The 57,671-nt window shown below is 65.5% G+C and carries 48 protein-coding genes (2 of these 48 running past the window's edge); 34 read left to right on the plus strand and 14 right to left on the minus strand.

Annotated features, from left to right (window positions below; all coding sequences use genetic code 11):
- The 10 genes in view from B3098_RS01530 to B3098_RS01575 are tightly spaced (at most 44 nt apart) and all read left to right on the plus strand, a layout consistent with a single transcriptional unit that may run on beyond the window.
- Positions 1 to 304, plus strand: the final stretch of a protein-coding gene (locus B3098_RS01530) for a branched-chain amino acid ABC transporter permease (protein ID WP_286890294.1). The gene continues 668 nt to the left of window position 1, outside the view; only the last 304 of its 972 coding nucleotides appear in the window; the start codon falls outside the window, past its left edge; it ends in the stop codon at positions 302 to 304.
- Positions 297 to 1,052, plus strand: a complete 756-nt coding sequence (locus B3098_RS01535) for an ABC transporter ATP-binding protein (protein ID WP_286890295.1) — start codon at positions 297 to 299, stop codon at positions 1,050 to 1,052. Before B3098_RS01530 ends, B3098_RS01535 begins: the two co-directional genes overlap by 8 nt.
- Entirely contained in the window at positions 1,049 to 1,759 is a 711-nt protein-coding gene (locus B3098_RS01540) for an ABC transporter ATP-binding protein (protein WP_286890297.1), read from the plus strand. Before B3098_RS01535 ends, B3098_RS01540 begins: the two co-directional genes overlap by 4 nt.
- 2 nt (positions 1,760 to 1,761) lie before the next feature.
- The gene (locus tag B3098_RS01545; protein ID WP_286890298.1) at positions 1,762 to 3,030 is read left to right on the plus strand and encodes a 3-isopropylmalate dehydratase large subunit; all 1,269 of its coding nucleotides are present in this window, start codon (positions 1,762 to 1,764) and stop codon (positions 3,028 to 3,030) included.
- Positions 3,027 to 3,527, plus strand: a complete 501-nt coding sequence (locus tag B3098_RS01550) for a 3-isopropylmalate dehydratase (protein WP_175138955.1) — start codon at positions 3,027 to 3,029, stop codon at positions 3,525 to 3,527. Before B3098_RS01545 ends, B3098_RS01550 begins: the two co-directional genes overlap by 4 nt.
- 10 nt (positions 3,528 to 3,537) lie before the next feature.
- Complete coding sequence (locus tag B3098_RS01555; RefSeq protein ID WP_286890301.1) at positions 3,538 to 5,208, plus strand: hydantoinase B/oxoprolinase family protein; 1,671 nt, start codon at positions 3,538 to 3,540, stop codon at positions 5,206 to 5,208.
- Positions 5,205 to 7,253 carry a hydantoinase/oxoprolinase family protein gene (locus tag B3098_RS01560; RefSeq protein WP_286890303.1) on the plus strand — a complete coding sequence of 683 codons (2,049 nt, stop codon included), beginning with the start codon at positions 5,205 to 5,207 and terminating at the stop codon, positions 7,251 to 7,253. Before B3098_RS01555 ends, B3098_RS01560 begins: the two co-directional genes overlap by 4 nt.
- A 9-nt stretch (positions 7,254 to 7,262) precedes the next feature.
- On the plus strand, positions 7,263 to 7,871 hold the full coding sequence (locus B3098_RS01565; protein ID WP_286890305.1) for a cysteine hydrolase family protein: 609 nt from the start codon (positions 7,263 to 7,265) through the stop codon (positions 7,869 to 7,871).
- A gap of 44 nt (positions 7,872 to 7,915) precedes the next feature.
- Entirely contained in the window at positions 7,916 to 9,265 is a 1,350-nt protein-coding gene (locus B3098_RS01570) for an FAD-dependent oxidoreductase (protein WP_414631253.1), read from the plus strand.
- Positions 9,266 to 9,275: 10 nt separating this feature from the next.
- Positions 9,276 to 10,139, plus strand: a complete 864-nt coding sequence (locus tag B3098_RS01575) for an isocitrate lyase/PEP mutase family protein (RefSeq protein WP_191578151.1) — start codon at positions 9,276 to 9,278, stop codon at positions 10,137 to 10,139.
- A 116-nt stretch (positions 10,140 to 10,255) separates the two neighbouring features.
- Here the strand turns inward: B3098_RS01575 and B3098_RS01580 are convergent, their stop codons facing one another.
- Complete coding sequence (locus tag B3098_RS01580) at positions 10,256 to 10,879, minus strand: chorismate--pyruvate lyase family protein (RefSeq protein WP_175138961.1); 624 nt, start codon at positions 10,877 to 10,879, stop codon at positions 10,256 to 10,258.
- Between the two features lie 159 nt (positions 10,880 to 11,038).
- On the opposite strand from B3098_RS01580, the gene B3098_RS01585 reads away from it, so the two are divergent.
- The gene (locus tag B3098_RS01585; RefSeq protein ID WP_175126076.1) at positions 11,039 to 11,770 is read left to right on the plus strand and encodes a pseudouridine synthase; all 732 of its coding nucleotides are present in this window, start codon (positions 11,039 to 11,041) and stop codon (positions 11,768 to 11,770) included.
- A gap of 87 nt (positions 11,771 to 11,857) precedes the next feature.
- Here the strand turns inward: B3098_RS01585 and B3098_RS01590 are convergent, their stop codons facing one another.
- A complete protein-coding gene (locus B3098_RS01590; protein WP_191578150.1) occupies positions 11,858 to 12,769 on the minus strand; it encodes a LysR family transcriptional regulator in 912 nt (303 codons plus the stop codon).
- 349 nt (positions 12,770 to 13,118) lie between these two features.
- Here B3098_RS01590 and B3098_RS01595 point away from each other — a divergent pair, with 349 nt between their 5' ends.
- The 3 genes from B3098_RS01595 to adeC are packed head-to-tail and all read left to right on the plus strand — an operon-like array spanning position 13,119 to position 18,983.
- Positions 13,119 to 14,312 carry an efflux RND transporter periplasmic adaptor subunit gene (locus B3098_RS01595; protein ID WP_175185213.1) on the plus strand — a complete coding sequence of 398 codons (1,194 nt, stop codon included), beginning with the start codon at positions 13,119 to 13,121 and terminating at the stop codon, positions 14,310 to 14,312.
- A 13-nt stretch (positions 14,313 to 14,325) separates the two neighbouring features.
- Positions 14,326 to 17,505: an efflux RND transporter permease subunit gene (locus B3098_RS01600; protein ID WP_175126077.1), complete on the plus strand. Its 3,180-nt coding sequence runs from the start codon at positions 14,326 to 14,328 to the stop codon at positions 17,503 to 17,505.
- Positions 17,505 to 18,983, plus strand: a complete 1,479-nt coding sequence (adeC, locus tag B3098_RS01605; protein WP_175138962.1) for an AdeC/AdeK/OprM family multidrug efflux complex outer membrane factor — start codon at positions 17,505 to 17,507, stop codon at positions 18,981 to 18,983. The genes B3098_RS01600 and adeC overlap by 1 nt, the downstream gene beginning before the upstream one ends.
- 126 nt (positions 18,984 to 19,109) lie before the next feature.
- On the opposite strand, the gene B3098_RS01610 is transcribed toward adeC, so the two are convergent.
- From B3098_RS01610 to B3098_RS01635, 6 genes are all read right to left on the minus strand, one after another.
- Positions 19,110 to 19,361, minus strand: a complete 252-nt coding sequence (locus B3098_RS01610; protein ID WP_062684813.1) for a GlsB/YeaQ/YmgE family stress response membrane protein — start codon at positions 19,359 to 19,361, stop codon at positions 19,110 to 19,112.
- Between the two features lie 112 nt (positions 19,362 to 19,473).
- Positions 19,474 to 20,088: an SCO family protein gene (locus tag B3098_RS01615; RefSeq protein WP_175126079.1), complete on the minus strand. Its 615-nt coding sequence runs from the start codon at positions 20,086 to 20,088 to the stop codon at positions 19,474 to 19,476.
- A 172-nt stretch (positions 20,089 to 20,260) separates the two neighbouring features.
- Positions 20,261 to 22,327 (minus strand): M3 family metallopeptidase, encoded by a 2,067-nt coding sequence (locus B3098_RS01620; RefSeq protein WP_286890319.1) that lies wholly within the window; start codon positions 22,325 to 22,327, stop codon positions 20,261 to 20,263.
- Between the two features lie 287 nt (positions 22,328 to 22,614).
- On the minus strand, positions 22,615 to 23,466 hold the full coding sequence (gene folD, locus B3098_RS01625; protein WP_175126081.1) for a bifunctional methylenetetrahydrofolate dehydrogenase/methenyltetrahydrofolate cyclohydrolase FolD: 852 nt from the start codon (positions 23,464 to 23,466) through the stop codon (positions 22,615 to 22,617).
- The gene (locus B3098_RS01630; RefSeq protein ID WP_056570132.1) at positions 23,463 to 24,089 is read right to left on the minus strand and encodes a response regulator transcription factor; all 627 of its coding nucleotides are present in this window, start codon (positions 24,087 to 24,089) and stop codon (positions 23,463 to 23,465) included. Before B3098_RS01630 ends, folD begins: the two co-directional genes overlap by 4 nt.
- The gene (locus tag B3098_RS01635) at positions 24,086 to 25,840 is read right to left on the minus strand and encodes a PAS domain-containing sensor histidine kinase (protein WP_105238467.1); all 1,755 of its coding nucleotides are present in this window, start codon (positions 25,838 to 25,840) and stop codon (positions 24,086 to 24,088) included. The genes B3098_RS01630 and B3098_RS01635 overlap by 4 nt, the downstream gene beginning before the upstream one ends.
- A 351-nt stretch (positions 25,841 to 26,191) precedes the next feature.
- Here B3098_RS01635 and aceE point away from each other — a divergent pair, with 351 nt between their 5' ends.
- Genes aceE through lpdA form a run of 3 tightly spaced genes read left to right on the plus strand, consistent with a single transcriptional unit; the run spans position 26,192 to position 32,410 of the window.
- Entirely contained in the window at positions 26,192 to 28,900 is a 2,709-nt protein-coding gene (gene aceE, locus B3098_RS01640) for a pyruvate dehydrogenase (acetyl-transferring), homodimeric type (RefSeq protein WP_175138964.1), read from the plus strand.
- A gap of 12 nt (positions 28,901 to 28,912) precedes the next feature.
- The gene (gene aceF, locus B3098_RS01645; protein WP_286890323.1) at positions 28,913 to 30,592 is read left to right on the plus strand and encodes a dihydrolipoyllysine-residue acetyltransferase; all 1,680 of its coding nucleotides are present in this window, start codon (positions 28,913 to 28,915) and stop codon (positions 30,590 to 30,592) included.
- 12 nt (positions 30,593 to 30,604) lie between these two features.
- Positions 30,605 to 32,410 (plus strand): dihydrolipoyl dehydrogenase, encoded by a 1,806-nt coding sequence (lpdA, locus tag B3098_RS01650; RefSeq protein ID WP_286890324.1) that lies wholly within the window; start codon positions 30,605 to 30,607, stop codon positions 32,408 to 32,410.
- A 211-nt stretch (positions 32,411 to 32,621) separates the two neighbouring features.
- On the opposite strand, the gene B3098_RS01655 is transcribed toward lpdA, so the two are convergent.
- Complete coding sequence (locus B3098_RS01655; RefSeq protein WP_286890325.1) at positions 32,622 to 33,809, minus strand: MFS transporter; 1,188 nt, start codon at positions 33,807 to 33,809, stop codon at positions 32,622 to 32,624.
- Between the two features lie 109 nt (positions 33,810 to 33,918).
- Here B3098_RS01655 and B3098_RS01660 point away from each other — a divergent pair, with 109 nt between their 5' ends.
- A complete protein-coding gene (locus tag B3098_RS01660; protein WP_286890327.1) occupies positions 33,919 to 34,422 on the plus strand; it encodes a MarR family winged helix-turn-helix transcriptional regulator in 504 nt (167 codons plus the stop codon).
- Positions 34,423 to 34,599: 177 nt separating this feature from the next.
- Here B3098_RS01660 and B3098_RS01665 read toward each other — a convergent pair whose 3' ends face one another.
- The 5 genes from B3098_RS01665 to B3098_RS01685 form a co-directional block, all read right to left on the minus strand.
- Entirely contained in the window at positions 34,600 to 34,794 is a 195-nt protein-coding gene (locus tag B3098_RS01665; RefSeq protein WP_175138968.1) for a putative motility protein, read from the minus strand.
- Positions 34,795 to 34,998: 204 nt separating this feature from the next.
- A complete protein-coding gene (locus B3098_RS01670; protein ID WP_286890330.1) occupies positions 34,999 to 35,883 on the minus strand; it encodes a hypothetical protein in 885 nt (294 codons plus the stop codon).
- A 330-nt stretch (positions 35,884 to 36,213) separates the two neighbouring features.
- Positions 36,214 to 38,004, minus strand: a complete 1,791-nt coding sequence (locus tag B3098_RS01675) for a flagellin (RefSeq protein WP_286890332.1) — start codon at positions 38,002 to 38,004, stop codon at positions 36,214 to 36,216.
- 254 nt (positions 38,005 to 38,258) lie between these two features.
- On the minus strand, positions 38,259 to 39,863 hold the full coding sequence (locus B3098_RS01680) for a class I SAM-dependent methyltransferase (RefSeq protein WP_286890334.1): 1,605 nt from the start codon (positions 39,861 to 39,863) through the stop codon (positions 38,259 to 38,261).
- A gap of 204 nt (positions 39,864 to 40,067) precedes the next feature.
- Entirely contained in the window at positions 40,068 to 40,823 is a 756-nt protein-coding gene (locus B3098_RS01685) for an RNA polymerase sigma factor FliA (RefSeq protein WP_175186085.1), read from the minus strand.
- Positions 40,824 to 41,248: 425 nt separating this feature from the next.
- Between B3098_RS01685 and flhD the strand changes: the two genes are divergently transcribed.
- From flhD to flhF, 16 genes are all read left to right on the plus strand, one after another.
- Positions 41,249 to 41,572: a flagellar transcriptional regulator FlhD gene (gene flhD / locus B3098_RS01690; protein WP_046806433.1), complete on the plus strand. Its 324-nt coding sequence runs from the start codon at positions 41,249 to 41,251 to the stop codon at positions 41,570 to 41,572.
- A 33-nt stretch (positions 41,573 to 41,605) separates the two neighbouring features.
- Positions 41,606 to 42,184, plus strand: a complete 579-nt coding sequence (gene flhC / locus B3098_RS01695) for a flagellar transcriptional regulator FlhC (protein WP_175126091.1) — start codon at positions 41,606 to 41,608, stop codon at positions 42,182 to 42,184.
- A gap of 116 nt (positions 42,185 to 42,300) precedes the next feature.
- Positions 42,301 to 43,170, plus strand: a complete 870-nt coding sequence (motA, locus tag B3098_RS01700) for a flagellar motor stator protein MotA (protein WP_286890337.1) — start codon at positions 42,301 to 42,303, stop codon at positions 43,168 to 43,170.
- 11 nt (positions 43,171 to 43,181) lie between these two features.
- Positions 43,182 to 44,177: a flagellar motor protein MotB gene (motB, locus tag B3098_RS01705; RefSeq protein ID WP_286890339.1), complete on the plus strand. Its 996-nt coding sequence runs from the start codon at positions 43,182 to 43,184 to the stop codon at positions 44,175 to 44,177.
- Positions 44,174 to 44,554: a response regulator gene (locus B3098_RS01710; protein ID WP_175126093.1), complete on the plus strand. Its 381-nt coding sequence runs from the start codon at positions 44,174 to 44,176 to the stop codon at positions 44,552 to 44,554. Before motB ends, B3098_RS01710 begins: the two co-directional genes overlap by 4 nt.
- A gap of 28 nt (positions 44,555 to 44,582) precedes the next feature.
- Positions 44,583 to 46,754, plus strand: coding sequence for a chemotaxis protein CheA (gene cheA / locus B3098_RS01715; RefSeq protein ID WP_286890342.1), 2,172 nt, complete (start codon positions 44,583 to 44,585; stop codon positions 46,752 to 46,754).
- Between the two features lie 17 nt (positions 46,755 to 46,771).
- Positions 46,772 to 47,272 (plus strand): chemotaxis protein CheW, encoded by a 501-nt coding sequence (gene cheW / locus B3098_RS01720; RefSeq protein ID WP_129247084.1) that lies wholly within the window; start codon positions 46,772 to 46,774, stop codon positions 47,270 to 47,272.
- Between the two features lie 93 nt (positions 47,273 to 47,365).
- The gene (locus B3098_RS01725) at positions 47,366 to 49,069 is read left to right on the plus strand and encodes a methyl-accepting chemotaxis protein (RefSeq protein ID WP_175139608.1); all 1,704 of its coding nucleotides are present in this window, start codon (positions 47,366 to 47,368) and stop codon (positions 49,067 to 49,069) included.
- 8 nt (positions 49,070 to 49,077) lie between these two features.
- A complete protein-coding gene (locus B3098_RS01730; RefSeq protein ID WP_279975081.1) occupies positions 49,078 to 49,932 on the plus strand; it encodes a CheR family methyltransferase in 855 nt (284 codons plus the stop codon).
- Between the two features lie 22 nt (positions 49,933 to 49,954).
- Positions 49,955 to 51,013, plus strand: a complete 1,059-nt coding sequence (locus B3098_RS01735; RefSeq protein ID WP_175126221.1) for a protein-glutamate methylesterase/protein-glutamine glutaminase — start codon at positions 49,955 to 49,957, stop codon at positions 51,011 to 51,013.
- 51 nt (positions 51,014 to 51,064) lie between these two features.
- Positions 51,065 to 51,454, plus strand: a complete 390-nt coding sequence (cheY, locus tag B3098_RS01740) for a chemotaxis response regulator CheY (RefSeq protein ID WP_056316584.1) — start codon at positions 51,065 to 51,067, stop codon at positions 51,452 to 51,454.
- Between the two features lie 8 nt (positions 51,455 to 51,462).
- The gene (cheZ, locus tag B3098_RS01745; RefSeq protein ID WP_056570181.1) at positions 51,463 to 52,095 is read left to right on the plus strand and encodes a protein phosphatase CheZ; all 633 of its coding nucleotides are present in this window, start codon (positions 51,463 to 51,465) and stop codon (positions 52,093 to 52,095) included.
- 294 nt (positions 52,096 to 52,389) lie between these two features.
- Positions 52,390 to 53,937 (plus strand): methyl-accepting chemotaxis protein, encoded by a 1,548-nt coding sequence (locus tag B3098_RS01750; protein ID WP_286890350.1) that lies wholly within the window; start codon positions 52,390 to 52,392, stop codon positions 53,935 to 53,937.
- Positions 53,938 to 54,174: 237 nt separating this feature from the next.
- A complete protein-coding gene (flhB, locus tag B3098_RS01755) occupies positions 54,175 to 55,329 on the plus strand; it encodes a flagellar biosynthesis protein FlhB (RefSeq protein ID WP_279975079.1) in 1,155 nt (384 codons plus the stop codon).
- Between the two features lie 3 nt (positions 55,330 to 55,332).
- Positions 55,333 to 57,453, plus strand: coding sequence for a flagellar biosynthesis protein FlhA (gene flhA, locus B3098_RS01760; RefSeq protein WP_279975077.1), 2,121 nt, complete (start codon positions 55,333 to 55,335; stop codon positions 57,451 to 57,453).
- On the plus strand, positions 57,450 to 57,671 hold the beginning of the coding sequence (gene flhF, locus B3098_RS01765; protein WP_286890352.1) for a flagellar biosynthesis protein FlhF. It continues 2,679 nt past the right edge of the window; the window shows 222 of its 2,901 coding nt (coding positions 1-222); the start codon lies at positions 57,450 to 57,452; the stop codon falls past the right edge of the window. Before flhA ends, flhF begins: the two co-directional genes overlap by 4 nt.

A 57,671-nucleotide genomic window follows, 5' to 3' on the forward strand; every position in this document is an offset into this window, starting at 1 on the left:
CTATGTGCAAGTTTTCCAATACATCGATCCGGGCATCGCATTCGGCTCGGCCGTGTCGGTGGAGGCGCTGGTCGGCGCCATCGTCGGCGGCATGGGCACGCTGTGGGGCCCATTGCTGGGCGCGGTGACGCTGCATGCGCTGGCCGACCTGACCCGCAACCTGTTCGGCGAGCTGCCGGGCATCAGCATGGTCATCTACGGCGTGGTGCTGATCCTGATCGTCATGTTCATGCCGCGCGGCATCACCGGCGGCGGGCAGTCGCTGGGCCGCCTGTTCAAAACGAAGGAGCGCGCCCGTGTCTGACATCCTGCTGCAAGCGCGCAACCTCTCCATCACCTTCGGCGGTCTGAAGGCCGTGCAGGACGTCAGCCTGGACGTGCCCCAAGGTTCGCTCACCGCCTTGGTCGGGCCCAACGGCGCGGGCAAGACCACGCTGTTCGGCCTGCTGTCGGGCTTTCTGAAACCCGGTTCCGGCTCCGTGCACTTTGCCGGGCAGGACATCACGGGCCAGGCGCCGCACGAATCCGCGCGGCTTGGCCTGACCCGCACCTTCCAGATCGTGCAGCCGTTCGGCGCGCAGACGGTGCGCCAGAACATTGCCGTGGGCGCGCACCTGCGTCTGGCGGATCGCGACGAGGCGCTGGCCGCGGCCGAGGCCGTGGCCGCGCGCGTCAACCTGCAGGCTTCGCTGGACAAGCCGGCGGCCGACCTGACGGTGGCCGGACGCAAGCGCCTGGAACTGGCGCGCGCGCTGGCCACCCGGCCGCGCCTCTTGCTGCTGGACGAGGTGCTGGCGGGGCTGAACCCCAGTGAGATCGACGAGATGATTCCGGTGGTGAAGAAACTGGCGGACGATGGCGTCACCGTATTGATGATCGAACACGTGATGCGCGCCGTCATGAGCCTGGCCGAGCACGTGTGGGTCCTGGCCCAGGGCCGGTTGATCGCGGCGGGCACACCCGGCGAGGTCACGCGCGATCCCAAGGTGGTCGAGGCCTATCTGGGCCACGGCGCGGCGGCCCGGCTGGCCGCGCAGGGAGCCCCGGCATGAGCGCGCTGCTGGAGGTCAAGGGCCTGCGGGCGGGCTACGGTCGCATGGAAGTGCTGCGCGGCGTGGACCTGGACGTGCAGGCCGGCGAGATCGTGGTGCTGCTGGGCAGCAACGGCGCGGGCAAATCCACGCTGAACAACACGATATGCGGCCTAGGCAGGCCGTGGGGCGGCTCGGTGCGCTTTGAAGGGCAGGACCTGACCGGCCGCCACTACCGGCAGGTGGTGCAAGCCGGCTTGATCCAGGTGCCCGAGGGCCGCCGCGTCTTCCCGAACCTGAGCGTGCGCGAAAACCTGGAGCTGGGCTCTTTCACCCGGGCGCGCGAACGCCGTGCGCAGAATCTGGACAAGGTGCTCGACATTTTCCCCCGCCTGCGGGAACGCCTGGATCAACTGGCCGGCACGATGTCAGGCGGGGAACAGCAAATGCTGGCAATCGGCCGCGGCCTCATGGCCGAGCCGCGCCTGTTGATCCTCGACGAACCCTCGCTTGGCCTGTCGCCGCTGATGGTCGAGGAATTGTTCGGCCTCATCAAGCGGTTGCACGGCGACGGACTGGCGATCCTGCTGGTCGAGCAGAACGTGGGTCAGTCCCTGGAAACGGGACAGCGGGCCTATGTCCTGGAAAACGGCGCCGTGCGGTACAGCGGCAGCTGTCCCGACCTGCTGGCCAGCGACGACGTGCGCCGCGCCTATCTGGGGATGTAATCATGGCCCAGCCTCAAACCCTGGCCCAGAAGCTGATCGCCGCCGCCTGCGGGCGTGAGACGGTGGCCGAGGGCGAAATCGTGACCTGTGCGGTTGATCTGGCGATGTTCCACGATTCCAGCGGTCCGCGGCGCTTGAAGCCCATGCTGGAAGAGCTGGGCGCCACGCTGTGGGACCCGTCGCGGATCGTGCTTGTCATTGACCACTACGTTCCGGAATCCGACGACGAATCGCGCCGCATCGTGCGCATTGCACGCGACTGGGCCGCGGAGCAGCAACTGCCCAACGTGTATGACTCCGTCGGCATCTGCCACGTGGTGGTGCCGCAGCACGGACACATCCGGCCCGGCATGTTCTGCGTGGGCGGCGATTCGCATTCGCCCACCAGCGGCGCGTTCGGGGCCTACATGTTCGGCATCGGCAGCACCGAGATGTTGGGCGTGGCGGTCACCGGCCAGATCTGGGTCAAGGTGCCCAAGACGCTGATGATGCATTGGCGCGGCCAGCTGGCCGCCGGCGTCACGGCCAAGGACATGATGCTGCACATGATCGGCCGCTACGGCATGAACGGCGGGCGCTATCAGGCGGTGGAATTCTGCGGCGAGGCCGTGCGCGCGCTGTCCATGCAGGAGCGCATGACGCTGTCGAACATGAGCGCGGAACTAGGCTCGCAAGTGGGGCTTATCGCCCCGGACGAGACGACCGCAGCCTGGCTGCGGGAGGCGGGCGTGACCGAGGAACTGGATCTGGCCCGCTGGCAGAGCGACCGCGAGGCCGACGCCGAGTGGCATGAGTTCGATGCCGCCGCGCTGGCCCCGCAGGTTGCCGCGCCGCACAGCCCGGCCAATGCGCGCGGCGTGGACACCTATAACGACGTGCCGGTGCAGGTGGCCTACATCGGCGCGTGCACCGGCGCCAAGCTTGAAGACCTGCGCGCTGCGGCCACCGTGCTGCGCGGCCGCCGGCTGGCGGACGGCATGCAGTTGATGGTGGCGCCGGCCAGCCGGCAGGATCAGGATCAGGCCGACCGCGAAGGCGTCATGCAGGTGCTGCGCGACGCCGGCGCCCAGGTGCTGGCCACGTCGTGCGGCGCCTGTGCGGGCTATGGCGGGTCCATTCCGGACGGCGCCAGCGTCATCGCCACCACCGCGCGCAATTTCAAGGGGCGCATGGGGTCGGAGACCGCGCAGGTCTACCTGGCCTCGCCCTACACGGTTGCGGCCTCGGCCGTGGCGGGGCGCGTTGCCGACCCCCGGGAGTTCCTGGCATGAACGCAGACACCACGACGCACCGCGTCTGGCGCGTGGGCGCGGACATCGACACCGATGCGCTGGCCCCGGGCGCCTACATGAAATTCGGCATCGACGAGATCGCGCGCCACTGCCTGCAACGCGTCCGGCCCGACTTTGCCGGGCAGGTGCAGCCGGGCGACGTGCTGGTGGCCGGCCCCAACTTCGGCATCGGTTCATCGCGCGAGCAGGCCGCCGCCGCCCTGGTTCGCCTGGGCGTGGCGGCCGTGATCGCGCCGTCCTTCAACGGCCTGTATTTCCGCAACGCTTTCAACGTCGGGCTGCTGCTGCTGACGTGCAGCCAGGCCGAGACCCTGGCCGAGGGCGAAGGCATCACGTTCGACCCCGTCGCCGGCCGCATCCAACGCCCCGGGGGCACGCCCGCCGAATTGCACTGCGAGACCGTGCCCGGCTTTCTGCTTGACATGGTGCAGGCCGGCGGACTGCTGAATCTGCTGAAACAGCGTCAAACCTCTTAGGAACAACATCATGCTTGACCCCGTTACCCTGGCGGTCCTGAAGGGCCGCCTGGAACAGATCGCCGACGAAATGGACGCGACGCTGTACCGCAGCGCGTTCAACCCCATCATTGCCGAGGCCCATGACGCCTGCCACGGCATGTACGACGCCGCCACCGGCGCCACGCTGATCCAGGGCAAGTCGGGCCTGCCCGTCTTCGTGGGCGCGATGGCGTTCGCGGTGAAGGCGGCGGCCAAGACCGCGGCCGAGCGCGGCGGCATGACGGACGGCGACGTGTGGCTGTTCAACGATCCGTACGAGGGCGGCACGCACGCCAACGACTTCAAGCTGGTCAAGCCGGTGTTCCGCGGCGGCAAGCTGTTCTGCTTTCTGGCGTCGGCGGCCCACTGGCATGACGTGGGCGGCGCGGTGCCCGGCAACTACAACCCGGCCGCCACCGAGTGCTGGCAGGAAGCCGTGCAGATCCCGCCCGTGCGGATCGTGCGCGCCGGGGTGCTGGACCAGGACGTGTTGGCCATCCTGAAGGCGAACACGCGTCTGCCCGACAGCCTGTGGGGCGACCTGAACGGCCAGCTGGCCGCGCTGGAACTGGGCGCGCGCCGTTTGGACGGCCTGCTCGACGAATACGGCGACGCCACGGTGCTGGAGTCCCTGGACACGCTGCGCGAACGCGCGCGCCGCCTGATGCGCGACTACATCGCCCGCCTGCCGGATGGCGAATACGCTTTTGAGGACATGCTGGACAACGATGGCGTGCGCGACGCGCCGCTGCGCATTGCGCTCAAGCTGACCATCGCCGGCGACCGGCTGGGGCTGGACTTCACCGGCACATCGCCGGCGTGCGCGGGTCCGGTCAATATCTCGCGCGCCACGGCCATCGCGGCCTGCTATGTGGCGCTCAAGCACCTGTTTCCGGACGTGCCGGCCAACGCCGGCGTACTGGACGCAGTGGACGTGACGCTGCCAGACGGCCTGGTGATCTCGGCCGACCGCCCGCGTCCCGTGGGCGGCTACACCGAAACCATCCTGCGCATGATCGACGTGATCTTCTGCGCCATGGCCCAGGCCGCGCCGGACCGCGCGATGGCGCAGGCCTACGGCACGATCAATGCGCTGTCGATCGCCGGCTACCGCAGCGACGCCGCCCGCAAGGGCCAGCGCTGGGTCATGTTCAGCTTCTTCGGCGGCGGCCACGGCGGGCATTCGGATGGCGACGGCCTGAGCCACGGCAACGCGCCGATCTCCACCGCCACCATTCCGCCGCTGGAAATCCTGGAGGCCGCATATCCCGTGCGCTTCACGCAATGGGCGTTGCGGCCGGACTCGGCGGGCGACGGCGCGCACCGGGGCGGCCTGGGCGCCATCTATGAAATCGAATTGCTGGAAGACAGCGCCGAAGCCTTCATCTTCGGCGAACGCGGCCGCAGCGCGCCCAAGGGCATCGCGGGCGGCGGCCAGGCGGCGCTCAACGTCTTCCGCTATCAGCAGGACGGCCAGTGGCAGTCCCCGCCCATGAGCTCGAAGATGCTGGGCATCCGGCTGCAACGCGGCGACCGCGTGCGCCTGGAAACGCCGGGCGGCGGCGGCTATGGCGAGCCCGCGCGGCGCGATGCCGCGGCGCGCGAGCACGACCGCAAGATGGGCTATGTGAGCGACATTCAGAAGGAGCAGTCGGCATGAGCGCGGCGCAAGGTTTGGTGGTGGGCGTGGACGTGGGCGGCACGTTCACGGATCTGTTCGTGCTGGACGAGGCGGGCGGCAGCGCCCGCGTGGTCAAGGTGCCGTCCACGCGCGGCGAGGAAGCGCGCGGCTTCATGAACGGCATTGCGCGGGTGGCTGACGGCGCGGGCGACATCGCGACCATCGTGCACGGCACCACCGTGGGCACCAACGCGCTGCTGGAGCGCAAGGTGGCGCGCACCGGCATCATCACGACCGAAGGTTTTCGCGACGTGCTGGAAATGCGCCGGCGCGACCGGCCGCAAACGTGGGGCCTGCGCGGCAACTATGAACCCGTGGTGCCGCGCGACCTGCGGCTGGAAGTGCGCGAGCGCGTGCTGGCCGACGGCGCGCTGCACACGCCCGTCGATCTGGACCAGGTCGAGGCCGCGGCGCACGCGCTGCTGGAAGCGGGCTGCGACGCGGTCTGCGTCTTCTTCGTCAATGCCTACGCCAATCCGGTGAATGAGGCCCAGGCCGCCGCTCGCGTGCGGTCCATCTGGCCCAACGGCAACGTCACCGCCGCGACCGAGGTGCTGCCCGAGATCCGCGAATTCGAGCGCTGTTCGACGGCCGTGCTGAACGCGGCGCTGCAGCCGGTGGTCGGGAGCTACCTGATGCGATTGGAATCGGACCTGCAGCAGCACGGCTTCGAAGGCGAGCTGCTCGTGGTGCAGAGCAATGGCGGCGTCATGTCGCGCCAGACGGCGTGCGACGTGCCCGTGCGCACCGCCTTGTCCGGTCCGGCGGCCGGCGTCATCGCCTGCGCGGCCATCGCGCGCGCCGCGGGCTTTCCCAACGTGGTCACGGGCGACATGGGCGGCACCTCGTTCGACGTGTCGCTGGTAGCCGAGGGAGAGGCCTCGCTGTCGGCGCAGACCGCCATCGACTTCGGCATGGTCGTGCGCGCGCCGATGATCCAGATCGAAACCATCGGCGCGGGCGGCGGCTCGATCGCCAGCGTGGACGCCGGCGGCCTGCTGCAGGTCGGCCCGGAATCCGCGGGCAGCATCCCCGGCCCGGCCTGCTACGGCCGCGGCAACACCCGTCCCACAGTCACCGACGCCAACGTGCTGCTGGGCCGCATCGCCGCGGAACGCCCGCTGGGCGGTGGCCTTCTGGCCAAGATGGACGTCGAACTGGCGCGCGCCGCCATTGACGAGCACGTCGCGCGCCCGCTGGGCCTGGACGTCCACGCCGCGGCGGAGGCCATCCTGACCGTGGCCAACGCCAAGATGGCGGGCGCGATCCGCGTCGTCTCCATCGAACGTGGCCACGATCCGCGCAAGTTCGCCTACATGCCGTTCGGCGGCGGCGGCGCGCTGCATGTGTGCGCCATGATGAACGAGGTGGACGCCGCCCACGGCATCGTCCCGCGCTATCCGGGCGTGACCTCGGCGCTGGGCTGCGTCATGGCCGACATGCGCCACGACGGCGTGCAGACCCTGAACGTGGCGCTGAACGCGCTTGATGCGGCCGACCTGCTGGCCCGCATCGACGGGCTGGCGCACGCGTGCCAGGCGCGTCTGGATTCGGCGGGCGTGTCCTTCGAGGGCATCCGCGAAAGCATTGAACTGGACATGCTGTACGTGGGCCAGAGCCACACCGTGCGCGTGGAAGTGGGCCGGGCGGACCTCTCCCGCGACGGCATCGCCGCCGCGTTCGACCGCGCCTACCAGGCCGCCTTCGGCCGCAGCCTGACCGGCATTCCGGTCCGCATCCTGAACCTGCGCTATGCCCGCATCGGCCAGCGTCCCAAGTTCGATCTGGCCTTGCTGGCGCCGACCAGCACGGCCATGCCCGATGCGCTGGGCACTCAGCGGGTCTTTCACGCCGGGCAATGGCACGACGCCGTGCGCTACGCGCGCCTGGACCTGCCGGTCGGCGCTGAGGTGGCGGGACCCGCCATCCTCGAGCAGCCCGACACCACCATCTGGATCGAGCCCGGCTTCGCGGGCCGCGTCGATTCCCTGGGCAACATGCTCATCGCCCGCACCGCATCGTAGGAGCCCGCCATGCACGCCTTCGATCCCCGCACGACCGCGCTGGTCATCATCGACCTGCAGAACGACTTCCTGGCGCCGGGCGGCGCCTATGACAGCGGCGGCGCGGTCAGCCCGCAGGCAAGAGCCTTGCCGGCGCGCGTGGCGCCCGTGGCCCGCGCGTTGAAGGGGCAGGGCGGCTTCGTGGCCGCCAGCCAGTTCACGCTGTGGCCCGACGCGCACGGCGAGCCCATGATCTCGCCGCACCTCAAGCAATTGCGCCCGTTCCTGCGCCGCGGCGACTTCGTGGCCGGTTCAACAGGGCAGGCCAACGTGGCCGAGCTGGACGGGCTGGTCGACGTGTCGGTCTGGAAGGTCGCGTATTCGGCCTTCTTCAACACGCAGCTGGACTGGGTGCTGCGGCGCGCGGGCATCTCCAGCGTGGTGGTGGCCGGCATCGTCACCAACGGCGGCGTTGCCAGCACGGTGCGCGACGCCCACATGCGCGACTATCACGTGACGGTGCTGGCCGACGGCTGCGCCGCGCCCACGCCTGCGATGCACGAAGCGGCGCTGGCGGATCTGCGCACGGTGGCCGACGTGGTGACGTGCCAAGACGTGCTGGACAGGCTGAAGTCGTGAGTGCGCCAATCGTCAGACGGGGCGTCGCGCCCGGCGCAGACGCCATGCACGTGCCGGTCGCCATCATCGGCGCGGGCGCCTGCGGCCTGACCGCCGCGCTGCGCCTGGCCAGCGCCGGCATTGAGACGGTGCTGATCGAACGCGATGCCGTGCCCAGCGGATCCACTGCACTGTCGTCGGGCTTCATTCCCGCGGCCGGTTCTGCCGTGCAGCGGGCAGCGGGCATCGAGGATGACGCGGCGCGCTTTGCCGCCGACATCCAGGCCAAGGCGCACGGCACGGCCTCACCTGAATTGGTGGCTGCCTACACCGGTGCGGCTGCCGCGGCCCTGGACGGGCTTGCCGCGCACGGCCTGCGCTTCGAAGTCCTGGACGGGTTCCTGTACCCCGGCCACACCGCGCGCCGCATGCACACGCTGCCCGAGCGCACCGGCGCGGCGCTGGTCGCGGCCCTGGAACGCGCCGCGACCGAGGCCGGCGCCTATCTGCTGACCCGCGCGCTGGCGTGCGAGATCTGGACGGACGACGCCGGCCGCGTGACCGCCGTGGGCTGCGAACGCCCGGACGGCTCGGTCGACGTGATCGGCTGCGATGTCCTGCTGCTGGCCTGCAACGGCTTTGGCGGCAACGCCGCGATGGTCGGCGAATACTTGCCCGCCATGCGCGAGGCCGTCTATGGCGGCCACGTCGGCAACGACGGCAGCGCCATCCAGTGGGGCACGCAGCTGGGCGCGCGCCTCGCGGATCTGGGCGGCTACCAGGGCCACGGCTCCTGGGCCACGCCGCAAGGCGCGCTGATTTCCTGGGCGGTGATGATGGACGGCGGCGTGCAGATCAACCGCGAGGGCCGCCGCTTTCACGACGAGACGCACGGTTATTCCGAGGCCGCGGTCCACGTGCTGGCGCAGCCGGATTCGGTGGCCTGGAATGTCTTTGACGACCGCACACTCGCCCTGGCGCGCGGCTTTCCCGACTTCGTGCAGGCCGAGCAAGGCCAGGCATTGAAGACGTGCGGCGACGTGGCGGCGCTGGCCGCGCTGATCGGTTGCGATCCGGACGTGCTGGGCCAGACGCTGGACGCGGTCCGTCCCGGCGCGCCGGACCCGCTGGGACGCCGCTTCGAGCGCACGCTGCAGGCGCCCTACCACGCGATCAAGGTGACGGGCGCGCTCTTTCACACACAAGGCGGATTGGACATCGACGCGCAATGCCGCGTCCTGGACAACGCAGGCCGGGCGCTGCCCAACCTGCTGGCTGCGGGCGGGGCCGCCCGCGGCGTATCGGGCAACGACGTGTCGGGCTATCTGTCCGGCAACGGCTTGCTCAGCGCGGTAGCCGGCGGCCATATCGCCGCGGACACCGCGGCGGCGCTGCTCGGGCGCCGCCTGGATTAGGAAACCCAAGATGCAAACACAGAACCTGAAAGCGCAATTGGCGGCCGGCACGGTGCTGGCCCCCGGCGTCTACGACGCTTTGTCGGCGCTGGTGGCCGAGCAGGCGGGCTTTACCGCGCTGTACCTGTCGGGCGCGTCCATCGCCTACACGCGGCTCGGCCGCTCGGACATCGGGCTGACCACGTACACCGAAGTCGAAGACACGCTGGCCCGTATCGCCGAACGCGTGTCGGCCGCGGTGATCGTGGACGCGGACACGGGCTTCGGCAACGCGCTGAACACCCAGCGCACCGTGCGTGGCTTCGAGCGGGCGGGTGCCGCGATGATCCAGCTTGAGGACCAGACTTTTCCCAAGCGCTGCGGCCACCTGGACGGCAAGAGCGTGATTCCCGCCGCTGAGATGTGCGGCAAGCTGCGCGCCGCCGTTGATGCGCGGGTCAACGCATCCACGCTGATCCTGGCGCGCACCGACGCGCTGGCCTCCGAAGGGCTGGACGCGGCGCTGGACCGCGCCGAGGCCTATCTTGAAGCCGGCGCGGACGCGCTCTTCATCGAGGCGCTGCGCACGCCGGAACAGATGCGCGCCGCGTGCGACCGCTTCGCAGCGCGTGTGCCGCTGCTGGCCAACATGGTGGAGGGCGGCAAGACCCCGGTGCAGGACGCGGGCGCGCTCGCCGCAGCGGGATTTCGCATCGTCATCTTCCCGGGCGGCACGGCGCGCGCGGTCGCGCACACGCTGCAGGGCTACTACGGCAGCCTGCGCCAGCACGGCACGACGGGGCCGTGGAAGGACAGGATGCTGGATTTCGATGGATTGAATGACGTGATCGGCACGCCGGAACTGCTGGAGCAGGGGCGGCGGTACGAAGGCTGAACCCGCTGGCTGCGGGGGCAGGGTTCCGGTATCGGATTGGTGCGAGCGGGTGCGGCAGTAGCGGGTCGCCGCGTGGGCTGAACGTCTGGGCAACGGCCCGAATTCAGCAAGCCCGCTTAACGCGGCGTGCGCTGGTGCGGCACGAGCGGCGGCACGGGCTGGCCGGCGATCAAATCCCAGAAGTCCGGCAGGAAGCACTCGGCCACGAGCAACGGCTGGCCCTGGCGCCAGAACACCGAGCGCCGCGCCCAGATCCGGCCGGCCTGCAACGCGCGTGCCTCCGGCGGAAGAACGTCCGAGGCGGTGGCATGGAACGGCACGGGCGAGGCCAGGCGGCGGCACGCGAACGGTGACCGGATGACCGTGCTGTCGTGATACAGCATGTCGGCCAGCGGCCGGGTCAACAGGCGCCGCATCCCTTGCCAGGCGCCGTGCGACGCGGTCAGCGGGGTCAGGCTGCGCGCCGGCACGCTGTCCACGCCGTTCACGGACATCAACACCTCGCGGATCCACACCGGAGAGCCCGGCGCAATGCGCATCGCACGCGCCTCGTCAGCCGGCGCGCCGTCGGCGTACTCGGCCAACACCCGCAGACGCACCTGCCCGACCTGGCGGAGACCAGCGGTAAGCGCGCCCGGCCGGAACAGCCAGTGGCGTTGGGCGGGGGACAGAATGGCCGGGGCTTGCGCCAGCCAGCCAGCGGCGAGAGGGGGGCGATGGGCTGCGGGTTGCTTCGTCATGGCTGCGTATTATGCCAAGCCGCGCCCGAAGGCCGTCTGCGTCGCAATGCCGCAGGGCAGGGGACGCTGGCCGTTCCGCGCTGGACGGCCGCACCGGCCGACTGCACTGGTCCTCTGCACTGGAGGTCCGCACCGGCCGACCCGCATACAATACCGCCCATGGAAAAAGTACGTATCTCCAAGCTCATGTCCGAGCGCGGACTCTGTTCACGCCGCGAGGCGGACAGCTATATCGAGCGCGGCTGGGTCCGCGTCGACGGCGTCGTCGTGTCCGAATTGGGCGCGCGGGCCTATCCCGACCAGGAAATCACGCTGGAGCGCGCCGCGCATGCGCGCCAGACTTCTCGCGTCACCATCCTCATCAACAAGCCCGTGGGCTATGTCTCCGGCCAGGCGGAAAAAGGCTACACGCCGGCCGTCGCCCTGATCGATTCCCGCTCCCGCTTCGCCAACGACCGCGCCCCGCAGCGGTTCGAACGCGCGCACCTCGAAGGCCTGGCCGTCGCTGGCCGCCTGGACATCGATTCGCAAGGACTCCTCGTCCTCACGCAGGACGGCCGCGTCGCCAAGCAGCTGATCGGTGAAGACTCCACGGTCGACAAGGAATATCTGGTCCGCGTTCAAGGCGAGCTGTCCGACAACGGGCTGGCCCTGCTGAACCACGGACTATCGCTGGACGGCAAACCGCTCAAGCGCGCCCAGGTGCGCTGGCAGAACCACGATCAACTGCGTTTCGTGCTGCGCGAAGGCAAAAAACGCCAGATCCGCCGCATGTGCGAACTGGTGGGCCTGAAGGTGATCGGCCTGAAACGCGTACGCATCGGCCGCGTAGCGCTGGGTGATCTGCCGCTGGGCCAATGGCGCTATCTGCGCGACGACGAATCGTTCTGAGCCGGGGGCGGACACCCACCGTCCCATTGGTCACCTGACTCGACAACACTTGTCGGCGGCCGAAGGATTTTTCAGTCTGTTTCGATCTCAGCGGGATTTCATGAAACCGGGCGTATCCTTCGCTTGCCAGTGGCTGCCCAGGCGCTCCATCAGGAATTCGATGAAGATGCGCGTTTTGGCGGGCAGCAGCCGCGTCTCCGTGACCGCATGCACCGGAAACGGTCCCAACTGCCAATCCGGCAGCACGCGCTGCAACTGGCCTGACTGCTGTTCCGACATCTGACCGCCCACCAGCACCGCAATGCCCGCGCCCAGCATGGCCAGGCGCCGGGCCATGGCGACGCCGTTGACGGAAAACCGGTTGCCCGGCGTGAACTCGATGTGCTGCTCGCCGTTCGTAAGCGGCCAGCGCGTCACGCGGCCGGCGCCTTCCGCGCGGAACTCGATGCACTCGTGCCGGGTCAGGTCGCTGGGATGCTTCGGTTCACCGTGCTTTTCCAGGTAATCGCGCGAGGCATACAGGTAGGCAGGCAGCATGCCCAGCAGTCTTGCAATCTGGGTCGAATCGGGCAGGTCGCCGATTTCGATCGACACGTCGCAGGTCTGGAACACGCGAGACGCGTGGTCCGGGTTCGCGAGGTCCAGGAAAAACGTCACATCGGGATAGCGCCGGGAGAACTCCATGAACGACTCAGCCAGGAAATCCGTGCCGAAATCCGCGGGCATGTTGACCCGCAGCGGCCCGGTGGGCGTGTCGACCAGCTTCTGCAATTCTTCATGGGCGATCTGCGCTTCGGCCACGATGCGCTGGCAGCGTTCGAAATACAGTCGCCCGGCATCGGTCAGTTCCACCTTGCGCGTGGTGCGGCTGAGCAGCCGCAGCCCCACGGACCGCTCCAATTCGGCCACCTGGCGAGACAAGGTCGACTTGGGGACGCCCAGCGTTGCCGCAGCGCGGCTAAAACTGTGCGTTTTGGCGACCTCGACGAAGAGTTCCATTCCCTGTAGGCGTTTCATGGCGCGATTTTGTCACAGTGCGGATCGCACGATTGTCCCATAAATGGAATGATGTTTTTTCAACATGCCCCTTTGTTTCTAAAGCGGGATAACTCAGAATGCGAGTTCTGCAATGCAGCAATGCGATAAACGTCCAGCCTTGCGTGTTCTACGCGAATCCACCCAGGTCGAACGCCACGGACCGCGCCAAGACGGTCTGACGGGCTGATGTTCTTCGCAGAATCGCCCCAGGCAAAACGGCCTTTCACGGCTATCAGGCACGCGGCGCATGCGCGGCGTGGGGCTACCTTTATTGAAATCGGGAATGCAATCTATGAATAAGAAAAGCGCTATGTGGCGCGGTGCGGCCGTTGTCGCGCTGACGGCATCGGCCCTCACACTGGCCGCTTGCGGCAAGAAGCAAGAGGCGCCTCAGGGCGGCAAGCCGCAAGTGACGGTCGTCACATTGGCGACGCAGCCCGTTTCCCTTACTACCGAACTGCCCGGCCGCACCTCTGCGTTCCGCGTCGCCGAGGTCCGCCCGCAGGTCAACGGCATCGTCCAGAAGCGCCTCTTCACCGAGGGCGGCGAGGTCAAGGCGGGCGAACAGCTCTATCAGATCGATCCCGCCCTCTACCAGGCCAACGTCGACAGCCAGAAGGCCGCGCTGGCTCGCGCCCAGGCGCAGCAAAAGACCGCCGCACTGCTGGCCGAGCGCTACAAGCCGCTGGTCGCCACCCGCGCGGTCAGTCAGCAGACCTACGACAACGCCGTCGCCTCGCGCGATCAGGCCGCCGCCGACGTGCTGTCGGCCAAGGCGGCGCTGGACACGGCCCGCATCAATCTCGTCTACACCAAGGTCTTGTCGCCGATCGACGGCATCATCGGCCGCTCGGCCGTGACCGAAGGCGCGCTCGTGACTGCCAACCAGACTAGCGCGCTTGCCGCGGTGCAGCAGATCGACCCCATCTACGTCGACGTCACGCAGTCCAGCGTGCAGCTCCTGCGCCTGCAGGACGCGCTGGCCACCGGCCAGCTCAAGAAGCTGGACGGCGAGCAGGCCGCGCAGGTCACGCTGACGCTGGAAGACGGCTCGCAATACAAAGAGTCCGGCAAGCTGCAGTTCTCCGAAGTGACCGTGGACCCGGGTACCGGCTCGATCACGCTGCGCGCCGTGTTCCCCAACCCCGACCGGCGCCTGTTGCCCGGCATGTTCGTGCGTGCGCGTCTGGCTGACGGCGTTGCCGCCGACGGCCTGCTGGTGCCGCAACGCGGCGTGACGCGCAATCAGCGCGGCCAGCCGACGGCGCTTGTCGTCAACGCCAAGAACCAGGTTGAACTCCGCGACCTGAAGACCGACCGCGCCATTGGCGACAAGTGGCTCGTCACCGACGGCCTGGCCGCCGGCGACCGCGTGATCGTGGAAGGCCTGCAGATGGTCCGCCCCGGCGTTGAAGTGGTCGCCACCGAAGCCGGCGCCAAGGCCCAGCCGCAAGCGGCCAATGCGCAGGGGGCCGCTGCCCCCGCCGCGCCGGCCAAGCAGTAATCAGGAGCCACGCATGGCAAAGTTTTTTATCGACAGGCCGGTTTTTGCCTGGGTGATCGCGATCGTGCTGATGCTGGCCGGCGCGCTGTCCATCCTGCAGCTTCCGGTCGCGCAGTACCCCAACATCGCGCCGCCCGCCATCGGCATCGCGGTGACCTACCCGGGCGCGTCCGCGCAGACCGTGCAGGACACCGTGGTGCAGGTGATCGAACAGCAGATGAACGGTCTTGATGGCCTGCAGTACATCTCGTCGGAAAGCAATTCCGACGGCAGCATGTCCATCACGCTGACCTTCAAGCAGGGCACCAACCCCGACACCGCGCAGGTGCAGGTCCAGAACAAGCTGGCGCTGGCGCAGCCGCTCCTGCCGCAGGAAGTGCAGCAGCAGGGCATCCGCGTCACCAAGGCCACGAAGAACTTCCTGATCGTGGCCGGCTTCGTGTCCACCGACGGCACGATGACCAAGGACGACCTGGCCGACTACGTCGCGTCGTACGTCCAGGATCCCATCAGCCGCACGCAGGGCGTGGGCGACTTCCAGCTTTTCGGCTCGCAGTACGCGATGCGGATCTGGCTGGACCCGGCCAAGCTCGTCAACTACGGGCTGACCACGGTCGACGTCACCACCGCCATCAAGGAACAGAACGTCCAGGTCTCGTCCGGGCAATTGGGCGGCCTGCCGTCCGTGCGCGGCCAGCAGCTCAACGCCACCATCATCGGACCGTCGCGCCTGCAGACGGCCGAGGACTTCGGCCAGATCCTGCTGAAGGTCAACTCCGACGGTTCGCAGGTGCGCCTGCGTGATGTCTCGCGCATCGAACTGGGCGGCCAGACCTACGCCATCGACAGCTTTTACAACGGCAACCCGGCCTCGGGCCTGGCCATCAAGCTGGCGCCGGGCGCCAACGCGCTGGACACGGCGCAGGCGGTGCGCGACACCATCAACAACCTCAAGCCGTATTTCCCGCCGGGCATGGACGTCGTCTATCCGTACGACACGACGCCGTTCGTCAGCCTGTCGATCCATGAAGTGTTCAAGACGCTGGTCGAAGCCATCATCCTGGTGTTCCTGGTGATGTACCTCTTCCTGCAGAACTTCCGCGCCACCATCATTCCCACGCTGGCCGTGCCGGTGGTGCTGCTGGGCACGTTCGGCGTGCTGGCGGCGTTCGGCTATTCCATCAACACCTTGACGATGTTCGGGATGGTGCTGGCCATCGGCCTGCTCGTCGACGACGCCATCGTGGTGGTCGAAAACGTCGAGCGGGTGATGGCCGAAGAGGGGCTCACGCCCAAGCAGGCGACTCGCAAATCCATGAGCCAGATCACCGGCGCCCTGATCGGCATCGCGATGGTGCTGGCGGCCGTGTTCGTGCCGATGGCGTTCTTCGGCGGCTCCACGGGCGTGATCTACCGTCAGTTCTCGATCACGATCGTGTCCTCGATGGTGCTGTCCGTGATCGTCGCCATCGTGTTCACGCCGGCGCTTTGCGCGACGCTGCTCAAGCCCATTCCGAAGGGCCATCACGGCGCCAAGAAGGGCTTTTTCGGCTGGTTCAACCGCACGTTCGAGCGCAGCAGCAACGGTTACGCCAATACCGTCGCCCGCGGCCTGAACCGCACCAAGCGCCTGATGGTCGTCTACCTGGCGCTGGTCATCGCGATGGGCTGGATGTTCACCCGCATCCCGACCGCGTTCCTGCCGGCCGAAGATCAGGGCATCCTGTTCGCCCAGATCCAGACGCCGGCCGGCGCCACCGCTGAAGCCACCAAGGCCGTCATCGACGACGCCACCAAGTACCTGCTGACCGAAGAAAAGGACGCCGTCACCTCGGTGTTCGCGGTCAACGGCTTCAACTTCGGCGGCCGCGGCCAGAACGCGTCCATCCTGTTCATCAAGCTGCGGGACTGGGAAGAGCGCGGCGATGCCAGCCTGAAGGCGGCCGCCGTGGCGGGACGCGCCAACGCGCACTTCGCCAAGACGGAACGCCGCGCGCAACTGTTCGTCGTGCCGCCGCCTTCCGTCATGGAACTGGGCAACGTCACCGGCTTTGACTTCCAGCTGATGGACCGCGCCGGCGTGGGCCACGAGAAGCTGCTTGCCGCGCGCAACCAGTTGCTGGGCGAGGCCGCTCAGAGCCCGGTGCTGGCGGGCGTGCGTCCCAACGGCATCGAAGACGCGCCGCAGTACCAGCTGGACATCGACCGCGAAAAGGCCCGCGCCCTGGGCGTGGCCGTGTCGGACATCAACAGCACGCTCGCCACCGCATGGGGTTCGTCGTACGTCAACGACTTCATCGACCGCGGCCGCGTGAAGAAGGTGTTTGCGCAGGGCGAGGCATCCTCGCGCATGCTGCCGGAAGACCTGAACAAATGGTACGTGCGCAACAAGGATGGCGACATGGTCCCGTTCTCGGCGTTCTCCAGCGCAACGTGGAGCTTCGGCCCGCAGAAGCTGAACCGCTACAACGGTGTGCCGTCGTACAACATCCAGGGCCAGGCGGCGCCGGGCTACAGCTCGGGCGCAGCCATGGAAGAAATGGAACGCCTGGCGGCCAAGTTGCCGGTCGGCGTCGGTTTCGAATGGACCGGCCTGTCGTTCGAAGAACGCCTGTCCGGCGCCCAGGCGCCCGCGTTGTACGCGATCTCGCTCATCGTGGTGTTCCTGTGCCTGGCGGCGCTCTATGAAAGCTGGACGATTCCGTCCGCGGTCATGCTGGTGGTGCCGCTGGGGATCATCGGCGCGCTGCTGGCGACGCTGCTGCGTGGTCTGTCCAACGACGTGTTCTTCCAGGTGGGTCTCTTGACGACAATCGGGCTGGCGGCCAAAAACGCCATCCTGATCGTGGAGTTCGCCAAGGAGCACTATGAAGCGGGCGCCAGCCTGACCGAGTCGGCCATTCACGCCGCCCGTCAGCGTCTGCGTCCCATCCTGATGACGTCCCTGGCGTTCATCCTGGGCGTGACCCCGCTGGCGATTTCCAGCGGCGCGGGCTCGGGCAGCCAGAACGCCATCGGCACGGGCGTGATCGGCGGCATGCTGACGGGCACGTTCCTGGCCATCTTCTTCGTCCCGGCCTTCTTCGTCATCATGCTGCGCGTGTTCAAGGTCAAGCGCATGAGCGAAAACGTCGACAAGCACGACACCAGCGCCAAGGGGCCGCACGACGTGCCGGCGGAGGGTCAACCGTAATGAAACTCCAGATGAGAACCTTGCTGTCTGTATCCCTGGCGGCGGCCCTGGCGGGCTGCTCGCTGGCCCCCACGTACGAGCGTCCTGACGCGCCCATCGACGCCGCGTATCCCACGGGCGCCGCCTACAACGCGGCCCAGGTGGCCGCGCCGGGCGGCATGGCCGTGGCCGACATCGGCTGGCGCGACTTCTTCGGCGATCCGCTGCTGCAACAGCTGATCGAGCAGTCGCTCGTCAACAATCGCGACCTGCGGGTGGCGGCGCTGAATGTCGAGGCCGCGCGCGCGCAGTACCGCATCCAGCGCGCCGACCTGGCGCCCAGCATCGGCGTGGCGGGGCAGGGCTCTGCCCAGCGCACGCCGGCCGACCTGTCGCCCAGCGGCCAGGCCACCACCAGCCACAGCTATCAGGTGGGCGCTGCCATGTCCGCCTGGGAACTGGACCTCTTTGGCCGCATCCGCAGCCTGAGCGATCAGGCGCTGGAATCCTACCTGGCGCTGGACGAAACGCGCACGGCGACGCAGCTCACGCTGATCGCCGAGGTGGCGAATGCTTACCTGACGCTGCGCGCGGACCAGGAGCTGCTCAGCCTGACGCGCGACACGCTCAAGAGCCAGGAAGATTCCTACAACCTGACCAAGCAGAGCTACGACCAGGGCCTGTCCACGGCGCTGGACCTGAGCCAGGCCGAAGTCTCGCTGCGCACGGCCCAACGCAACCTGTCGCAATACACGCGCCAGGCCGCGCAGGACCGCAATGCGCTCGTGCTGCTGGTCGGTCAGCCGCTGTCGCCGCAGATGGCCACGGCGCTGGACAACGCGGTCAAACTGGACGACAGCATGCTGCCGACCACGCTGCCCGCTGGCCTGCCGTCCGACCTGCTGACCCGCCGCCCGGACATCCGCGCGGCAGAGCATCAGCTCAAGGGCGCCAACGCCAACATCGGCGCGGCGCGTGCGGCATTCTTCCCGACCATCAGCCTCACGGGTTCGGCCGGCACCGCCAGCGCCAGCCTGGGCGGCCTGTTCGACGGCGGTTCGGGGGCGTGGAGCTTCGTGCCCCAGATCACCGTGCCGATCTTCGCGGGCGGCTCGCTGCTGGCGGGGCTGGACCTGGCCAAGGTGCAGAAGAACATCCAGGTGGCCCAGTACGAGAAGTCGATCCAGACGGGTTTCCGCGAAGTCGCGGATGCGCTGGCCGGCCGCGGCACGCTGGACGAGCAGATCCAGGCCCAACGCCTGCTGGTGGACGCCAATCAGCGCGCGTATGACGCGTCGGAGCAACGTTTCCGGCAGGGCATCGACGACTACCTGAGCGTGCTGGATTCGCAGCGCTCGCTCTATACCTCGCAGCAGGCGCTGGTCGACACACGCCTGGCGCGCCTGACCAACCTGGTCACGCTGTACAAGGTGCTGGGCGGCGGGTGGACGGAACGCACGGCGGCGGCGCCTGCTGCGCCGGTCACGCCGGCGGGCTGACGCTACCATAAGCGGCGCGCTGGGCGCCGCTTATGGGCTGCTTAACGGGCCATTCCTGGCGCCTGCAATGCAAAACGGGCCGATCTCGCGATCGGCCCGTTTTTCTTTGCGTGCAGGACGCAGACGTCAGGTGCGCTTCTTGGCGATCAGGCCCACCACGAACAGCACGATGATCGCGCCGACGACGGATCCGATCCAGCCAGCGGGTTCGCCAGGCGCATACCAGCCCAGCGATTGACCCAGGAAGCCGGCCACGACGGCGCCGATGATGCCCAGAATGGTGGTCATGATGATCCCCATGTTCTGGTCCCCGGGCATGATGGCGCGGGCGATCAGACCCACGATGAACCCGACGATGATCATGATGATGATGCTCATGCGCGTACTCCTTACTAGGGAAAAGGGGGCGAAGTGGATTGATGATACCCACGGATACCCGCACCCCGTACGCCACCGTTGTAACAACTGGTGTGCGGACCTGCGCGCCGCGTCAGGAGGTCAGGTCGATGAGCTGGCGCACGTCCTTGGTCAGCGTCTCGATGCTGTCGGTGTCTGAGGCCAGCAGGCGCGCCTTGCCGTCCTTGTCGAAGATGTACACGCCGCGGCTGTGCGTCACCTCGTACATGTCGGCGTCGTCCCCGGGCCGGGGCTTTTCGATCTGGTAGGCCACGCGATAGCGGCGCGCCAGGTCAGCCACTTGCCGTTCGTTGCCCGTCACGCCAATGGCGTTGTTGTTGAAGGCGTTGACGTAGGCCTGCAGGATGTCCGGCGTGTCGCGGTGCGGGTCCACGCTGACGAACAGGATGCGCACGTCCTTGGCCTTGTCGCCCAGGTTCTGCAGCACCGCGGTCAGCTGCGCCATGGTCGTCGGGCAGATGTCCGGGCAACTGGCGTAGCCAAAAAACAGCAGCACGGTCTTGCCCTTCAGGTCGTCGCTGCTGACCGTCTTGCCGCCCGCGCCGGGCAGCGAGAACTTCAGGTCGGGCAGGTGGCCCTTGACGTTGTAAAGCGTCCAGTCCACGTTCCTGTCGCCGCAGGCGGCAAGAAACACACACAAGCTCAACAGCAGTCCGCGAAAGAAGCGGCCGGTAATCAGGTGTCGCATGGGTCCAGTAGCCGGAAGGGGGTAAACCTTTTGGATTCTACCTGCAGGATCTGAGGAGAGTGGCATGCGGCTGCAATGCCTTGTGCGCGCGCAAGCGCAGGGCAGAAAAACGGCCCGCTCGATGGCGGGCCGTTCAAAGTGGGGCGAGTTGCGCCGCTGGCGACCCAAGGTGTCAGCCAGCCGTCATCCCGCTATGGCGCAGCAGCGCATCAATGCGCGGCGCGCGGCCGCGGAATGCGGCGAACGATTCGGCCGCCGGGCGCGAGCCGCCGACGGCCAGCACTTCGCGGCGGAAGCGCGCACCCGTCTCCGGATCCAGCGTGCCCAGCGCGTTGCCGGCCTGCTTGGCAGCGGCTTCCTCAAAGGCCTCGTAGGCATCCGCCGACAGCACTTCGGCCCACTTGTAGCTGTAATAGCCCGCGCCGTAGCCGCCCGCGAACAGGTGCGAGAAGGCGTGCGGCAGGCGATGCCATTCGGGCGGGAACAGCACGGCAACTTCCTTGCGCACTTCCTGCAACAGCGCCAGCACCTCGGAAATCGACGCGCCCTTGCTGCGGTCGTGCATCAGCATGTCGAACAGCGCGAACTCAATCTGGCGCACGGTCTGCATGCCGCTCTGGTAATTGCGGGCGGCGACCAGGCGGTCGTAGAGCGCGCGCGGCAGCGGCTCGCCGGTGTCCACGTGCGCCGACAGCTTCTGCACCACGGCCCATTCCCAGCAGAAGTTCTCCATGAACTGCGAGGGCAGTTCGATGGCGTCCCATTCCACGCTGGCAAACGCCGCGGCGCCGGGCTCGTCGACTTCGGACAGCAGCGCGTGCAGCGCGTGGCCGGTTTCGTGGAAGAGGGTGATGACGTCGTCGTGCGTCAGCACGGCCGGACGGTCGCCGTTGGGACGCGAGAAATTGCAGGTCAGGTACGCGATCGGCGTCTGCACCTTGCCGGCCACGACGCGGCGCGTGCGCTCGCTGTCGACCCAGGCGCCGTTCTGCTTGCCGGCGCGCGCGTACAGGTCCAGGTACAGGTGGCCGATCAGCGCGCCTTCGGGGCTTTCGACCCGCACGCCGCGCACGTCGCCGTGCCAGGACGATACGGGCGTTTCGGTCAGGCGTACGCCAAACAACGTCTGGATGACGTCAAACAGGCCCGCCAGCACGCGCGGTTCGGTGAAGTATTGCTTCACCTCGTCTTCGGAATACGCGTAGCGCGATTCACGCAGGCGTTCCGAGGCGTAGGCCACGTCCCAGGGCTGCAGGCTGTCCAGCCCCAGCTCGCCGGTGGCGTAGGCGGTGAGTTCCGCCAGATCCCGCTGCGCGTACGGTTTGGCGCGGGCGGCCAGGTCGCGCAGGAACACGGTGACTTCGTTAGCGTCGCGGGCCATGCGCGTCTGCAGGCGCAGCGCGGCGAAGGTGCCCAGACCCAGCAGGCCCGATTCCTCGGCGCGCAGCGCCAGCAGTTCTTCGATCAGCGGGGAGTTGTCGAACTTGGCATCGCCCTGTTCGGACGCGACCGTGCCGTAGCCGCGGTACAGCGCCTCGCGCAGCGAGCGGTCCTTCGCGTACTGCATGACGGGCAGGTAGCAGGGCATCTTCAGCGTGAGCTTCCAGCCAGCCTTGCCGTCTTCCTCGGCGGCGGCGCGCGCGGCGGCAACGACGTCGGCCGGAACGCCGGCCAGGCGGCTTTCGTCTTCAACGATCAGCGACCACGCGTCGATGGAATCCAGCACGTTTTCCGAAAACTTCTGCGACGCCTGGGCCTCGCGGTCGGAAATCGCGGCATAGCGTTCGCGGTCGGCGCCTTGCAGTTCGACGCCGCTCAGGCGGAAATCGCGCAGGGCCATTTCGACGATGCGGCGGCGCACCGGCGACCAGGACGCGAAGTCGGGTGCGGCAGCCAGCCGCTGGTATTGCTTGTACAGGCCTTCGTGCAGGCCGACCCAGGTCGAAAACTCGGTGACCAGCGGCAGGGCGGCGTTATAGGCCTCGCGCAGTTCGGGCGTGTTGACCACGGCATTCAGGTGGCCAGCCACCGACCAGGCGCGCCACAGGCGCTCGGACGCGGTGTCCAGGGGCTCGGCCACGGCTTCCCAGGTGGGCGCGAGCGCGGGGTCGGCGGCGTGGTCGACGGCCTTGCGGGCAATGCCCAGCAGTTCCTCGACGGCGGGCACGATGTGCGCAGGTTTGACGGCCGCGTAATCGACCAGTTCGGACACGGGGGCGAGCAGGGGGTTCTGGGTCATGGTGTTACCGGCTTATGAGTGGCAGGCGGCGCGTCAGGCGCGCCGGCGAAGGCGATAAGGATCAGGTGAGGGCGATCGGCCTGAACGCAAGGCCTGACCAAGGGGATGGCCCATGCGCCGGGCCTGCCGACGATAGGATGGTGTTCGTCACCCATTTGCGGCGGGTGTCTGACACCCATGAGCATTGCGGCGGGTGCCTCAATTTGCGGCAGGTGCCTGACACCCTGGAGACACGCATTCACGCTGAAGAGCATCTCCTGCGGGTGTCAGACACCGGGATCTACGCTTTACCCTGCAGCGCGTTCAGCCGCTTCGACCGTATTGACCAGCAGCATGGCGATGGTCATCGGACCCACGCCGCCCGGCACGGGCGTGATCGCGCCGGCCACTTCCTTGGCGGAAGCAAAGTCCACGTCGCCGCACAGCTTGCCGTCGGCGCCGCGGTTGATGCCCACGTCGATGACGACGGCGCCCGGCTTGATCATCGAGCCGTCGATCATGCCGGGCTTGCCGGTGGCGACAACCAGCACGTCGGCGCGGCGGGTCTGGGCCGCCAGGTCGCGCGTCTTGGAGTTGCAGATCGTGATGGTGGCGCCGGCCTGCAGCAGCAGCATGGCCATGGGCTTGCCCACGATGTTGCTGGCGCCGACGATGACGGCCTCAGCGCCGCGCAGCGTCACGCCTTCCGATTCCAGCATCTTCATCACGCCGTACGGCGTGCAGGGACGGAACAGCGGCTGCCCGGTCATGAGCAGGCCCGCGTTGCTGATATGGAAGCCGTCAACGTCCTTCTCGGCCGCGATGGCCTCGATGACCTTGTGGGCATCCATGTGCTTGGGCAGGGGCAACTGCACCAGAATGCCGTGGATGCTGGGATCCTGGTTCAGCACGTCGATGCGGGCCAGCAGTTCGGCCTCGGTCATCTCGGCCGGGTATTGCTCTTTCACGGAATGCAGTCCGGCCTTTTCGCAGGCCGCGACCTTGTTGCGCACATACACCTGCGAGGCGGGGTCCGCGCCGACCAGCACGACGGCCAGGCCGGGGCGGGTGCCTTTTTCGGCCAAAGCCGAAACACGCTGGGCGACTTCTTCGCGAATGCGCTGCGAAAGGGCCGCGCCGTCAATAATCCTTGCGGTCATGCGTGTGCCTCGGGTTTGGCCAAGGCCACTTTCATCAAATCTGCAACGGTGGTCACTTCAAGTTTTTCCATAATGTTGGCGCGGTGCGCCTCGACGGTCTTGATGCTGATGCCCAGGTCGTCGGCGATCTGCTTGTTCAAGCGGCCGGCGACGATGCGCTCCAGCACCTGTTGCTCGCGCGCGGTCAGGCGCGCCAGCATGGCTTCGTGGTCCTTCTGGGCCTGGTGCTTGCTCACGCGCTGCGTGGCCTGCTCCAGCATGCGCGCCACGATTTCGCGCAGGTCGGATTCGTTGAACGGCTTTTCCAGGAAGTCGACGGCGCCTTTCTTCATGGTGGACACCGCCATCGGCACGTCGCCGTGGCCGGTGATGAACACGATGGGCAGCGGCGCGTTGCGGATGATGAGCTGCTCCTGCAGCTCCAGGCCGCTCATGCCGGGCATGCGCACGTCGGCGATCAGCACGCCGATCTGGCTGGCGTCGTAGTCTTCCAGGAAGGACTCGCCGCTGGCGTAGGCGCGAACGCGGTATCCATTGGCTTCCAGCAGCCAGCGCAGCGAATCGCGGACCGCTTCGTCGTCATCGACAATGAATACCGTGCTCGACAGGTGGGGCGTGTTCATGCGTGCAACTCCTCGGACTGATCGTTCTGGGCCTGCGTCTGGGTCGCAGCGCAGGGCAGGGTGAAGCGGAAGATAGTACCGCCGGCGGGATTGGGGTCAGCCCACAGGCGGCCGTGATGCGATTCGATAATGGTACGGCAGATGTTCAGCCCCATGCCCAGGCCCTGCGACTTGGTGCTGAAGAACGGTTCGAACAGGCGCTCGGGTTCGGCCAGGCCGTGGCCGCGGTCCACGACGGCCACCTCGATATGCTGCTCGTGAAGAATTACGGCAACCTTAAGCTCGTCGGACTCGCTCTTTTCCATGGCTTCCAGGCCGTTCTTGAGCAGATTCAGCAAGACCTGTTCGATCAGGATGGGGTCGGCCAGGACGTCGGGCGCGTTGGACGGCACGAAGCTGTCGATGCGGATGCGGCGCTTGCGGGCGTCGATTTCGGCAAAGCCGATGGCGTTGTCGACAATGCGGCCGATGGCGACGCGCTGGCGGCGCGGCTCGCTGCGCTTCACGAATTCGCGGATGCGGCTGATGATCTTGCCGGCGCGCTCGGCCTGGGACGCCGCCTTTTCCAGCGCGGGCAGCAGCATATTGGGACTGGTGTGGCCGGCCTTGACCAGCGCCACCGCGCCCATGCTGTAGTTGGCGATGGCCGTCAGCGGCTGGTTCAGTTCGTGCGCCAGCGACGAGGCCATTTCGCCCATCGTGGTCAGGCGGCTGGTGAGCTGGATCTTTTCCTGCTGCACGCGCGACGCTTCCTCGTGGCCGCGGCGTTCGGTGATGTCGCGCGCCACCTGCATGCGCACGCGGCGGCCGTCCGTCCAGGCCAGCATGCGGTGGTGCACTTCAAACCAGCGCTGCACGGACGGCGCAAAGACTTCGACCGATTCGTCGGTGAAGCGGCCGCGGCGGCCGGCCAGCAGTTCGTCGTGGCCACCGGTCTGCGCGCCGAACACGCGGCGGTACGTGCGGTTGGCGAACAGCAGTTCCAGCCCGTCGTGGGTGTCGGCCGTGACCGAAATAGCGTCGTCCAGGCCTTCCAGCACGGTCATGAAGCGCTCGTGCGCGGCGGTCAGGGCCTCGCGGATGCGCTTGGGCTCGGTGATGTCCGTCATGGACGTCATCCAGCCGATCTGGTTGCCGTTGGGGTCCAGCAACGGGGACACATACATGCGCGCCGTGAAGCGCGAGCCGTCGCGCCGCTGCGCCTCGACTTCCAGGCCGCTGCTGGGGGTCTTGCCCGACATCAGCACGTCCAGCGTGTGCTGGTGTTGTTCGTGGCGGCCCGGCACCCAATACGGGAAGGGCGGGCTGCGGCCGATCAGGTCGGCTTCGTTCCAGCCGATCATCCGGCAGAAGGCGGGGTTCACGTAGGCGATGCGGCCTTCCATGTCGAGCACGCGCATGCCCGTGGACATGGAGTTTTCCATGGCGCGCCGAAAACCCGTTTCGGCAATGAGCGCGGCCTCGGCGGTGGACCGGAAGCGGGTGTAGCGCCACAGCATGAGCAGGCTGATGACAATGACGCAGGACAGCGCCAGCACGACCCAGATCAGGCGTTGCTGACGCAGCTCCTGGTCTATCGTGACAAACATGACGCTGTCGTCATGGATGCGCTGCAGCCAGAAGAACACCGCCATCACACAGATATAGAGGATCAGCACCATGGCGGGCGTGACCCAGTACACCCCGCGCCGCCGGGTGCGGGCGTGGTCGTGGAAAGGCGTGGGTATGTTGGACTTGGGCGCGCTGGACATGGAATTCGGGGCCGGTAGACCGCGCATTTTAGTGCGTGTTGGGAGGGAATTGCCGGGAATCAAGTCCACCATTCGGCCTAGACCGTAAAAAGTATGGCGTTCAGCGATTCAGCTTCCGTTCAACTTTCCGCATTATGAAATGCCGTACCGCAACATGAAATTTTCCTTGCGACCGGTTAATCTTCTTTCTTAGAATGCCGCCTGACAGGAAACCGCCCCTGGCAGGTCCTTTGAACACCCCGACCCCATGCATTGCATGGTAGCCCGGATGATCCCGGCTACCATGCAATGTCCGCGAGTAGATCAATAAGCGGGTGTGTGGTCACGACGAACCCCAACAGGAGACACACGATGTCCTCTAACGCCCAGGCTGGCGCCGTACAGGCCGCCAACGACGAAGACACCCTTGAAACCCAGGAGTGGCTCGAAGCCCTGGCAGCCGTCCTTGATCGCGAAGGACCGCAGCGCGCCCATTACCTGCTGGAACGCCTGATCGACGAAGCCCGTCGCTCCGGCGCTCACATCCCGTTCTCGCCCAATACCGCTTACGTCAATACGATTCCCCCCGGCCTGGAGCCGGCGCACCCGGGCAACCTGGAACTGGAAACGCGCATCCGCTCGTACGTGCGTTGGAACGCCATGGCCATGGTGGTCAAGGCCAACAAGCACAACCCGCCCGATGGCGGCGACCTGGGCGGCCACATCGCGTCGTTCGCCTCGCTGGCCACCATGATCGGCTGCGGCCAGAACCACTTCTGGCACGCTGAAGACGAAGGCCACGGCGGCGACCTGGTCTACTTCCAGGGCCACACCTCGCCCGGCATGTACGGCCGCGCCTACCTTGAAGGCCGCCTGACCGAAGACCAGCTGAACCACTTCCGCCAGGAAGTGGACGGCAAGGGCCTGTCCTCGTACCCGCATCCGAAGCTGATGCCTGACTTCTGGCAGTTCCCCACGGTGTCGATGGGCCTGGGCCCGTTGATGGCCATCTACCAGGCCCGTTTCCTGAAATACCTGCACGCCCGCGGCATCGCCGACACCAGCAACCGCAAGGTCTGGGTGTTCTGCGGCGACGGCGAAATGGACGAACCCGAGTCGCTGGGCGCCATCGCTCTCGCGGCCCGTGAAAAGCTCGACAACCTGATCTTCGTCATCAACTGCAACCTGCAGCGCCTGGACGGCCCGGTGCGCGGCAACGGCAAGATCATCCAGGAACTGGAAGGCGACTTCCGCGGTTCGGGCTGGAACGTCATCAAGCTGATCTGGGGCGGCTACTGGGATCCGCTGCTTGCGCACGACAAGGAAGGCATCCTGCGCCAGATCATGGAAGAAACCGTCGACGGCGAGTACCAGGCGTACAAGGCCAACGACGGCAAGTTCGTCCGCGAACATTTCTTCGGCAAGCACCCCAAGCTGCTGGAAGCCGTGTCGCGCATGAGCGACGAGGACATCTGGCGCCTGAACCGTGGCGGCCATGATCCCCACAAGGTGTACGCGGCCTTCAAGTCGGCCACCGACCACACCGGCCAGCCGACCGTCATCCTGGCCAAGACCATCAAGGGTTACGGCATGGGCCACGTCGGCCAGGCCAAGAACCCGACCCACCAGCAAAAGAAGCTGGAACTGGATTCCATCCGCGAATTCCGCGACCGCTTCGGCATCCCGATCCCGGACGACAAGCTGGCTGATCTGCCGTACTTCAAGCCGGCCGAAGATTCGCCCGAAATGAAGTACCTGCACGAGCGCCGCGCCGCGCTGGGCGGTTACCTGCCGCGCCGCCGCGCCAAGGCCGACGAGCAACTGAAGGCCCCCGCGCTGGACGCCTTCAAGGCCGTGCTGGAGCCGACCGCGGAAGGCCGCGAAATCTCGACCACCCAAGCCTTCGTGCGCATCCTGAACCAGGTGCTGCGCGACAAGGAACTGGGTCCGCGCGTCGTGCCGATCCTGGCTGACGAATCGCGCACCTTCGGCATGGAAGGCCTGTTCCGCCAGATCGGCATCTACGCGCCGGAAGGCCAGAAGTACACCCCGGTCGACAAGGACCAGGTCATGTACTACAAGGAAGCGGCCGACGGCCAGCTCCTGCAGGAAGGCATCAACGAAGCGGGCGCGATGAGCTCGTGGATTGCGGCGGCCACGTCGTACTCCTCGAACAACCGCATCATGATCCCGTTCTTCATCTACTACTCGATGTTCGGGTTCCAGCGCATCGGCGACCTGGCCTGGGCTGCCGGCGACATGCAGGCGCGCGGCTTCCTCTTGGGCGGCACTGCCGGCCGCACGACGCTGAACGGCGAAGGCCTGCAGCACGAAGACGGCCACAGCCACATCCTGGCCTCGACCATCCCGAACTGCGTGTCGTACGACCCGACGTTCGGTCATGAGCTCGCCGTGATCATCCAGCACGGTCTGAAGCGCATGGTGGAAGACCAGGAAAACGTCTACTACTACCTGACGGTGATGAACGAAAACTACCCGCAGCCCGGTCTGACCAAGGGCGACGAGGAAGGCATCATCAAGGGCATGTACAAGCTCAAGTCGCACGGCAAGGGCAAGAACCGCGTGCAGCTCATGGGTTCGGGCACCATCCTGCGCGAAGTCATGGCCGCCCAGGAACTGCTGGCTGCCGACTGGGATGTCGCTTCCGACCTCTGGAGCGTCACCAGCTTCACCGAGCTGCGCCGCAACGGCCTGGACGCAGAACGCCACAACATGCTGCACCCCGACGAGAAGAAGCCGCAGGTCGCTTACGTCACGGAACAGCTGGCCAAGACGGAAGGCCCGATCATCGCGTCGACCGACTACATGAAGCTCTTTGCGGACCAGATCCGTCCGTTCGTGCCCAAGGGCCGCGAATACAAGGTGCTGGGCACCGATGGTTTCGGCCGCTCGGATTTCCGCGCCAAGCTGCGCGAGCACTTCGAAGTGGATCGCCACTTCGTCGTCGTCGCCGCCCTGCGTGCCCTGGCCGACGAAGGCAAGGTGCCGGTTGCCAAGGTGGCCGAAGCCATCAAGAAGTACGGCATCAATCCGAACAAAGCCAACCCGCAATACGCCTGAGGGTAAAGAGACATGAGCAACATCGTGCAAATCAAGGTTCCCGACATCGGCGACTTCAAGGAAGTGGAAGTCATTGAAGTGCTGGTTGCCGTGGGCGACACGATCAAGGCGGAACAAAGCCTGATCACGGTCGAATCCGACAAGGCCTCGATGGAAATCCCCGCGTCGCAAGGCGGCGTGGTCAAGTCCATCGCCGTGAAGGTCGGCGACAAGGTCGCCGAAGGCGCGGTCGTGCTGGAAGTGGAAGCGGCCGACGCTGGCGCCGCCAAGGAAGAGGCCCCCAAGGCCGAATCCAAACCGGCCGCCAAGGAAGAGCCCAAGCAGGCCGCCGCCGCCACGCCCAAGGCCGAGGCCTCGGCGCCCGCGCCGGCTGCCTCCAGCGGCCCGATCGAGATCGAAGTGCCGGACATCGGCGACTTCAAGGAAGTCGAAGTCATCGAAGTCATGGTCGCGGTCGGCGACACCATCAAGGCCGAGCAAAGCCTGATCACCGTCGAGTCCGACAAGGCCTCGATGGAGATCCCGGCCTCGCAAGGCGGCGTGGTCAAGGAAGTGAAGGTCAAGGTCGGCGACAAGGTCGCCAAGGGCTCGATCGTGGTGGTGGTGGAAGGCGGCGCGCAAGCCGCTGCCGCCCCGGCCGCGAAGTCCGAAGCTGCGCCGGCCCCGGCTGCCAAGCCGGAAGCCAAGGCAGAATCGGCGCCCGCGCAGGCCGCCGCGCCCGCCTCGCGTCCGGCCCCCGCCGCTGCGCTGGAAGACGCCAACCTCAAGCCCGGCCAGTTGCCCCACGCGTCGCCGTCCGTGCGCAAGTTTGCGCGCGAACTGGGCGTGAACCTGTCCAAGGTCAAGGGCACTGGTCCCAAGGAACGCATTACCGCCGACGACGTGCGCGGTTTCGTCAAGCAGGCCCTGTCGGCTGCGCCGGCGGCCGCTGCTGCCGGTGGTTCGGCCGATGGCGCTGCGCTGGGCCTCTTGCCGTGGCCGAAGGTCGATTTCACCAAGTTCGGCCCGATCGAAGCCAAGCCGCTGTCGCGCATCAAGAAGATTTCCGGCGCGAACCTGCACCGCAACTGGGTCATGATCCCGCACGTCACCAACAACGACGAAGCGGACATCACCGACCTGGAAGCGCTGCGCGTCACGCTGAACAAGGAAAATGAGAAGTCGGGCATCAAGGTCACGATGCTGGCCTTCCTGATCAAGGCCGTGGTCGCGGCCCTGAAGAAATTCCCCGAGTTCAACGCCTCGCTGGACGGCGACAACCTGGTGCTCAAGCAGTACTACCACATCGGCTTTGCGGCCGACACGCCCAACGGGCTGGTGGTGCCGGTGATCCGCGATGCCGACAAGAAGGGCATCCTGCAGATCGCCCAGGAAATGACCGACCTGTCCAAGAAGGCGCGCGACGGCAAGATCTCGCCCGCCGAAATGCAGGGCGGCTGCTTCTCGATCTCGTCGCTCGGCGGCATCGGCGGCACCTCGTTCACGCCCATCATCAACGCGCCTGAAGTCGCGATCCTGGGTGTGTCGCGCTCGTCGCACAAGCCCGTGTGGGACGGCAAGCAATTCGTGCCGCGCCTGATCGTGCCGCTGTCGCTGTCCTACGACCACCGCGTCATCGACGGCGCCGCGGCCGCGCGCTTCAACGCCTATCTGGGTGCGCTGCTGGCCGACTTCCGCCGCATCGCGCTGTAAACGGGGAGCCCTATGAGCAATACCGTTCAAATCAAAGTGCCGGACATCGGCGACTTCAAGGAAGTGGAAGTCATCGAAGTGCTGGTTGCGGTGGGCGACACGATCAAGGCGGAACAGAGCCTGATCACCGTTGAATCCGACAAGGCCTCGATGGAAATCCCCGCGTCGCAAGGCGGCGTGGTCAAGTCCATCGCTGTGAAGGTCGGCGACAAGGTTGCTGAAGGCGCGGTCGTGCTGGAAGTGGAAGCGGCCTCGGGTGCTGACGCTGGCGCCGCCAAGGAAGCGGCTCCCAAAGCTGGGTCCAATGCCGATCCCAAGCCGGCTGCCAAGTCTGAAGCGCCCAAGGCCGAAGCGCCCGCGGCCAAGGCCGCCGCGCCTGCCGCCGCCACCTACAGCGGTTCGGCCGATGGCGAATACGACATGCTGGTGCTGGGCGCGGGCCCCGGCGGCTACTCCGCCGCCTTCCGCGCCGCCGACCTGGGCCTGTCCGTGGTCCTGGTCGAACGCTACAGCACGCTGGGCGGCGTCTGCCTGAACGTGGGCTGCATCCCGGCCAAGGCGCTGCTGCACAACGCCGCCATCATCGACGAAGCCCGCGAACTGGCTGCCCACGGCATCAGCTTCGGCGAGCCCAAGATCGACCTGGACAAGCTGCGTGGCTACAAGGACAGTGTGGTCGCCAAGCTGACCGGCGGCCTGGCCGGCATGGCCAAGGCGCGCAAGGTCACCGTGGTGACGGGCGTGGGCGAATTCGCCGATGCCAACCACCTGACCGTCAAGGGCGCCGACGGCAAGACCCAGACCCTGCGTTTCAAGCAGGCCATCATCGCCGCCGGCAGCCAGTCGGTGAAGCTGCCGTTCCTGCCCCAGGACGAGCGCATCGTCGACTCCACCGGCGCCTTGCTGCTGCGTGAAGTGCCCAAGAAGATGCTGATCATTGGCGGCGGCATCATCGGCCTGGAAATGGGCACGGTGTACTCGACGCTGGGCGCGCGTCTGGACGTGGTGGAAATGCTGGACGGCCTGATGCAGGGCGCCGACCGCGACCTGGTCAAGGTGTGGCAGAAGAAGAACGCCTACCGCTTCGACAACATCATGTTGAAGACCAAGACGGTGGGCGCCGAAGCCAAGAAGGACGGCATCTACGTCACCTTCGAAGGCGAGGGCGCACCCAAGGAACCGCAACGCTACGACCTGGTGCTGCAGGCTGTCGGCCGCAGCCCCAACGGCAAGAAGATCGGCGCCGACAAGGCGGGCATCGCCGTCACCGACCGCGGTTTCATCGAGGTCGACCGCCAGATGCGCACCAACGTGCCGCACATCTACGCCATCGGCGACATCGTCGGCCAACCCATGCTCGCCCACAAGGCCGTGCATGAAGGCCACGTCGCCGCCGAAGCCGCCGCCGGCCAGAAGTCCTTCTTCGACGCACGCGTCATCCCGTCGGTGGCCTACACCGATCCGGAAGTGGCGTGGGTCGGCCTGACCGAAGAAGAAGCCAAGAAGCAGGGCATCAAGATCGAGAAGGGCGTGTTCCCGTGGGCAGCCTCGGGCCGCGCCATCGCCAACGGCCGCGACGAGGGCTTCACCAAGCTCATCTTCGACGCCGAAACGCATCGCATCCTGGGCGGCAGCATCGTGGGCACCCACGCGGGCGACCTGATCAGCGAACTGGCGCTGGCCGTGGAAATGGGCGCCGACGTCGTCGACATCGCCAAGACCATCCACCCGCACCCGACGCTGGGTGAATCGGTGGGCATGGCCGCGGAAGTCGCCGAAGGTGTTTGCACCGACTTGCCGCCGATGAAGAAGAAGTAACGCGTCGCGGCTTGGCCGCGGTTGCAACAAAAAGCGCCGCCCATTTTTAAGGGGCGGCGCTTTTTTATGCGTGTACGTTGTGGATGTGTGCGTTGTTTGCCCGGGCGCTTCTTATGCGAGGGCTGTCTGTGCAAACGCTGTACGTGCCAGCGCCGTGCGTAGGCTGTTAGCGGGGCGGCTGCCTATGTATGGGCGGTGCAGGGGCGCACGATCAGGCGTCGATCCGCCGATAAGACGCGGGCGAAAACCGCAGGGCCAGCGCCAGCAGCATGACGGCACCGGCCAGCATCACGATCCAGGCCTCGGTCAGGCTGGAAAACCGGTCGCGCAGGATGCCCGCCAGCAATGGCATGAAGCTCGCAATCAAGTAGCCGCCGCCTTGCACGAACGCCGCCAGCATTCCCGCTTGTGCCGGATCGTCCAGATGGTCCATCGCTACGATCAGCGACAACGGAAACAGCGCGCCGATTCCGATGCCGAGCAGCAGGCACGCCAGCAGCGCCAACTTGAGCGGGGCAAGGATCAGGCATGTCAGTCCGCAGATCAGAATGGTCAGCACGGCGGCCAGCGGCTTGCGGCGATCCGGAAAGCGGCCGATCCACGCCGACACGGCCAGACCCGCCATCACCTCGGCAAGCGTCAGGCCGCCCAGCAGAAAACCGGCGGCGGAAGGTTCCCACCCGAGGCCGGTGTAGAACGGCGGCAACCACGCCAGCACCAGCGTGTAGGCGCCGGTGCCGATGCCAAAGAACAGCATCAGCTCCCATGCCCGCAGATTGCGCCAGAAGCTGCGTGGTGCCGTGCGAGCCATGCGGTGGCGGGGTGATGACGCGTCGGCGCGATCTTGCGCTGCCTTGAGCCACAATGGCAGCGCCAGCAGCGCGGGCACGCTCCAGAACGCCAATGCGGCGGGCCACCCGAAGCTACCCGCAAGCCCCGCGGCGCTGGCCGCCGCGACGGCCGCGCCCGCCATGATGCCGGTGGTGTACAAGCCAAACACGCGTCCCATGTCATGCGCGAAATTGCGCTTGATAAAGGCGGGCAGCAAGGTCTGCACCAGCGCAATGCCGACGCCCGCCAACACCGCCGTCAACAGCAACCCGTAGGTCTGCGTCCCGACATAGCGCGCGGCGCAAGCAAGGGCCACCAGCGCCATGCCCAGTGCAATCCCGGTGCGTTCATTCAGGTATTTGTTGAGGCGCCCGCCCGCGAGCGCGCAGATCCCCATGACGAACACGGGCAACGTCGTCAGCAGGCTGGCCTGCGTATTGGTCGCGCCGGTGGCCGCCTGGATCATGTCCAGCAACGGCCCGATGGCCGCCAGCGCGGGCCGCAGATTCAACGCCACGGCCACGATGGCGACGATGGCAAACAAGGGGCGTAACCGCACGCGCGTCATGGATATCTCGACATCAAGTTATTTGATGTCGAAGTATATAGACAGCACGGGGCATTCGGCAACGGGATATCATGGCTACCAACTTAAATAGCTTCATGTAGAGACAACCATGAATGACCGTGCACGGCGCGCGCAGGAAGAGTGGCAGCGCGAACGTCCTGACATCGACGCCAACGTGATGGCGCTGGTCGGGCGACTGCTGCAAGCCACGCATCTGCTGGAGCGCAACTGGTTCCTGCCGCTGGCAGCACAGTTCGAATTGCACCAAGGCGGGTTCGACGTCATCGCCACGTTGAGGCGGTCAGGCAATCCGTACGCCATGACACCCACTGATCTGCACGAGGGCCTGATGCTGTCGTCAGGCGCGATGACGAGCCGGCTGGATCGTCTTGAACGAAAAGGCCTCATCGAACGTGTGCCGTCGCCGAACGACCGGCGCAGCACGCTGGTGCGGCTTACGCCAGCGGGCCTGGCGCTCATCGACAAGCTGCTGCCGCTGCATGTGGCGAATGAACAGCAGGCGATGGCTGCATTGACGCAAAAGGAACAGGCGCAGCTGGATGGATTGCTGGCGAAGCTGATTGCGGGGTTGGAGCGTAAGCCGGCGGGTTGAGCGGGCGGCGGCGGCTCCGGCGCAGGTTTCGCAAGCCATACAGAGGCCGGCATCCCTCGCGCGGTGCGCTTCTCAGATGTGGCCCTGACCCGACGAACAGCCGTCCAATTGAAAAGCCGCCCGTGGGCGGCTTATCTGCCTTGATTCCGTTGCGGTTGATCGCCGCGCGGTTTGAATTCAGGCGTGGGTGTTGACGCGCGAACCCAGCGTGCCGTCGATTGCCAGCACCGGCAGCGATTGCAGCAGCGTGGCGACCGAGTCGGCTTGCGCGTTGATCGCCTTCTTCGTCACCGATGCCTGCACTTCCATCATGAGGTTCGCGTCGCGCAAGGCCAGGGCGGAATTGACGGTGTTGTTGACGGAAGCATCCATGGTCTAGGTGTCCTGGTGATGTGAGGCCGGATCAATGGCCGAAGCAAGTCGCATTATGGGGCACGCCAATCGAATGATGCAAAACATTTCGCAATGATCGCGAGGCGCAGTGCATTGTGGCGGGGGATCGTGGCGAGCATGTGACAGGTAAGGTCTTTGCTCGCTACGGCGGCATCGGCCTGTGCCAGTTGCGGTCATGGCCGGCTACGGCTGCGCCGGGCATTCCTTCACTTTGCCCCAGCCTTGATTGGGTTCGCAGTACTGCTTGCGGGCGGCCCACGCGCATTCGGGACGTTCGAAGAAGCCCAGTTCCGCGCATTGCGCGAGTTCGCCGTCCAATACAGCAACCCACGCCATGGGATCCGGCGCGGGAATCTCGGTGATGCGCAGTGTGGACTGCGGCGCGGCCGGGGCGGGTTCTGCCGAAGAAACCGGCGCAGGGACGCGTTCAGGGGTGGCGGAACTGCCTCGTTCTGATGGCGCAGTGATGGAGGGCGCGGCGTCGGCTGCGGGCGGCGTTGCGGGTTTGGGATCGGGTTCGATCGATGTCGAATCGGCGGGTTCCATGGATGACGACGGGGACTCGGAAGGCCGTTCCGATTGCGCGCCGCCCGATTCTGATGCGCCACCATTGGCGGCAGCATCCACACCCGACGACAAGGGCGGCTGCGGCGTCAGCGGTACGCGCACCGGACTGGCGGCCGTCGTTCCCGACGTCGCGCTATTCGGTGAGTTCCACGACACCACGAGCAACACCAGGGCGCCATAGATGGCGAGGGTATAAACCACGGTCACCGTAGCGCATCCGAGGCGCCGGCGCGTGATGGGTTCACCCTCGTCGCGGCCTAACAGGCCTCGCCACCCCACAAGCGCCGCTCCCGGCGCTGATATCAACCACCAGCACAAACGCTTGAACCATCCGGGCTCGTTGCGGGGCAGGGATGCCTGCACCTGCGCAGCCAGCAATTCCCGCAAGGCGCGGTTTTCTTCGCGCAGACGCATGGTCTGCGAGTCCGCAGGCCCCTGGTCGTCTGGATCCGGCGTGCTGTCGTGCTGCGTAGCGAGTGGATCGGGAGGCGTGGCGGTCATGGGTGAAAAATATGGATACAAAGGCGTGCGGTCGCAATTATGCGCGATGGACTGATGGAGGCAATGAGGGAATAGGGCCGGAAAAAGGCGGCTTCGCGTGAGATCGGCGATCCGAGCGGCGGTGCGCGGGGGGATGCCTCGGCGCCTGGTATGACGAGCGTTCTCGCGTGCCACCACTGCGCATGGGGGAAGAATCCGCGACCTGAAAAGAAACAAGCCGGCGTGAGCCGGCTTGTCTGTTCGACCAGGTGCGAAGCACCCGGTGCGAGGAAGGCGGGCAGGGAGGTCTTGCGACCAGATCCTGCCCAACCGTCGGGCGTTGCGGCGTGATTAACGCAGCAGCGACAGAACGGTTTGCGGCACTTGGTTGGCTTGCGCCAGAACCGAGGTGCCAGCCTGTTGCAGGATCTGAGCCTTGGACATGTTCGACACTTCCGTGGCGTAGTCGGCGTCTTGAATACGCGAACGAGCCGAGGACAGGTTGTTCACGACGTTGTTCAGGTTGGCGATCGTCGATTCCAGACGGTTCTGCACGGCACCGAGTTCGCCGGTCAGCTTGTCGAGCTTGGTGAAGGCGGCGTCCAGGGTCTTCATGGGATCGGTGGTCTTGCCGCCAGCGCTCTCCGTTTCGAAGGTCATCTTGCCCTTCGAATCAATCTTCAGTTCCTTGCCGATCATGTCGGCGTTAGGATCCTTGCCCTGAGCAGTGCTGGTGCCGGCAGTCGACTTGTAAGTATCACCCCCGGCGATCGCATTCACTTTGCCGGTAAGTTGGTCGAATTGGAAGCGTTGGACGGTCTTTTCGACAGTCGTCAACTCGCCTTTACCGTCGACGTGGAGAAGGTTGACGTTCCCCCCTTCGGTTTGGCTGATCGCTCCGCCAGCTGCGACGGCAAGGGTTGCGGATTGGATGCCGGAACCCATCGTGATCGTGGCGGCGCCGGCACCAAGGGCGGTCAGCACTTGTTCGGTCGTCGCGGTGGTTTGATAAGCAATGTCAGCGACCTCGTTTTGGCCCTTGTACGTCGTTCCGCCGACGCTCAGTTCGACGCCAGAACGATCAATCTCGTCGTTGGCCCCAACTGCCGATTCCGGAGCGCCATCGTCCATGAAGCCGGTGACGTCCGTCACGGTCGCTTGGTTCCAGGTGCCGCCATTATCGGTAGCGGACAGGTTGCCACCCGTGGCGTCCCAATAGAGCGCATTGCCGCTCGTATCCGTGATCTTGCCTTCCGACGAGATTTTGATGTCAACGGTCTGCGAGGTATTTTTGTACGTCGCATTTACCGGAGTGGAGCCGATCTTATCGGTAATGGCGGATGCCACCGTGGAATCATCGCTGACCTTGGTGTACGTGAAATTGCCGGCCGCGGCGTTGTACGTGTATTTCGTGCCACCAGTGGTCAGCGTGATGTTATCGCCATCCTTGAACTTGCCCAGGACGTCGGCAGTAGTGGCCTTGGTGTTCTTGGTGGTTACTTCATACTGATTGGCCGGCAGATCAGTCGTACCGTCGACTTCCTTCGTGCTGACGTTAGGACCGGTCAGATCATTAATGTTTGCCGAACGGTTCTGCGTCACGCCCGAACCATTCACGTTGAAGCCTTCCAGGCCCAGCGTCTTTGCGCTGATTTCTGTCAGATTCAGGGTGATCGTTTCGCCATCATTTGCGCCAACTTGCAGCGTCAGCGGCTTGGCGGAGTCGGACAGGACCTTCACGCCGTTGAAGTCGGTTTGTTCCGAGATACGGTTGATGTCCGACAGGCGCTGGTTGATTTCGTCCTGCATCGAATCCAGCTGTTCTTGCGAGTAGCTGCCGTTCGATGCTTGCACGCTCAGTTCGCGGATGCGCTGCAGGTGGGTGTTGACTTCGGAGGCGGCGCCTTCGGTCGTCTGGGCCAGCGAGATGCCATCGTTGGCGTTACGAGCGGCTTGGGTCAGACCCTTGACGTTCGCGGTGAAGCGGTTGGCAATGGCCATACCGGCGGCGTCGTCCTTGGCGCTGTTGATGCGCAGGCCCGACGACAGGCGTTCAATGGCGGTACCCAGGGCGGATTGCGACTTGTTCAGGTTGTTCTGAGCAACGAGCGACAAGTAGTTGGTATTGATGACTGCAGCCATGTTTAGGCTCCCAAGAAAGAAAGGCTTCTTCAAACCGGGCAGCTAGGCCGCCCAAACTGTAACGGTGAGGTAGCTACGATCTTGCTGAATCTCTTCCGTTGCCAGGATAACGACAGGGCCTAAACATTCTTTAGGGCAAATTTTTGGATTCCGTGATTATTTGCCTTTTCACTGCAGGTTCCGAGTTCGGGCGCCGCGGGGCGTCGTATTGAGTGAGCGCCGCGACATCCGAAGCCATGCGGCCCAGATGAAAACTAAACCAGGAGGCCTTGGTTGCGCAGGGCGGTGAGGGCGTCGGCCACCAGCTTCTGTGCCACCGGATCCAGGTTGCGGACCCGTTTGAGCGATTTGCCGGACGGGGGCGACACCTGGCCGCTTGCGAGCGCGTCGCGCAGGCGGGTGCGCAAATCGGCAACAGACGCCTTGCCGTCAATCTGCCGGACGACAAACTGGCTCGTTTCGTCCAAGGGCAATTGCGTGCGGTGGTGCCAGAGGTTGTAAAGACCGACGGGCAGCGCGCCATTGGCCGTCAAATGTTTCAGGCGCTCGATGCCCGGAATCCATGTGGGCTTGGCGGCTATTGCTGAATAGCCAATCTCTTCATGCCGATACTCGAGCGCACCCGCGTTCAAGATGACGACGAGATGATTCAGCACCAGGTCTTCCAGTTGTTCGGGGGAGAGGGACTTTTTCGCCTTGGGGCGTATGGCTTCCAGCAGATCTGCAAAAGGCAGTGCATGGGGCCAGGCTTGTCGCAGGGCATCCGCCAACGCGACAAAGGAGGATTCGCTGGTGGTGATGCCTGCTCCCCGCACGCTTTGAAAACGGCGCTCCTTGGATGCCGCACCGGCAGGCCGGGCCACCGGTTCCAACCGCGCTCCAAAGCGCATATTCTTGAACGCATTGGCTTCTGGAACGCGCAAGATGGCGTCCGCCCGCTCGGCATGCACCAGCAGGCTCTTGCGGAATTGCCTTCCGACGGCAAAGTCCAGGTACTGCTCTCGCATTTCCCGGGGAGCATCCGCGGACAGCGCATTATGCAGGATAGCGACATTGCCGCCATAGTTGGACGCAATGGTGGATTGCGGCTCGGAATCGGCCAGATACGCAAGGCCCGCCTGCTGGGCCGCGGCGGCGAACTCCAGGAAGTAGCAAGGTGAATTGACCGCTTCCAGATGCTCGTGCATCAGGTAGTAGTCGGACTGCTTCCGGAGCTGCTGTACAGCCTGCTGCAAGGCGCTGCGAAGGGGGTTGCCCTGGGACAGTCCGTGTTCCAGCATGCCGAGCACGTCCTTGGCGCGGGTCAGGCGCTCTTGCGGCGTCTGCGCGCCATAGCTGTTCAGGATCATGGCGTCCCGGACCACATCCGATGCTTTCCAGCCGGGATACGTGTTGTAGCTGATATAGGCAATGCCTTCAGGCGCCAGGTTTTCCCGGCAAACGCGCAGAATCGCCTCGCGGACCTCCGGCGGCACCCAACTGAATACGCCATGCGCAATGATGTAGTCGAATTGCCCAAGGTCCTTGGTGATGTCCGTGATGCTCATTGCACGCAATTCAAGGTTCCGCAACCCCATTGCCTTGACGACGGCTTGTCCGGATTCGATTTGCTGCGTGGACAGGTCAATGCCCAATGCGTGCGCGTTCGGGTGAGCGACCGCAAACGGAAGCAGATTGCCCCCAGCGGCACATCCCAGTTCCAGCACCCTGGCGTTTTCCACGGCGGGCGCACTCAGGCCGTAGAGTGCGGCGACGGCACGCAAGTGGCCGGGCGCCGTCAACGCGAACGCATTGGATTCGTAGGGAGTGTCGTCGTACGCGTCTGCAATTGCTTGCACGAGCTCAGTGTTTTGGGTCATCAGAGATTCCAAGGCATGGATGAGGCTGCGCTTGACGCGCCAGCCCGAATGGCTAAACGGGAGCGTGGCGGTAGCCTAACAGTGGGCCTGTGCGTCAATTAGCTGAAATAACGCCAATTTTTCGGCGTTTTGGCGGTGAGGACGACTGGCTGTCGTCACACGCGTGAGGCTGGGGCTGCGGCAAGTATTGCTTGCCGCGTCAATTCAAATAATCTGCGCGATCTGCCCCTCCTGGGGCAATTCCTGCCAAGCCTGATCCTTCAACCGAGCCCGGATCCGCGCCGTCGCCTGCGACCGCAGCTGGCACACCCGCGCCTCGGTCACATTCATGATCGCGCCGATTTCCTTCAGATTCAGCCCCTGCTCGTAACACAGCGACAGCAGCAGCTTTTCCCGATCGGGCAGGGCGTCAATGGCGTGCACCAACGCCTGCCGGAAATCCCCGGCCAAGAGCGAATCCAGCGGATTGCCGCTGGGCGCGCCGTGATTCAGCGTGGCGGACCAGTCGGCCTGCCCCGACGCCGAATCGGGCTCGGTGGTGAAGTCTTCGTAATGAACGATCTGCACGCCTTGCGCGTCGTGCAGCAGCGACTGGTATTCATCCAGCGGCAGCTCAAGTTGAGCCGCGATCTCGGCCTCGGTCGGCGCGCGCATCAAACGCTGTTCCAGAAACTGGATCGCCTGTTCAATCTTGCGGGCTTTCGTGCGCACGCTGCGCGGCAGCCAGTCCTGGCCGCGAAGCTCGTCGAGCATCGCGCCACGGATACGCGTCGTGGCGTAGGTCTCGAATTGTGCGTCTGCGGTTTCCTGATAGCGGCGGACGGCATCGAGCAGGCCGATCATGCCGGCTTGTATCAAGTCGTCGAGTTCGACGCTGGCGGGAAGCCGGGCGAGCAATTGCAAAGCCAGCTTCCGAACTAGCGGCGCGTATTCGACCAGGCTGTCATCTGCGTGGGGCATTGCGGGAATTCTGGCGGAGTCCATCGTGAAGCGCGGTCGTGTTGCCAATTTGCGACATTGTCGACAAGCGCGGCTACGGTAACGCGGGCGAATCTTAAGAGTCGCTAAGTTGGCATTGTCGGCAATGGGGCGCCGTTCATTTCAGGAAGTACGCAACGTTTTGAATGCTTATTTGGCAAATTGGCGAAAATTTGTCACGAACTTGTATGTCAAGGTGTGTCTAGAAAGGCACGTTGCGCAACATCAACAAAGATTTGTCATAAAAGTCATAGAAAATGACATTACCTGTGGTAAATTTTACTTAATTTGCGAACAAATGATACATTTCGCATAAAAACAGGATGCAACAAGCAGTCAGGTAACAATCGTTGCCTGCGCTATGAGTAATCAAGCCCCTCGGGTGGGATAGGGATAGGGAGTACGGCGTGCAACAAGTCGAAAATTCTTTGCTGGCAGACATTCGCGAAGTGAATCTGTCATATCTGTTACTGGCTCAGCGTATGTTGCGGGACGATTTCGCCGCCTCGATGTTCCGTCTGGGTTTCAGCAACGAAGTCGCTGACATTCTCATGCGCCTTTCGCCGGCGCAGTTGGTGAAACTGGCCAGCTCCAGCTCGCTGCTGTGCCGTTTCCGCTTTGATGATTACAGCCTGCTGTCCGCGCTGACTCACGACGTTCTGGGTGGTGCGCTGCAACAAGCGCATGCAACCATCCTGCTCGCCAAGCAGCCTGTCGAAGAACTGGCCTGACGGCCTCGCGAATTCCACTCGGATACACCTGTAATGGCCTCCAAGAGCGTTTCCCAGGAAGCGGACGACATTCTGCTTGCTAGCTCCATGATTACGCTGGGCGCGCGCCTTCAGGTGCTTGAGGCTGAAACAAGCCTCAGCCATGATCGCCTCGCCCGCCTGTATCGCGAAATCCGCGGCTGCTCGCCACCCAAGGGCATGCTGCCTTTTTCGGTTGACTGGTTCATGACCTGGCTGCCGAATATTCATTCCTCTCTCTTCTATAACGTGTATTCGTTCCTGAATACGCGCACCACCAGCAAGGGCATACGCGCCACCATCGATGCGTATCGCCTGTATCTCGAAAACGCGGGGCAGGAAACCGCGGATGCCGAGCCCGTCCTGAGCTTTACCCGGGCGTGGATGCTGGTGCGATTCTTCGACAGCGGCATGTTGCAGCTTTCTGCATGCCGGCAGTGCGGCGGCCATTTCATCGCCCACGCCCACGATCCGCAGTCCGATTTCGTGTGCGCCATCTGCCGTCCGCCACCTCGCGCCGGCAAGACCCGCGCGGCGGCCAAAGCACGCGCCGGCAGCCGTTCAGCCCCCATTGCGACCGCCGCTCCGACCTGATCGGGCGTCCAAATACATCAAAAGCCCTGGAAAACTCCCCCTAACCCGCCTTTTTGGGGCAGGGGGGACAGGGGATCATTGACGCAAGTTATAGACTTCGTTGGCAGGGGCCCGTTGTGTTGATTGTTATCGGTTTTCTTGTGGTGATCGTGTCGGTCGTCGGCAGCTTCGTAGGGCTGGGCGGCCACTTGGGCGCGCTTTACCAGCCTTTCGAGCTGACGCTGATCTTCGGCGCGGCGTTTGGGGCGTTCCTGGCGGGCAATAGCAAGAAATCGCTGATGCTGGTCAAGAAGGCGCTTCCCGACGCGCTCAAGAGCTCGCGCTACGGCAAGGACGTGTACATGGAGCTGATGGCGCTCCTGTATGTGCTGCTGAACAAGGCGCGCCGCGAAGGCCTGATGGCCATTGAATCGCATATCGAGGATCCGGGCTCCAGCCCGATCTTCAGCGAGTATCCCCGTATCGCCAAAGACGAGAAGCTCATGGAGTTCATCACGGACTACCTGCGCATCATGATCAGCGGCAACATGAGCTCATTCGAAATCGAAACGCTCATGGACGAGGAAATCGAGACCTATCGCCATGAAAGGCAGGTTCCGGCCCATGCGCTGCAGCAGATGGCCGACGGTCTGCCTGCATTCGGTATCGTCGCCGCGGTGCTGGGTGTGATCAAGGCGCTGGCCGCCGTGGATCAGCCGCCCGCCATTCTGGGTGACCTGATCTCCAAGGCGATGGTCGGCACGTTCCTGGGTATTTTGCTGGCGTATGGCTTTGTGGGTCCGCTGGCCTCCCGCGTGGAGCGGCGCACCGATGAAGCCATGAAGGTGCTCGAATGCATCAAGACGACGCTGCTGGCCAGCATGAACGGTTACCCGCCCCAGCTCGCGGTGGAATTCGGCCGCAAGGTGCTGTTCTCGGCGGTCCGGCCCACCTTCGGTGAGCTGGAAGAGCACGTCCGCCAGACCAAGTCGACCGGCAAGGCCTGACGGAGCGGGCCATGAGCACGGTAAATAATCACCGTGTGGTGATCCGCCGCAAGAAGGTCAAGGGCGGCGGGCACCACGGGGGCAGCTGGAAGATCGCGTACGCCGACTTCATCACGGCAATGATGGCGTTCTTCCTGGTGATGTGGCTGGTCAGCATCGTGCCGAAGGAAGAGCTGAAGGGCATCGCGGAATATTTCCGCATGCCGCTGCGCGTCGCCATCACGGGCGGGCCCAGCAGTTCGGCGGAAACGAGCGCCGTGCCGGGCGGCGGGCAGGACCCGCTGCGCAGCGAGGGCGACGTGCGCCGCGGCCAGGGCAACCGGGTCGAGTCCCAGCCGATGGGCGACGCCGAGCGCCGCGAGCAGCATCGCCTTGAAAACCTCAAGAAGCGCCTCGAAAACGTCATCGAGACGAGCCCGGTCCTGAAATCCTTCCGGCCGCAGCTCCTGATCGATCTGACGACCGAAGGCCTGCGCATCCAGATCATCGACAACCAGAACCGCCCGATGTTCGCGACCGGTCGCGCCGAAGTGCAGCCGTACATGCGCGACATCCTGCGCGAGCTGGGACCGGTGCTGAACGAATTGCCCAACAAGGTCAGCATCTCGGGTCATACCGACGCGTCGCAGTATGCGCGCGGCGAACGCGCCTATAGCAACTGGGAGCTGTCGGCCGACCGCGCGAACGCCTCGCGCCAGGAATTGGTGGCGGGCGGCATGAACGAAAGCAAGGTCATGCGCATCCAGGGTCTGTCTTCCAGCATGAGTCTGGTTAAAGATGATCCGTATGCAGCCGTTAATAGACGCATCAGCCTGGTGGTGCTCAACCAAAGCACCCAGAAGCGCATCGAAAGCGAGAACGCCGCAGCCGCGGATTTGAGCGCCAAGGATGCGCGCGAGGTGGGGACGGCCGTGCAGGCGGTGCAAGCCGTCAGCCAGGCCGCAACGGCAACCAAGCAGGGCGAGGCGGAGAACACCCCGCCCGCTGAAGGGGTTCGACAACAATGACGGCAACGATACTCGTGGCGGATGATTCCACGACCATGCGGATGATCGTGCAGGCGACGCTGACCGGCGCAGGCTGGAACGTGTTGACGGCTTGCAACGGCCAGGAAGCGCTGGAGGTGGCGATGGCCAACCCGGTGGATCTGGTCGTCAGCGACTGGAACATGCCGGTGAAGGGCGGTCTGGAGTTGATCCAGGGGTTGCGCGAAGAGGACCGGTACATGGATGTGCCGGTGCTGGTGCTGACCACCGAGGACGACGTGGACAGCAAGATGGCAGCCCGGGATCTGGGTGTTTGCGGCTGGCTTTCCAAGCCGGTGGATCCCGATGTGCTGGTGGAATTGGCGACCGAGCTGCTCGACGAGCAGGCCGGCGCGTAGCAGGTTCATTTAGAAAGGCGTACGGGTCATGAGTTCTGGTTTGGACCTCAGTCAGTTTTACGAGACCTTTTTCGACGAGGCGGACGAGCTGCTCGCGCAAATGGAGCAGCTGTTGCTCGAGCTCGATGTGGGCGCGCCCGACATCGAGCAGCTCAACGCCATTTTCCGCGCGGCGCATTCGATCAAGGGCGGTGCGGCGACGTTCGGCTGTTTCAACCAGCTGGCGGGCACGACCCATCTGCTTGAGAACCTTCTGGACGCGATCCGGCGTGGCGAAATGGCGCTGCGCACGGACATGATTGATATTTTCTTGGAAACGAAAGACGTGCTCAAAAGCCAACTGGATGCCTATCGGGCCTCCGAAGAGCCCGATGATGCCGTGTTTGAGCGTATTTGCGCCGTATTGAGGCAGCTTGCGCTGGAGCATAAGGATCCCGCCGCGGCCGCCGCGCCCGCGCCCGCTGCGCCTGCGCCTGCACCCGCTGCCGCGCCGGTCGCGGCCCCGGCTCCCGCACCCGTGCAGCAGGCGCCCGCGCCCGTCGCACCGGTCGAAGCCGCCGCGCCGGCCGCCGCCACCAGCGAGCAAGCCGGCGGCCTGCCGCTGCGTGTGCGCATCACCAAGGTTTCCGACAAGGATGCCGCGTCCCTGCTCGAAGAGATGGGCAACCTGGGCACCGTCAAGGCGAGCGAACGCGCCAATGGCGTGCTGACGGTCTGGGTCGACAGCACTTGCACGCCGGAAGACATCGAGGCCGTGTGCTGCTTCATCGTCGACGGCGACCAACTGAACATAGCCCGCGAGGCAGCGCCGGCAAGCGGCGACGCCGCGCCCGTGGCCGCCGAGGCGGCGCCTGCCGCGCAAGCAGCGCCGGTTGCCGCGCCGGCCGCGGCCCCGGCTGCGCCGGAAGCGCCCGCTGCCGACGTTGCAGCGGCAGCCGACGCTGCCGCGCCGGCCGCCCGTGCCGCCGCCCGACCGGCCGCTTCCGCCGCCGCCCATGCAGACAAGGAATCGACCTCGATCCGCGTCGGCGTTGAAAAAGTCGACCAGGTCATCAACCTGGTGGGCGAGCTGGTCATCACGCAAGCCATGCTGGCGCAGACCGCCTCCACGCTGGATCCGGTGCTGCACGATCGCCTGCTGAACGGCATGGAGCAGTTGGAGCGCAATGCGCGCGACCTGCAGGAAGCCGTCATGTCGATCCGCATGATGCCGATGGATTACGTGTTCAGCCGCTTCCCGCGGCTGGTGCGCGATATCGCCGGCAAGATGGGCAAGCAGATCGAATTGCAAACGTACGGCCGCGCGACCGAGCTGGACAAGAGCCTGATCGAACGCATCATCGACCCGCTGACCCACCTGGTGCGCAACAGCCTGGACCACGGCATCGAAACGCCCGAAAAGCGTATCGCCGCCGGCAAGGATCCGGTTGGCCAGCTGGTGCTGTCCGCGCAGCACAACGGCGGCAACATCGTCATCGAAGTCAGCGACGACGGTGGTGGCCTGAACCGCGAAAAGATTTTGAAGAAGGCCATGGCGCAAGGCCTCGCCGTCAACGAAAACTCGCCCGACGACGAGATCTGGCAGCTGATTTTCGCGCCCGGTTTCTCCACGGCCGAAAAGGTCACGGACATTTCCGGCCGCGGCGTGGGCATGGACGTCGTGCGCCGGAACATCCAGGACATGGGCGGCCACGTGCAGCTGTCGTGCGAGCCGGGCAACGGCACCACGACCCGCATCGTGCTGCCGCTGACCCTGGCCATTCTGGACGGCATGTCGGTGCGCGTCGGTGAAGAAACCTTCATCCTGCCGCTGAACCACGTCACCGAATCGCTGCAGCCCACCAACGACCAGATCTACTCAGTTGCCGGCAACGAGCGCGTCATGCACGTGCGTGGCGAATACCTGCCGCTGGTCGAGATGCATCGCGTGTTCTCGGTGGGCGAGGCCCAGACCGATCCCACGCAGGCGATCGCCGTCATCATGCAGGCCGAGGACCGGCGCTTTGCGCTGCTGGTCGATCACCTGATCGGACAGCATCAGGTGGTGGTCAAGAATCTGGAATCGAATTACCGCAAGGTCCCGGGCATTTCCGCCGCCACCATTCTTGGCGATGGCAGCGTGGCCCTGATTGTCGACGTATTTGCGCTCGCGCGCGCCAACCGGGAGCGCTGGTCGCAGCCCGAAGCCGTTCTGAATTGATGGAGCACTAAAAAATCATGGCAGCCAAACCGCAAGCGCAAGCCGCGCGCAATGAAGATGTCGGCAGCGAGTTCCTGGTCTTCACGCTGGGCGACGAGGAATACGGGATCGACATCCTGAAGGTGCAGGAAATCCGCGGCTACGACGCCGACACGGTCACCCGCATCGCAAACGTCCCGCCGTTCATCAAGGGCGTGACGAACCTGCGCGGCATCATCGTGCCGATCGTCGACCTGCGCATCAAGTTCAACCTGGGCCGCGTCGACTACAACGAGCAGACCGTCGTCATCATCCTCAACCTCGACCGCCGCGTCGTCGGCATCGTGGTGGACGGGGTGTCGGACGTGCTGATGCTCAACTCGGGCCAGGTTCGTCCGGCGCCCGAGTTCGGCGCCACGCTGTCGACCGAGTACCTGACGGGCCTGGGCACCGTGGATGAGCGCATGCTGATCCTGGTGGACATCGAAAAGCTGATGACCAGCGACGAAATGGCGCTGGTGGAGAAGGTCGCCTCCTGATCGGAGTCTGGCCGGAATGCGGGGTAAAGGCGCCATATTGATCGCGATGTGGCGCTTTCCTTTAACGATTGCAGTCAAGGGATGGTTCTTGTGATGCGCAAGTTTTTCGCGAACATGACGATACGCAGCAGCCTGTTGTGGGTGCTGGCGTTCTTCTCATTCATGTTGGTGATTGGTGCCGCGCTGGGCGTGTTGTCGTTGCGCATCAGCAATGGGACGCTGGCCGAGATCAAGCAATCGCAGGAATTGAACGACGCCGTCAACCGCGTCGTGCTGAGCCACAAGGACACGCTGAACGGCCTGGCCCGTGCCGCGACCCTGAACTATGCGGACATCGTGCGCTCCGTCGGTCAGCCGACCCTGCTGGCGCAAGGTCTGTCCAGCGAGGCCGCCGGCCTGCTCGAGCGCGCCAAGGCGTCGCTGAACAAGGGCCAGGCCGAGTTCGATTTCTTCAAGACCCTGCCACGGCCGGCAGAAGCCGCCGAGGCCCTGAAGGAAATCGACGACTCCTATGCGGCGCTGGTGCAGCAGGGTGTCGCACCGTTGGTCGCCGCGCTGGAAAAGGCCGACATGCCGGCTTACCAGACGCAGATCCAAAAGGTGCAGGACGCGCTGGAAGGCCGCTTTGCGCGCGCCGTCGAAGGCTTTGACTTCTGGCGCGCCAGCAAGATGACGGACGCGTTCGAAGTGGCGCAAGTGCGCTACCAGTTTGTGCTGATGGCCGTCAGCGCCGGCGGCATCATCGCGGCGCTGCTGGTGTTCGCTACCTACGTCTTCCTGCGCCGCCGCGTGCTGCAGCCGCTGAAGGAAGCCGGCCACCATTTCGACCGCATTGCCGGCGGCGACCTGACGGCGCGCGTGGAAGCCAGCAACACCAATGAAATCGGCCAGCTGTTCGCGGCGCTCAAGCGCATGCAGGAAAGTCTGACCCGCACGGTGGCCTCGGTGCGCCGCGGCGTCGATGAAATCAACGTGGGCTCGCATGAGATCGCGGCGGGCAACACGGACCTGTCCAGCCGCACGGAGCAGCAGGCCGCTTCGCTGGAAGAGACCGCCGCCTCGATGGAAGAGCTGGCGTCGACCGTCAAGCAGAACGCGGACAACGCCCGCCAGGCCAACCAGCTGGCTGCCAGCGCGTCGGACGTGGCCGAACGCGGCGGCGCGGCGGTGTCGGAAGTGGTGCACACCATGGAAGGCATCTCGGCCAGCTCGCGCAAGATCTCGGAAATCGTGTCGGTGATCGACGGCATCGCATTCCAGACGAACATCCTGGCGCTGAACGCCGCGGTGGAAGCCGCGCGTGCCGGTGAGCAGGGCAAGGGCTTTGCGGTGGTGGCGGGCGAAGTGCGTTCGCTGGCGCAGCGCAGCGCCCAAGCTGCCAAGGAAATCAAGGGCCTGATCGAAGACTCCGTGACCAAGGTGGGCGCGGGTTCGCAGCAGGTCGAACGCGCCGGCTCCACGATGCAGGAAATCGTGGCCTCGGTGAAGCGCGTGACGGACATCATGGGCGAGATCTCGGCAGCGTCCGAAGAACAATCCAGCGGCATCGACCAGGTGAACCGGGCCGTGTCGCAGATGGACGAAGTGACGCAACAGAACGCGGCGCTGGTGGAAGAGGCGGCTGCCGCCGCAGGCTCGCTGCAGGAACAGGCGCAGCGCCTGGCCGAAGCGGTGGCCGTGTTCAAGATCAATACGGGCGAGGTCATCGAAGTGCCGGCGCATCGGCTGTCATCGGTGCACGCCACCTATGACGACGCCCGCCTGCATGCGCCCGATGCGCCTGCTCTGGGACGCTGAGGATACGCGTGGCAACTTCGGCGAATACGGCCCCGTCCATTTCGGTGGACCGCCAGTTTGATTTCCGTGATGCGGACTTTTCCCGCGTCCGCAAGATGATCCACGCGCGGGCCGGCATTTCGCTCGGCACGCACAAGCGCGAGATGGTCTACAGCCGCCTTGCGCGCCGCCTGCGGGCGTTGGGCGGGCAGGATTTCGGCAGTTATCTGGACAGCCTGGAGAACGAGCCCGACGCCGCGGAGTGGGAAGACTTCATCAACGCGCTCACGACGAACCTGACCGCGTTCTTTCGTGAATCGCATCACTTTCCGATCCTGGCGGACTTCGCGAAGAAGCGCGGGGGACCCGTTTCGGTGTGGTGTTGTGCGGCCTCGACGGGCGAAGAGCCGTACTCGATCGCCATTACGCTGACCGAAGCCCTGGGCCCGCGGGCCGCCGGCTCGACCGTGCTGGCTACTGACATCGACACCAGCGTGCTGAACCGCGCGCGCACGGGCGTCTATCCGAGCGAACGCGTCGCGAAGATGGAAAGCGAGCGCTTGCGCCGCTTCTTCCTGAAAGGACGCGGCGCGAACGAAGGGCATGTGCGGGTGCGGCCAGAGATCGCCGAGATGGTGCGCTACGAGACGCTGAACCTCTTGTCGCCGTCGTGGGGGATCACCGAAAAGTTCGACGTGATCTTCTGCCGCAACATCATGATCTATTTCGACAAGCCGACTCAGGCCAAGATCCTGGAGCGGTTCGTGCCCCTCATGAAGCCGGGCGGCCTGCTGTTTGCCGGCCACTCCGAGAACTTCACGTACATCAGCCGGGATTTCCGTCTGCGCGGGCAGACAGTCTACGAATGCGCAAATAAGGCCTGAACGGGCCAGGGCAGCAAACAAGATGAAGAAAATAAGCGTTTTGTGTGTGGATGACTCCGCGCTTGTTCGCGGCTTGATGACCGAAATCATCAATAGCCAGCCGGATATGGAAGTGGTTGCGACCGCGCCCGATCCGCTGGTGGCGCGCGACCTCATCAAGCGTCACAACCCCGACGTGCTGACGCTGGACGTGGAAATGCCCCGCATGGACGGGCTGGATTTCCTGGAAAAGCTGATGCGCCTGCGTCCGATGCCGGTCGTGATGGTGTCGTCGCTGACCGAGCGTGGCGGCGAAATCACGCTGCGCGCGCTGGAACTGGGCGCCATCGACTTCGTGACCAAGCCCAAACTGGGCATCCGCGACGGCCTGCTCGAATACACGGAACTCATTGCCGACAAGATCCGCGCCGCGTCGCGCGCCAAGCTGCGCGCGCCCACGCCACATGCGGCGGCTGCCGCGCCGGCGCCCATGCTGCGCCGTCCGCTGTCCAGCTCGGAAAAGCTGGTCATCGTGGGCGCGTCCACCGGCGGCACCGAAGCCATCCGCGAAGTCCTGCAGCCGCTGCCGCCGGACAGCCCCGCGATCCTGATCACGCAGCACATGCCGGCCGGCTTCACGCGGTCGTTCGCGCAGCGCCTGGACGCGCTGTGCGCCGTGACCGTGCGCGAGGCCGTGCACGGCGAGCGCGTGCTGCCGGGTCACGTGTACCTGGCGCCGGGCGGCGAGATGCACATGCGGTTGGGCCGCAGTGGCGCCAACTACGTCATCGAGCTGGAAGCCAGCGAACCGGTCAACCGCCACCGTCCGTCCGTGGACGTGCTGTTCAATTCCGCGGCCGTGGCGGCGGGCAAGAACGCCATCGGCGTGATCCTGACGGGCATGGGCAAGGATGGCGCCACCGGCATGCTGGCCATGCATCGGGCGGGCGCGCACACGATCGCGCAGGACGAAGCAAGCTGCGTGGTCTTTGGCATGCCCCGCGAGGCCATTGCCATCGGGGCTGCAAGTGAAGTGGTGCCGTTGTCGGCGATGAGCGAACGCATTCTGACTCGCCTGGGCGACCGTGGGCACCGCGTTTAACGCGGACTGACGCCACGATCGGTCTCAAGCAAATTTTTTCTGGAGTGAAAGATGGTAGACAAGGGCCTGAAGATTCTGGTGGTGGATGACTTCCCCACCATGCGGCGGATCATCCGCAACCTGCTCAAGGAGCTGGGTTTCGAAAACGTGGATGAGGCCGAGGACGGCGCCATTGGCCTGGAGAAGCTGCGCAACGGCGGCTTCCAGTTCGTGGTGTCCGACTGGAACATGCCCAACCTGGACGGTCTGGAGATGCTCAAGCAGATCCGCGCCGACGCATCGCTGGCCTCGCTGCCGGTGCTGATGGTGACGGCGGAAGCCAAGAAGGAAAACATCGTTGCCGCAGCCCAGGCCGGCGCCAACGGTTACGTGGTCAAGCCTTTCACCGCGGCAACGTTGGAGGAAAAGCTGAACAAGATCTTCGAGAAAATTGGCGGGTGAGGTGTGCGATGAGCTCAACGGAAACAGTTGACCCGGCAGAGTCGCCCGACCTGATCCATCGCATCGCCTCGCTCACCCGCATGCTGCGCGACAGCATGCGCGAACTGGGCCTGGATCAAGCGATCAAGGACGCCGCCAATGCAATCCCCGACGCGCGCGACCGCCTGCGGTACGTGGCGCAGATGACCGAGCAGGCCGCCAACCGGGTGCTCAACGCCACCGAGCAGGCCGGTCCGATCCAGGACAACATGTCGCGTTCGGCCCAGGCGCTGGATAGCCGCTGGCAGCAATGGTACGACCAGCCGCTGGAGATGCCGGAAGCGCGCGAACTGGTGCAGGACACGCGTGCCTTCCTGGCCGACGTGCCCAAGCAGACGCAGCAGACGCAGTCCAAGCTGATGGAAATCATCATGGCGCAGGATTTCCAGGACCTCACGGGCCAGGTCATCATGCGCATGATGGACGTGGTGGGCGCGATCGAACGCGAACTGCTGCAGGTGCTGCTGGACAACGTGCCGCAAGAGCGCCGCGATGAAGCCAACAGCCTGCTCAACGGTCCGCAGATCAACCCGCAAGGCAAGACCGACGTGGTCACCAGCCAGGACCAGGTCGACGACCTGCTGGCCAGCCTGGGCTTCTAAGCCCGGCCCTCGGGCGATGTTCGCTCCCGGACATCGTCACGGTGTCAGACACCCGCATGGCCCTGGTGTCTGACGCCCGCGCGCGGCTGCGTTCTTGCGGCTGCCTTCCTGCCGCACCTGGGCGTCTTGCGGCCTCGTGCGCATGACGTATTCCCTAAGAGCGCAAACGCAGCCCTGCCGATAGACTCCTGCCAACAATAATCGGGGCCTTGCAGCGCGAGACAAGGCGCGCTTTGCGCGTCAGGCCACGGATGCCCAAAGCAGGCGGTCCGGGCCAGGGAGAGGAGGTTCATCATGGCCAGATCCGTATTCCGCCTGGGCGGCATGTGGGGTTTGTTGCGTCGGCTCAATCGCGGCGACGCGATGCTGTCGGAGCGCGCCCTGTCTTTCAGTCCGGCCGCCTGGCCGCTGTACCGTTTTCTGGCCCAAATCCGTGTGCGGGTCATGACGGTGCGCCAGTCCAGCATCGAGATCGCGCTGAACGCGGCGCGCACGCAGTTCCAGGCGGGGCGCTGTTCGCTGCTGGCGCGCGAGCAGGCCAGGGCCGCCGACGCGCTTGCAGCCAGCGGCGCGCAGATCGCTGACCTGTCGGCATCCACCTCCACGCATGCCCGCGAAATCGCCGCCGTGTCCGGCCAGAACCTGCATGCCGCAGAGCAGGCGCTGGCGGAGCTGACCGAGGTCAAGACGCGCGTCGACCGCATGACGCAAGAGATGGCGGCTTTTACCGAAGTGGTGGGGCAACTGGCCGCCCGCGCGAAATCCGTGGGCGACATCAGCCAGGCAATCAAAGGCATTGCGCTGCAGACGCAACTGCTCGCGTTGAACGCGGGCGTCGAGGCGGCCAGGGCAGGGGACGCGGGCCGAGGCTTTGCGGTGGTGGCCAGCGAGGTCGGCCGTCTGGCCGAACGGGTCAACACCGCCACCGGCGACATCGGCCGCCATACCTCAGAGATGCTGGGCCTGGTCGAATCCACCCAGCGCCAGACCGGCACGCTGCGCGAGGATGTGGACGCGTCGGGCGCGGTGCTGAACCGCACCTGTGACGGGTTCGAGCGCTTCGTGCTCGATTTCGACAGCATGAATCGGCAGGTAGGTGAAGTGGTCCAGGCGATCGGCGAGGTCGACGCCACCAATCACGGCATGAGCCAGGAGGTGGGGCGCATCGCGGCGTTGAGCGCGGACGTGCTGGAACGGGTGGGCAGCATGTCGGGCGAGATCGACCGCATCCGCCGCCAGACCGAAAGCGTGCAGGAGGTGCTGGCCGACATGCGCACCGGCGATACCGCGTTCGACAGCCTGTCGGCGTCGCTGGAGGCGTTTGCGGACGCGGCGGCCGGACTGCTGCACGATGCCCGGCGGCGCGGTGTCGACGTGTTCGACCGCCATTACCAGCGCATTCCCGGCAGCGAGCCGCCGCGTTATCACACGGCGTATGACCGGGCCATCGACGAGCCGCTGACGCGCCTGCTCGACAGTGTGCTGGACGCGGTGCCCGGCGCGATCTACACGATCCTGGTGGACAACCGGGGTTACGCACCCGCGCACAACAGCCGGTTCTCGCTGGCGCCGACCGGCGATCCGAAGGTCGACATCGTCCGGGTGCGCAACAAGCGGATCTTCGACGATCCCGTGGGCGCCCGGCTGGCTGCCAACACGGGCGCGCAGTTGTTCCAGACGTATTCGCGGGATACCGGCGAGATCGTCAACGACATTTCCCTGCCCATTTATCTGGGGCCGGAACACTGGGGCGCCGTGCGCATCGGGCTGGATTACGCGCGTTTCCAGGCGATCGTGGACGGGCAGGGCGCCGGGGGACGGGCGGCGCCGGTGGCGGGTTGACGGGGTGGCGTCACGCGGGCGTTCATGTTGCGGCTTGATGGGGCGGCTTGATGTGGCAAGTTGAAGCGGCGGGCTGAAGGCGCCCGCCCAGGGGGGCTGACCGGCAGCCGGCGGCGCATCCGGGAATAGCGCCGCTTTCCCCCCGTTTCTTGGCATATCGCCAACCCCCGGCGCCTCCTAGAATCTCGGCGGGCGGCTTGCATTCCACGTCAGCGAGCCGCAACGATCCCGTAGAGCATGTCCGAAGAAAGCGACCTCGAGAAAACCGAAGCCGCCTCTCCCAGGCGCCTGGAAAAGGCGCGCGAGGAGGGGCAGATTGCGCGTTCCCGGGAACTGGGCACGTTCATGATGCTGGCCGTCGGTGTCGCCGCGATCTGGGCGGGCGGCGGGTCGCTTTACAGGGGCCTGAGCGGCGTGCTGCGCAACGGGCTGGCCTTCGATCAGCGCGTTGCGCTGGATCCCGGGGTCATGGTCGAGCAGGCGGTAAGCGGTTTCGGCCATGCGCTGCTGGTGCTGCTGCCGATCTTCGGCTTGCTGGCGGTGGTTGCGGTGCTGTCGAGCGTGGTGCTGGGCGGCCTGGTGATTTCGACCAAGCCGCTGACGCCCAATTTTTCGAAGCTCAGTCCGCTGGCCGGCTTGAAGCGCATGTTTTCGTCGCAGACGGTGGTGGAGCTGATCAAGGCGCTGGCCAAGGCGATGCTGGTGGGCGGCGTGGCGGTCTGGGTCATCTGGCGCTATCACGACGACATGATGGGGCTGATGCACGTGGCGCCGTCGGCCGCGCTGACCAAGGCGCTGACCCTGGTGGCGATGTGCTGCGCCTTCATCGTGGCGTCGCTGCTCATCATCGTCATGCTGGACGTGCCCTGGCAGATTTGGAGCCATCTGAAGAAGCTGCGGATGTCCAAGGAAGACGTGCGCCAGGAGCACAAGGAAAGCGAAGGCGATCCGCATGTGAAGGCGCGCATCCGGCAGCAGCAGCGTCAGGCGGCCCGCCGGCGCATGATGTCCGAGGTGCCGAAGGCCGACGTCGTGGTGACCAACCCGACGCACTATGCGGTGGCGCTGAAGTACGACGAATCGAAGGGCGGCGCGCCGCGCGTGCTGGCCAAGGGCACGGGCCTGATCGCCGCGAAGATCCGCGAGCTGGCGGCCGAAAACAAGATTCCCACATTGGAAGCGCCGCCGTTGGCGCGCGCATTGCATCAACACGTCGAGCTGGGACAAGAAATCCCGGCCGAGCTGTATACCGCGGTGGCGGAAGTGCTGGCATGGGTATTCCAGCTACGATCCTGGCGCTCGGGTTGGGGGCTTGAACCCCCGGCCCCCACGAAGTTGAACGTGCCAGCCGAACTGGACCCGCAGGCAAAAACCGCAGCACAAGGAGTTTAAGGAATGAGCGCTCTGCTCACCATGTTGAAGAATAACGGCGGCACGCACGCGCGGCTGCTGGCGGGTCCCATCCTGATCGTGATGGTGCTGGGCATGATGGTGCTGCCCCTGCCCACGTTCCTGCTGGACTTGCTGTTCACCTTCAACATCGCGTTGTCCGTGATGATCCTGCTGGTGGCCATGTTCACGCGCAAGCCGCTGGACTTTGCCGCATTCCCGGCCGTCCTGCTGTTCGCGACGCTGCTGCGCCTGTCGCTGAACGTCGCGTCCACCCGGGTAGTGCTGCTGCACGGTCACACGGGCCCGGACGCCGCCGGCAAGGTGATCGAGGCCTTCGGCCACTTCCTGGTGGGCGGCAACTTCGCGGTCGGGATCATCGTCTTCATCATCCTGACCATCATCAACTTCATCGTCATCACCAAGGGTGCGGGCCGTATCGCGGAAGTGGGCGCGCGCTTCACCCTGGACGCCATGCCCGGCAAGCAGATGGCGATCGACGCGGACCTGAACGCCGGCCTGATCGGCGAAGACGAGGCGCGCAAGCGCCGGTCGGAAGTCTCGCAGGAATCGGACTTCTTCGGCTCGATGGACGGTGCCTCCAAGTTCGTGCGCGGCGACGCCATCGCCGGCCTCTTGATCATGGCGATCAACGTCATCGGCGGCCTGGTCGTCGGCGTGGCGCAGCACGACATGTCCATGGGCGAAGCCGGCCGCGTCTACACGCTGCTGACCATCGGTGACGGCCTGGTTGCCCAGATCCCCGCGCTGGTGATCTCCACCGCCGCCGGCGTGGTCGTGTCGCGCGTGTCGACCGACCAGGACATCGGCCAGCAGATCATCAGCCAGCTGTTCTCCAATCCGAGCGTGCTGTTCCTGACCGCCGGCATCATCGGCATCATGGGCCTCATCCCCAACATGCCCCACATCGCGTTCCTGACGCTGGCCGCCGCGCTGGGCTGGGGCGGCTGGGCGCTGCTCAAACGCAAGAAAGCCGCCGCCGTGGCCGCCGAGGAGATACCGCCGCAGGCGATCACCCAGGCGCAGGCCGCGGCTGCCGAGGCGAGCTGGGAAGACGTGTCGATGGTGGACCAGCTGGGGCTGGAAGTGGGCTACCGCCTGATTCCGCTGGTGGACCACGCGCAGAACGGCGAGCTGCTTCACCGCATCCGCAGCCTGCGCAAGAAGTTTGCGCAGGACGTGGGCTTTTTGCCGCCGGTCGTGCACATCCGCGACAACCTGGAACTCAAGCCCAACGATTACCGCATCCTGCTGTCCGGCGTGGAAGTGGGCACGGGGGTTGCGATGCCGGGCCAGTGGCTGGCCATCGACCCGGGCGGCGTGACCATGCAGATCAAGGGCACGCCGACGACCGATCCGGCGTTCGGCCTGCCGGCGCTGTGGATCGACAGCTCGCTGCGCGATCAGGCGCAGGTGGCCGGTTACACGGTGGTGGATGCGGGCACGGTGGTGGCCACGCACCTGAATCACCTGATGCATCGCCACGGCTCGAACCTGTTGGGCCGCCAGGAAGTGCAGCAGCTGCTGGATCGCATCGGCCGCGACGCGCCGAAGCTGGTCGAGGACCTGGTGCCCAAGACGCTGTCGCTCACCGCGCTGCAGAAGGTGCTGCAGGGTCTGCTGTCCGAAGAAGTGCCGATCCGCGACATGCGCACCATCATCGATACGCTGTCCGAGCATGGCCCGCGTCTGGCGGCGATGGCCGCCGGGTCGGGCGGCCAGCCGGATATCAACGAGCTGATCGCACTGACGCGCCGCGCGCTTGGCCGCGCCATCACGCAGCAATGGTTCCCCGGCGAGGGCGAGCTGCGCGTGATCGGCCTGGACGTGAAGCTGGAACGCGTGCTGTCGCAGGCCATGACGACCAGCGGCGGCCTGGAGCCGGGGCTGGCCGACACGCTGCTGCGCGAGGCGCAGGCGGCGGTCGAACGGCAGGAATCGCAGGGCAATGCGCCGGTGCTGCTGGTGTCGCCGGTGCTGCGCGCGCCGCTGTCGCGCTTCCTGCGGCATCATCTGCCGCAGCTTGGCGTGTTGTCGAATACGGAAATTCCCGATGAGCGCATCGTCCGCGTGACGGCGCTGATCGGCGGGAGCAATGGGCAATGAAGATCAGCCGCTTTTACGGGGCAAACACCCGTGACGTGATGCGTCAGGTGCGCGAGGCCTTGGGGCCGGACGCGCTGATCGTGTCGAACCGCAGCGTTGAGGGCGGGATCGAGGTGCTGGCCACCGTTGATGGCGCCTTTGACGACGCGCCGCAGCAGCAGACGCCGCCGCGCGAAGCCCCGGCCTATGCGCCGCCCGCGCCGGAACGTCAGCCCGCG

Source organism: Achromobacter sp. UBA2119 (assembly GCF_002331005.1).
Taxonomy (GTDB): Bacteria; Pseudomonadota; Gammaproteobacteria; order Burkholderiales; family Burkholderiaceae_B; genus Achromobacter; species Achromobacter animicus.

Excerpts from the sequence above, each read along its gene's own strand:
- B3098_RS01540 (WP_286890297.1), top strand. The coding sequence starts at position 1,049 with ATGAGCGCGCTGCTGGAGGTCAAGGGCCTGCGGGCGGGCTACGGTCGC.
- B3098_RS01545 (WP_286890298.1), top strand. The coding sequence starts at position 1,762 with ATGGCCCAGCCTCAAACCCTGGCCCAGAAGCTGATCGCCGCCGCCTGC.
- B3098_RS01550 (WP_175138955.1), top strand. The coding sequence starts at position 3,027 with ATGAACGCAGACACCACGACGCACCGCGTCTGGCGCGTGGGCGCGGAC.
- B3098_RS01555 (WP_286890301.1), top strand. The coding sequence starts at position 3,538 with ATGCTTGACCCCGTTACCCTGGCGGTCCTGAAGGGCCGCCTGGAACAG.
- B3098_RS01560 (WP_286890303.1), top strand. The coding sequence starts at position 5,205 with ATGAGCGCGGCGCAAGGTTTGGTGGTGGGCGTGGACGTGGGCGGCACG.
- B3098_RS01565 (WP_286890305.1), top strand. The coding sequence starts at position 7,263 with ATGCACGCCTTCGATCCCCGCACGACCGCGCTGGTCATCATCGACCTG.
- B3098_RS01570 (WP_414631253.1), top strand. The coding sequence starts at position 7,916 with ATGCACGTGCCGGTCGCCATCATCGGCGCGGGCGCCTGCGGCCTGACC.
- B3098_RS01575 (WP_191578151.1), top strand. The coding sequence starts at position 9,276 with ATGCAAACACAGAACCTGAAAGCGCAATTGGCGGCCGGCACGGTGCTG.
- B3098_RS01580 (WP_175138961.1), bottom strand. The coding sequence starts at position 10,879 with ATGACGAAGCAACCCGCAGCCCATCGCCCCCCTCTCGCCGCTGGCTGG.
- B3098_RS01585 (WP_175126076.1), top strand. The coding sequence starts at position 11,039 with ATGGAAAAAGTACGTATCTCCAAGCTCATGTCCGAGCGCGGACTCTGT.
- B3098_RS01590 (WP_191578150.1), bottom strand. The coding sequence starts at position 12,769 with ATGGAACTCTTCGTCGAGGTCGCCAAAACGCACAGTTTTAGCCGCGCT.
- B3098_RS01595 (WP_175185213.1), top strand. The coding sequence starts at position 13,119 with ATGTGGCGCGGTGCGGCCGTTGTCGCGCTGACGGCATCGGCCCTCACA.
- B3098_RS01600 (WP_175126077.1), top strand. The coding sequence starts at position 14,326 with ATGGCAAAGTTTTTTATCGACAGGCCGGTTTTTGCCTGGGTGATCGCG.
- adeC (WP_175138962.1), top strand. The coding sequence starts at position 17,505 with ATGAAACTCCAGATGAGAACCTTGCTGTCTGTATCCCTGGCGGCGGCC.
- B3098_RS01610 (WP_062684813.1), bottom strand. The coding sequence starts at position 19,361 with ATGAGCATCATCATCATGATCATCGTCGGGTTCATCGTGGGTCTGATC.
- B3098_RS01615 (WP_175126079.1), bottom strand. The coding sequence starts at position 20,088 with ATGCGACACCTGATTACCGGCCGCTTCTTTCGCGGACTGCTGTTGAGC.
- B3098_RS01620 (WP_286890319.1), bottom strand. The coding sequence starts at position 22,327 with ATGACCCAGAACCCCCTGCTCGCCCCCGTGTCCGAACTGGTCGATTAC.
- folD (WP_175126081.1), bottom strand. The coding sequence starts at position 23,466 with ATGACCGCAAGGATTATTGACGGCGCGGCCCTTTCGCAGCGCATTCGC.
- B3098_RS01630 (WP_056570132.1), bottom strand. The coding sequence starts at position 24,089 with ATGAACACGCCCCACCTGTCGAGCACGGTATTCATTGTCGATGACGAC.
- B3098_RS01635 (WP_105238467.1), bottom strand. The coding sequence starts at position 25,840 with ATGTCCAGCGCGCCCAAGTCCAACATACCCACGCCTTTCCACGACCAC.
- aceE (WP_175138964.1), top strand. The coding sequence starts at position 26,192 with ATGTCCTCTAACGCCCAGGCTGGCGCCGTACAGGCCGCCAACGACGAA.
- aceF (WP_286890323.1), top strand. The coding sequence starts at position 28,913 with ATGAGCAACATCGTGCAAATCAAGGTTCCCGACATCGGCGACTTCAAG.
- lpdA (WP_286890324.1), top strand. The coding sequence starts at position 30,605 with ATGAGCAATACCGTTCAAATCAAAGTGCCGGACATCGGCGACTTCAAG.
- B3098_RS01655 (WP_286890325.1), bottom strand. The coding sequence starts at position 33,809 with ATGACGCGCGTGCGGTTACGCCCCTTGTTTGCCATCGTCGCCATCGTG.
- B3098_RS01660 (WP_286890327.1), top strand. The coding sequence starts at position 33,919 with ATGAATGACCGTGCACGGCGCGCGCAGGAAGAGTGGCAGCGCGAACGT.
- B3098_RS01665 (WP_175138968.1), bottom strand. The coding sequence starts at position 34,794 with ATGGATGCTTCCGTCAACAACACCGTCAATTCCGCCCTGGCCTTGCGC.
- B3098_RS01670 (WP_286890330.1), bottom strand. The coding sequence starts at position 35,883 with ATGACCGCCACGCCTCCCGATCCACTCGCTACGCAGCACGACAGCACG.
- B3098_RS01675 (WP_286890332.1), bottom strand. The coding sequence starts at position 38,004 with ATGGCTGCAGTCATCAATACCAACTACTTGTCGCTCGTTGCTCAGAAC.
- B3098_RS01680 (WP_286890334.1), bottom strand. The coding sequence starts at position 39,863 with ATGACCCAAAACACTGAGCTCGTGCAAGCAATTGCAGACGCGTACGAC.
- B3098_RS01685 (WP_175186085.1), bottom strand. The coding sequence starts at position 40,823 with ATGCCCCACGCAGATGACAGCCTGGTCGAATACGCGCCGCTAGTTCGG.
- flhC (WP_175126091.1), top strand. The coding sequence starts at position 41,606 with ATGGCCTCCAAGAGCGTTTCCCAGGAAGCGGACGACATTCTGCTTGCT.
- motB (WP_286890339.1), top strand. The coding sequence starts at position 43,182 with ATGAGCACGGTAAATAATCACCGTGTGGTGATCCGCCGCAAGAAGGTC.
- B3098_RS01710 (WP_175126093.1), top strand. The coding sequence starts at position 44,174 with ATGACGGCAACGATACTCGTGGCGGATGATTCCACGACCATGCGGATG.
- cheA (WP_286890342.1), top strand. The coding sequence starts at position 44,583 with ATGAGTTCTGGTTTGGACCTCAGTCAGTTTTACGAGACCTTTTTCGAC.
- cheW (WP_129247084.1), top strand. The coding sequence starts at position 46,772 with ATGGCAGCCAAACCGCAAGCGCAAGCCGCGCGCAATGAAGATGTCGGC.
- B3098_RS01725 (WP_175139608.1), top strand. The coding sequence starts at position 47,366 with ATGCGCAAGTTTTTCGCGAACATGACGATACGCAGCAGCCTGTTGTGG.
- B3098_RS01735 (WP_175126221.1), top strand. The coding sequence starts at position 49,955 with ATGAAGAAAATAAGCGTTTTGTGTGTGGATGACTCCGCGCTTGTTCGC.
- cheY (WP_056316584.1), top strand. The coding sequence starts at position 51,065 with ATGGTAGACAAGGGCCTGAAGATTCTGGTGGTGGATGACTTCCCCACC.
- cheZ (WP_056570181.1), top strand. The coding sequence starts at position 51,463 with ATGAGCTCAACGGAAACAGTTGACCCGGCAGAGTCGCCCGACCTGATC.
- B3098_RS01750 (WP_286890350.1), top strand. The coding sequence starts at position 52,390 with ATGGCCAGATCCGTATTCCGCCTGGGCGGCATGTGGGGTTTGTTGCGT.
- flhB (WP_279975079.1), top strand. The coding sequence starts at position 54,175 with ATGTCCGAAGAAAGCGACCTCGAGAAAACCGAAGCCGCCTCTCCCAGG.
- flhA (WP_279975077.1), top strand. The coding sequence starts at position 55,333 with ATGAGCGCTCTGCTCACCATGTTGAAGAATAACGGCGGCACGCACGCG.